Annotated in this window: 52 protein-coding genes (1 of these 52 cut by a window edge); 19 read left to right on the forward strand and 33 right to left on the reverse strand. The window is 67.4% G+C overall.

The genetic code is table 11. The features are described 5' to 3' along the window. Positions 1-243: 243 nt before the first annotated feature. The 3 genes from ACE3QP_RS11935 to xseA all read right to left on the reverse strand — a co-directional run bounded on the left by ACE3QP_RS11935 (position 244) and on the right by xseA (position 2,668). Positions 244-660, reverse strand: coding sequence for a hypothetical protein (locus ACE3QP_RS11935; protein ID WP_374436321.1), 417 nt, complete (start codon positions 658-660; stop codon positions 244-246). Positions 661-750: 90 nt separating this feature from the next. Beyond that, the gene (locus tag ACE3QP_RS11940; RefSeq protein ID WP_374436323.1) at positions 751-1,332 is read right to left on the reverse strand and encodes a superoxide dismutase; all 582 of its coding nucleotides are present in this window, start codon (positions 1,330-1,332) and stop codon (positions 751-753) included. 37 nt (positions 1,333-1,369) lie between these two features. After that, a complete protein-coding gene (gene xseA, locus ACE3QP_RS11945; protein ID WP_374436325.1) occupies positions 1,370-2,668 on the reverse strand; it encodes an exodeoxyribonuclease VII large subunit in 1,299 nt (432 codons plus the stop codon). 99 nt (positions 2,669-2,767) lie between these two features. Between xseA and ACE3QP_RS11950 the strand changes: the two genes are divergently transcribed. The 7 genes from ACE3QP_RS11950 (at position 2,768) to ACE3QP_RS11980 (ending at position 7,425) form a co-directional block, all read left to right on the forward strand. Next, entirely contained in the window at positions 2,768-3,463 is a 696-nt protein-coding gene (locus ACE3QP_RS11950) for a MotA/TolQ/ExbB proton channel family protein (protein ID WP_374436327.1), read from the forward strand. Next, positions 3,460-3,879 (forward strand): biopolymer transporter ExbD, encoded by a 420-nt coding sequence (locus tag ACE3QP_RS11955; protein ID WP_198111482.1) that lies wholly within the window; start codon positions 3,460-3,462, stop codon positions 3,877-3,879. The genes ACE3QP_RS11950 and ACE3QP_RS11955 overlap by 4 nt, the downstream gene beginning before the upstream one ends. A gap of 23 nt (positions 3,880-3,902) precedes the next feature. After that, positions 3,903-4,979 carry a tetraacyldisaccharide 4'-kinase gene (gene lpxK, locus ACE3QP_RS11960; RefSeq protein WP_374436329.1) on the forward strand — a complete coding sequence of 359 codons (1,077 nt, stop codon included), beginning with the start codon at positions 3,903-3,905 and terminating at the stop codon, positions 4,977-4,979. Further along, positions 4,912-5,106, forward strand: coding sequence for a Trm112 family protein (locus ACE3QP_RS11965; RefSeq protein ID WP_198111483.1), 195 nt, complete (start codon positions 4,912-4,914; stop codon positions 5,104-5,106). Before lpxK ends, ACE3QP_RS11965 begins: the two co-directional genes overlap by 68 nt. After that, the gene (kdsB, locus tag ACE3QP_RS11970; protein WP_374436331.1) at positions 5,103-5,855 is read left to right on the forward strand and encodes a 3-deoxy-manno-octulosonate cytidylyltransferase; all 753 of its coding nucleotides are present in this window, start codon (positions 5,103-5,105) and stop codon (positions 5,853-5,855) included. Before ACE3QP_RS11965 ends, kdsB begins: the two co-directional genes overlap by 4 nt. Before the next feature lie 76 nt (positions 5,856-5,931). Beyond that, a complete protein-coding gene (gene adk / locus ACE3QP_RS11975; RefSeq protein WP_374436333.1) occupies positions 5,932-6,588 on the forward strand; it encodes an adenylate kinase in 657 nt (218 codons plus the stop codon). A 78-nt stretch (positions 6,589-6,666) separates the two neighbouring features. Then, positions 6,667-7,425, forward strand: coding sequence for a 3-hydroxyacyl-CoA dehydrogenase (locus ACE3QP_RS11980; protein ID WP_374436335.1), 759 nt, complete (start codon positions 6,667-6,669; stop codon positions 7,423-7,425). A gap of 69 nt (positions 7,426-7,494) precedes the next feature. On the opposite strand, the gene ACE3QP_RS11985 is transcribed toward ACE3QP_RS11980, so the two are convergent. From ACE3QP_RS11985 to ACE3QP_RS12005, 5 genes are all read right to left on the reverse strand, one after another. Further along, positions 7,495-8,751: a hypothetical protein gene (locus tag ACE3QP_RS11985; protein WP_374436337.1), complete on the reverse strand. Its 1,257-nt coding sequence runs from the start codon at positions 8,749-8,751 to the stop codon at positions 7,495-7,497. 79 nt (positions 8,752-8,830) lie between these two features. Further along, the gene (locus tag ACE3QP_RS11990; protein ID WP_374436338.1) at positions 8,831-9,259 is read right to left on the reverse strand and encodes an ExbD/TolR family protein; all 429 of its coding nucleotides are present in this window, start codon (positions 9,257-9,259) and stop codon (positions 8,831-8,833) included. A gap of 16 nt (positions 9,260-9,275) precedes the next feature. After that, a complete protein-coding gene (locus ACE3QP_RS11995) occupies positions 9,276-9,704 on the reverse strand; it encodes an ExbD/TolR family protein (protein WP_374436340.1) in 429 nt (142 codons plus the stop codon). Between the two features lie 28 nt (positions 9,705-9,732). Beyond that, the gene (locus tag ACE3QP_RS12000; protein ID WP_374436342.1) at positions 9,733-10,380 is read right to left on the reverse strand and encodes a MotA/TolQ/ExbB proton channel family protein; all 648 of its coding nucleotides are present in this window, start codon (positions 10,378-10,380) and stop codon (positions 9,733-9,735) included. Between the two features lie 287 nt (positions 10,381-10,667). Next, positions 10,668-11,312: an energy transducer TonB gene (locus tag ACE3QP_RS12005; RefSeq protein ID WP_374436344.1), complete on the reverse strand. Its 645-nt coding sequence runs from the start codon at positions 11,310-11,312 to the stop codon at positions 10,668-10,670. Positions 11,313-11,895: 583 nt separating this feature from the next. Between ACE3QP_RS12005 and ACE3QP_RS12010 the strand changes: the two genes are divergently transcribed. From ACE3QP_RS12010 to ACE3QP_RS12020, 3 genes are all read left to right on the forward strand, one after another. Beyond that, a complete protein-coding gene (locus ACE3QP_RS12010) occupies positions 11,896-13,917 on the forward strand; it encodes an alpha/beta hydrolase family protein (protein ID WP_374436346.1) in 2,022 nt (673 codons plus the stop codon). Between the two features lie 95 nt (positions 13,918-14,012). Next, positions 14,013-14,684 carry a hypothetical protein gene (locus ACE3QP_RS12015; protein WP_374436347.1) on the forward strand — a complete coding sequence of 224 codons (672 nt, stop codon included), beginning with the start codon at positions 14,013-14,015 and terminating at the stop codon, positions 14,682-14,684. Next, positions 14,684-15,997, forward strand: a complete 1,314-nt coding sequence (locus tag ACE3QP_RS12020; RefSeq protein WP_374436349.1) for an aspartyl/asparaginyl beta-hydroxylase domain-containing protein — start codon at positions 14,684-14,686, stop codon at positions 15,995-15,997. Before ACE3QP_RS12015 ends, ACE3QP_RS12020 begins: the two co-directional genes overlap by 1 nt. A 276-nt stretch (positions 15,998-16,273) precedes the next feature. Here ACE3QP_RS12020 and ACE3QP_RS12025 read toward each other — a convergent pair whose 3' ends face one another. After that, entirely contained in the window at positions 16,274-18,820 is a 2,547-nt protein-coding gene (locus ACE3QP_RS12025) for a TonB-dependent receptor (RefSeq protein ID WP_374436350.1), read from the reverse strand. Between the two features lie 424 nt (positions 18,821-19,244). Between ACE3QP_RS12025 and ACE3QP_RS12030 the strand changes: the two genes are divergently transcribed. Next, a complete protein-coding gene (locus ACE3QP_RS12030) occupies positions 19,245-20,189 on the forward strand; it encodes a class I SAM-dependent methyltransferase (protein WP_374436351.1) in 945 nt (314 codons plus the stop codon). A 98-nt stretch (positions 20,190-20,287) separates the two neighbouring features. Here the strand turns inward: ACE3QP_RS12030 and ACE3QP_RS12035 are convergent, their stop codons facing one another. The 4 genes from ACE3QP_RS12035 to ACE3QP_RS12050 form a co-directional block, all read right to left on the reverse strand. Continuing rightward, positions 20,288-21,259: an LD-carboxypeptidase gene (locus ACE3QP_RS12035; RefSeq protein WP_374436352.1), complete on the reverse strand. Its 972-nt coding sequence runs from the start codon at positions 21,257-21,259 to the stop codon at positions 20,288-20,290. Continuing rightward, positions 21,256-21,777, reverse strand: coding sequence for a tRNA adenosine(34) deaminase TadA (gene tadA, locus ACE3QP_RS12040; RefSeq protein ID WP_374436353.1), 522 nt, complete (start codon positions 21,775-21,777; stop codon positions 21,256-21,258). The genes ACE3QP_RS12035 and tadA overlap by 4 nt, the downstream gene beginning before the upstream one ends. A gap of 35 nt (positions 21,778-21,812) precedes the next feature. Beyond that, positions 21,813-22,031, reverse strand: coding sequence for a hypothetical protein (locus ACE3QP_RS12045; RefSeq protein WP_374436354.1), 219 nt, complete (start codon positions 22,029-22,031; stop codon positions 21,813-21,815). Positions 22,032-22,123: 92 nt separating this feature from the next. Next, complete coding sequence (locus ACE3QP_RS12050) at positions 22,124-22,861, reverse strand: substrate-binding periplasmic protein (protein ID WP_374436356.1); 738 nt, start codon at positions 22,859-22,861, stop codon at positions 22,124-22,126. Between the two features lie 31 nt (positions 22,862-22,892). Here ACE3QP_RS12050 and nadA point away from each other — a divergent pair, with 31 nt between their 5' ends. Both nadA and ACE3QP_RS12060 read left to right on the forward strand, forming a co-directional pair. Then, entirely contained in the window at positions 22,893-23,990 is a 1,098-nt protein-coding gene (gene nadA / locus ACE3QP_RS12055) for a quinolinate synthase NadA (RefSeq protein ID WP_374436357.1), read from the forward strand. 50 nt (positions 23,991-24,040) lie between these two features. Continuing rightward, positions 24,041-24,337: a late competence development ComFB family protein gene (locus tag ACE3QP_RS12060; RefSeq protein WP_374436359.1), complete on the forward strand. Its 297-nt coding sequence runs from the start codon at positions 24,041-24,043 to the stop codon at positions 24,335-24,337. A 3-nt stretch (positions 24,338-24,340) separates the two neighbouring features. On the opposite strand, the gene ACE3QP_RS12065 is transcribed toward ACE3QP_RS12060, so the two are convergent. Next, a complete protein-coding gene (locus ACE3QP_RS12065) occupies positions 24,341-25,570 on the reverse strand; it encodes an MFS transporter (RefSeq protein ID WP_374436361.1) in 1,230 nt (409 codons plus the stop codon). 71 nt (positions 25,571-25,641) lie between these two features. On the opposite strand from ACE3QP_RS12065, the gene ACE3QP_RS12070 reads away from it, so the two are divergent. Beyond that, positions 25,642-26,469, forward strand: coding sequence for a helix-turn-helix transcriptional regulator (locus ACE3QP_RS12070; protein WP_374436362.1), 828 nt, complete (start codon positions 25,642-25,644; stop codon positions 26,467-26,469). Here ACE3QP_RS12070 and ACE3QP_RS12075 read toward each other — a convergent pair. Together ACE3QP_RS12075 and ACE3QP_RS12080 are read right to left on the reverse strand one after the other, a co-directional pair. Continuing rightward, a complete protein-coding gene (locus ACE3QP_RS12075) occupies positions 26,466-26,783 on the reverse strand; it encodes an RnfH family protein (protein WP_374436364.1) in 318 nt (105 codons plus the stop codon). The genes ACE3QP_RS12070 and ACE3QP_RS12075 overlap by 4 nt on opposite strands. Then, entirely contained in the window at positions 26,770-27,231 is a 462-nt protein-coding gene (locus ACE3QP_RS12080) for a type II toxin-antitoxin system RatA family toxin (protein WP_198111506.1), read from the reverse strand. Before ACE3QP_RS12080 ends, ACE3QP_RS12075 begins: the two co-directional genes overlap by 14 nt. A 62-nt stretch (positions 27,232-27,293) precedes the next feature. Between ACE3QP_RS12080 and smpB the strand changes: the two genes are divergently transcribed. Beyond that, positions 27,294-27,755 (forward strand): SsrA-binding protein SmpB, encoded by a 462-nt coding sequence (smpB, locus tag ACE3QP_RS12085; RefSeq protein ID WP_374436366.1) that lies wholly within the window; start codon positions 27,294-27,296, stop codon positions 27,753-27,755. 18 nt (positions 27,756-27,773) lie between these two features. On the opposite strand, the gene ACE3QP_RS12090 is transcribed toward smpB, so the two are convergent. From ACE3QP_RS12090 to tssH, 15 genes are all read right to left on the reverse strand, one after another. Further along, positions 27,774-28,307, reverse strand: coding sequence for a DUF4123 domain-containing protein (locus ACE3QP_RS12090; RefSeq protein ID WP_374436368.1), 534 nt, complete (start codon positions 28,305-28,307; stop codon positions 27,774-27,776). A 2-nt stretch (positions 28,308-28,309) separates the two neighbouring features. Beyond that, entirely contained in the window at positions 28,310-30,349 is a 2,040-nt protein-coding gene (locus ACE3QP_RS12095; protein ID WP_374436370.1) for a type VI secretion system Vgr family protein, read from the reverse strand. 37 nt (positions 30,350-30,386) lie between these two features. Beyond that, positions 30,387-31,739 carry a type VI secretion system baseplate subunit TssG gene (gene tssG / locus ACE3QP_RS12100; RefSeq protein ID WP_374436372.1) on the reverse strand — a complete coding sequence of 451 codons (1,353 nt, stop codon included), beginning with the start codon at positions 31,737-31,739 and terminating at the stop codon, positions 30,387-30,389. Continuing rightward, complete coding sequence (gene tssF / locus ACE3QP_RS12105; protein WP_374436374.1) at positions 31,703-33,610, reverse strand: type VI secretion system baseplate subunit TssF; 1,908 nt, start codon at positions 33,608-33,610, stop codon at positions 31,703-31,705. Before tssF ends, tssG begins: the two co-directional genes overlap by 37 nt. 28 nt (positions 33,611-33,638) lie before the next feature. Further along, positions 33,639-34,103, reverse strand: coding sequence for a type VI secretion system baseplate subunit TssE (locus ACE3QP_RS12110; protein WP_198111512.1), 465 nt, complete (start codon positions 34,101-34,103; stop codon positions 33,639-33,641). A 10-nt stretch (positions 34,104-34,113) separates the two neighbouring features. Beyond that, positions 34,114-34,878: a type VI secretion system accessory protein TagJ gene (locus tag ACE3QP_RS12115; RefSeq protein ID WP_374436376.1), complete on the reverse strand. Its 765-nt coding sequence runs from the start codon at positions 34,876-34,878 to the stop codon at positions 34,114-34,116. A gap of 63 nt (positions 34,879-34,941) precedes the next feature. After that, positions 34,942-35,427: a type VI secretion system tube protein Hcp gene (locus ACE3QP_RS12120; RefSeq protein ID WP_198111514.1), complete on the reverse strand. Its 486-nt coding sequence runs from the start codon at positions 35,425-35,427 to the stop codon at positions 34,942-34,944. Between the two features lie 28 nt (positions 35,428-35,455). Next, positions 35,456-36,949, reverse strand: a complete 1,494-nt coding sequence (gene tssC, locus ACE3QP_RS12125; protein WP_198111515.1) for a type VI secretion system contractile sheath large subunit — start codon at positions 36,947-36,949, stop codon at positions 35,456-35,458. Between the two features lie 33 nt (positions 36,950-36,982). Next, a complete protein-coding gene (tssB, locus tag ACE3QP_RS12130; RefSeq protein ID WP_198111516.1) occupies positions 36,983-37,492 on the reverse strand; it encodes a type VI secretion system contractile sheath small subunit in 510 nt (169 codons plus the stop codon). Positions 37,493-37,522: 30 nt separating this feature from the next. Beyond that, positions 37,523-38,743: an ImpA family type VI secretion system protein gene (locus ACE3QP_RS12135; RefSeq protein ID WP_374436379.1), complete on the reverse strand. Its 1,221-nt coding sequence runs from the start codon at positions 38,741-38,743 to the stop codon at positions 37,523-37,525. Further along, a complete protein-coding gene (gene tagF / locus ACE3QP_RS12140; protein ID WP_374436380.1) occupies positions 38,737-39,537 on the reverse strand; it encodes a type VI secretion system-associated protein TagF in 801 nt (266 codons plus the stop codon). The genes ACE3QP_RS12135 and tagF overlap by 7 nt, the downstream gene beginning before the upstream one ends. A 6-nt stretch (positions 39,538-39,543) precedes the next feature. Next, positions 39,544-43,068, reverse strand: a complete 3,525-nt coding sequence (gene tssM, locus ACE3QP_RS12145; RefSeq protein WP_374436383.1) for a type VI secretion system membrane subunit TssM — start codon at positions 43,066-43,068, stop codon at positions 39,544-39,546. After that, positions 43,065-44,327, reverse strand: coding sequence for a type VI secretion system protein TssL, long form (gene tssL / locus ACE3QP_RS12150; RefSeq protein WP_374436385.1), 1,263 nt, complete (start codon positions 44,325-44,327; stop codon positions 43,065-43,067). Before tssL ends, tssM begins: the two co-directional genes overlap by 4 nt. A 1-nt stretch (position 44,328) precedes the next feature. Continuing rightward, positions 44,329-45,663: a type VI secretion system baseplate subunit TssK gene (tssK, locus tag ACE3QP_RS12155; RefSeq protein WP_374436387.1), complete on the reverse strand. Its 1,335-nt coding sequence runs from the start codon at positions 45,661-45,663 to the stop codon at positions 44,329-44,331. An 11-nt stretch (positions 45,664-45,674) separates the two neighbouring features. Next, on the reverse strand, positions 45,675-48,317 hold the full coding sequence (gene tssH, locus ACE3QP_RS12160; RefSeq protein WP_374436389.1) for a type VI secretion system ATPase TssH: 2,643 nt from the start codon (positions 48,315-48,317) through the stop codon (positions 45,675-45,677). A 206-nt stretch (positions 48,318-48,523) separates the two neighbouring features. On the opposite strand from tssH, the gene tagH reads away from it, so the two are divergent. Both tagH and ACE3QP_RS12170 read left to right on the forward strand, forming a co-directional pair. Continuing rightward, positions 48,524-50,131 (forward strand): type VI secretion system-associated FHA domain protein TagH, encoded by a 1,608-nt coding sequence (tagH, locus tag ACE3QP_RS12165; protein WP_374436391.1) that lies wholly within the window; start codon positions 48,524-48,526, stop codon positions 50,129-50,131. Beyond that, complete coding sequence (locus tag ACE3QP_RS12170; protein ID WP_374436393.1) at positions 50,128-52,170, forward strand: protein kinase; 2,043 nt, start codon at positions 50,128-50,130, stop codon at positions 52,168-52,170. Before tagH ends, ACE3QP_RS12170 begins: the two co-directional genes overlap by 4 nt. A 19-nt stretch (positions 52,171-52,189) precedes the next feature. Here the strand turns inward: ACE3QP_RS12170 and ACE3QP_RS12175 are convergent, their stop codons facing one another. Next, the gene (locus ACE3QP_RS12175) at positions 52,190-52,579 is read right to left on the reverse strand and encodes a DUF4280 domain-containing protein (protein WP_374436395.1); all 390 of its coding nucleotides are present in this window, start codon (positions 52,577-52,579) and stop codon (positions 52,190-52,192) included. A gap of 115 nt (positions 52,580-52,694) precedes the next feature. Between ACE3QP_RS12175 and ACE3QP_RS12180 the strand changes: the two genes are divergently transcribed. Together ACE3QP_RS12180 and ACE3QP_RS12185 are read left to right on the forward strand one after the other, a co-directional pair. After that, on the forward strand, positions 52,695-53,270 hold the full coding sequence (locus tag ACE3QP_RS12180; RefSeq protein ID WP_374436397.1) for an OmpA family protein: 576 nt from the start codon (positions 52,695-52,697) through the stop codon (positions 53,268-53,270). Between the two features lie 12 nt (positions 53,271-53,282). Then, positions 53,283-54,413 (forward strand): hypothetical protein, encoded by a 1,131-nt coding sequence (locus ACE3QP_RS12185; protein ID WP_374436399.1) that lies wholly within the window; start codon positions 53,283-53,285, stop codon positions 54,411-54,413. Positions 54,414-54,484: 71 nt separating this feature from the next. Here the strand turns inward: ACE3QP_RS12185 and ACE3QP_RS12190 are convergent, their stop codons facing one another. Beyond that, positions 54,485-56,125 carry the 3' portion of a YDG domain-containing protein gene (locus tag ACE3QP_RS12190; RefSeq protein WP_374436400.1) on the reverse strand. It continues 4,671 nt past the right edge of the window, so only the last 1,641 of its 6,312 coding nucleotides appear in the window; the start codon falls outside the window, past its right edge — the gene reads right to left on this strand; it ends in the stop codon at positions 54,485-54,487.

A 56,125-nucleotide genomic window follows, 5' to 3' on the forward strand; every position in this document is an offset into this window, starting at 1 on the left:
GCACCTGCGGGTGCTTTTGCTGGGCTTGTTCGGCGTCGTGACACTGGCCGAGTGCCTGCTCAGCTCGCGATTAGCGCCCGACCCAATGGTGCCAGTCGGCGCGAACTGAGTTGTTCAGGGCCGACTAATTAAAACCCTAATGCAGCAAGGGCCCGCTATCGCTGGCCCTTGTCACATTTTCGGCAGTTGTGAAGCGCCCTGGCTTGATTTAGCGGGGGCGCTCCATCCTGCAGCGCGAGCCTGTCACAGCGACCGACCATGTACTGACCAGCGGGAGGCCTGCCCCCAGGCGGCGGCAAAGCCAGGCGTCACCTCCACCAAGGCCACCACCGCCACCGGGGCGGCCGAATCCACTGCGAGCCAGGCCTTGAGGGCACGCGGGTCGTGGTTGTCGAGGTTGACATTTGCCGTCACCACCGACCAGGCGGGCGCTTCTTCAAGAGCCGGCGTGCGCGGCGGCAGCGGCAACCAGGGCAGCCCCAGCACCACCAAGCCCAGCAGGGCGCGCCCACCGGCGTGCGCCAGCGCCCAAGGCGGACACAGCAAGCCGAGCAAGACCCAGCACCAAGCCCAGTGAGCCGCCAGGTCGGCCAGCCACGCCAGGGCGCCGGCGCCCAGCCATCGGCTCAGCCATGGGCTGGCCAGACCCACAAGACTCAAACCCAGCAAGACACGGCACCGGCTGCGCCAGCGCATGAAAAAAGGGCCCGCGACGCGGGCCCTCTCCAAGCGATGAAACAAAACGCGAAATCAGGCGAAGTTGCCCTGCGCGAATTCCCAGTTCACCAGCTTGTCCAGGAAGGTCTCGACGAACTTCTGGCGCAGGTTGCGGTAGTCGATGTAGTAGGCGTGTTCCCACACGTCGACGGTCAGCAGGGCCTTGTCGGCGGTGGTCAGCGGGGTGCCGGCGGCGCCGGTGTTGACGATGTCGACCGAACCGTCGGTCTTCTTCACCAGCCAGGTCCAGCCCGAGCCGAAGTTGCCCACGGCCGACTTCACGAAGGCTTCCTTGAAGGCGGCGTAGCTGCCCCACTTGGCGTTGATGGCCGCGGCCAGGGCGCCGGTGGGCTCACCACCGCCGGCCGGCTTCATGCAGTTCCAGAAGAAGGTGTGGTTCCAGATCTGCGCGGCGTTGTTGTAGATGCCGCCCGAGCTCTTCTTGACGATCTCTTCGAGCGTCATGTTTTCGAACTCGGTGCCCTTTTGCAGGTTGTTGAGGTTCACCACGTAGGCGTTGTGGTGCTTGCCGTGGTGGAACTCCAGCGTCTCGGCGCTGTAGTGGGGGGCCAGGGCGTCCTTGGCATAGGGCAGCGGGGGCAGTTGGTGTTCCATGTTCACTCCGGCTTGTAGGGGAAAGAGGGCGGCGATTCTAGAAACCCAGCTCGGCCTGCGGGGCCTGTGGGGTCACCTGCTCCACGCGCAGGGCGGCTTCGCCATCCGCGAGGCGGGCGCGCACGGCCTGGCCGCTGTGCAACTGGGTGGTCTGGGTGATGGGCTGGCCCTGGCCGTCATCCAGCCATGCAAAGCCGCGCTCCAGCACGCGCTGCGGGTTCAAGGCCTCCAGGCGGGCGGCGGCGCGCTCCAGCCGGTGGTGCAGAGCGTCCAGGCGCTGGTGGCCGGCCGAGCGCAGGCGCAGGGCGCGGGCGGGCAAGATTTGGTGCGCGCCATCCAGCCGGCGCTCCAGCGCCGCACGCAGGCGGCCTTCGGCCTGGTCCAAGCGGCGGCGTGGCGCCTCCAGGCGAGGCCGTGCCAGGCGCAGGGCCGCACGGTCCAGGCGCTGCCCCAGGCCGTCCAGGCGGCGCTGCACGCAATCGCCCAGGCGCTGCTGCCAGCGCGCCAGCTCGCGCAGCAGCGCCTCGCGTGCCGGCGCGGCCAGTTCGGCCGCAGCGGTAGGGGTTGGGGCGCGCAGGTCGGCCGCCAGGTCGCACAGGGTCACATCGGTCTCGTGGCCCACGCCGCAGACGATGGGCAGGTGGCTCGCCGCCACCGCACGCACCAGCTCGGGGTCGTTGAAGGCCCAGAGGTCCTCCATCGAACCGCCGCCGCGCACCAGCAGCAGCAGGTCCACTTCCTGGCGCTGCTGCGCCAACGCCAGCGCGCGCAGCAGCGCCGCCGGCGCCTCGGCGCCCTGCACCAGGCTGGGGTAGACGATCACCTCCACCTGCGGCGAGCGCCGCGCCAGCGTGGTGCAGACGTCGTGCAGCGCCGCCCCGCTGGCCGAGGTGATGACGCCGATGGCACGCGGGAAGGCCGGCAGTTCGCGCTTGCGGGAGGGGTCGAACAGGCCCTCGCGCTCCAGCTGGGCCTTGAGGCGCAGGAACTGCTCGTAGAGCGCGCCGGCGCCGGCGGGTTCCAGGCTGTCGGCAATGAATTGCAGCTCGCCACGTGGCTCGTACAGCGCCAAGCGGCCGCGCACGCGCACGCGCTGGCCGTCCTGCGGGGCAAAGCGCAGCTGGCTGGCCGCACGCCGAAACAGGGCCACGCGCAGCAAGGCGGCCTGGCCCTCAGCGTCCTTCAGGCTGAAATAGCAGTGGCCGGAGGCCGCACGGGTGAAGCTGGCGATCTCGCCTTCCACGGTGCAGGCACCGACGCGCTGGTTCAGGGTCTCGGCCAGAAAGGCCAGCAGCGCGGCCACGCTCCAGGCGCGGCTGTCGGGGTGGGAAAGCATGGGGTGCGGCAGCGCGGAGCCGGCGGCAAGCCCTTGGCAGTCATTGGCACAATCGGCGCCCACTGCGGGGCGAGGGCCTCGGGCTCTCGGAGGATGATTTTGCTGGCGATCTTACAAGCGGCGGGTTGGCCGATCTGGCCCCTGGTGGCCTGCTCCTTCGTGGCGGTGGCCCTGATCTTCGAGCGCTTCTACAGCCTGCGCGCCTCGCGCATCGTGCCCTCTGGGCTGCTGGCTGATCTGCGTCAGTTTGACCCGCAGCACATGCCCAGCGCGGATGTGGTGGGCAAGCTGGCCGGCAGCTCACTGCTCGGCCAGGTGCTGGCCAGCGGCCTGCGCGCCGTCATCGACGAGCCCCGCATCAGCGACCAGCACCTGCGCGAGCTGTTCGAGCGTGAAGGCCGCAATGCGGTGCGCCAGCTTGAGCGCTACCTCACCACCCTGGGCTCCATTGCCACCGCCGCGCCGCTGCTGGGCCTGCTCGGCACGGTGATCGGCATGATCGAGATCTTCGCCAGCCAGGCCCCCGGCACCGGCAATCCGGCCCAGCTGGCGCATGGCATCTCGATCGCGCTCTACAACACGGCGTTCGGCCTGATCGTCGCCATTCCGGCCCTGCTCTGCCACCGCCATTTCCGCGCCAAGGTCGAGGACTTCGAGCTGGAGCTGGAGAACGCCAGCGAACGCTTCTATCACCAGCTGACGCGCCACACCCATGCGGCCATCCGCGCCGCGCGCCAGCAGCACGGCAGCGCGGCTGAGCATCCCGAGTTCAAGAACACGGAAGTGGCGGCATGAAGTTCCGCATCCGCCACCGCGAGGAACCGGAGATCAACCTGATCCCCTTCATCGATGTGCTGCTGGTGGTGCTGATCTTCCTGATGCTGACCACCACCTTTTCGCCGCACACCGCGCTGCAGATCCGCCTGCCCCAGGCGGGCCAGGGGCCGGCCAAGGCGGCGCCGTTCGAGATCGTGGTCGCCGTCAGCCCGGACGGGCGCTACGCCGTCAACGGCGTCACCCTGGGTGCGGTGGGCGTGGAGCCCCTCGTCAGCCATATCCGCAGCGAGGCCCAGGGACACAAGGATGTGCAGGTGGTGGTGGCGGCCGACGCCCTGGCGCCGCACCAGTTGGTGATGAATGTGCTGGACGCCGCCAAGCGCGCCGGCGTGCCCAAGCTGGCCTTCGCGGCGCAGCAGGAGCAGGGCCGCTGAACACGCAGGCCTGGCTGCAGCGGGTGTGGGCCCGGCGCGGGCCGCTGGCCTGGGCGCTGCGCCCCTTGAGCGCGCTCTACCGCGCGCTGGCCGCGCGGCAGCGGCAGGCCTATGCGGCCGGCCGCAGGCCCATCGAACGCCCCGCGGTGCCCGTCGTCGTGGTGGGCAACTGGATCGTCGGCGGCGCCGGCAAGACCCCCACGCTGCTGACCCTGCTGCAACGCCTGCAGGCCTGGGGTTGGCGGGCCGGCGTGGTCTCGCGCGGCTACGGCCGCCGAAGCCAGGGCGTGCAGGTGGCCGGCCCCGGCAGCACGGCGGCCGAATTGGGCGACGAGCCGCTGCTCATCCACCGCCGCAGTGGTGTCCCCCTGGCGGTCGGCCAGGATCGCGGCGAAGCGGCCCGCGCCCTGCTAGCCGCCCACCCCGAGATCCAGATCCTGCTCAGCGACGACGGCCTGCAGCACCACCGCCTGGCGCGCGACCTCAGCATCCTGGTGTTCGACGCCCGCGGCCTGGGCAATGGCTGGCTGCTGCCGGCCGGTCCGCTGCGCCAGGATCACATGCCTCCTCCGCTACCGGGCAGCCGCCCAGCCCAGCTGGTGCTGTACAGCGAAGGCCAGGCCAGTACTGCCCTGCCCGGATTCGTGGCCCAGCGCCGTCTCGCGGGCGCCCTGCCCCTGGCCGACTGGTGGGGAGGCCCGCCGCAGCCCCTGGTGCCCCTGACCGAGCTGCGCGGCCGGCGCCTGCTGGCCGCAGCGGGCCTGGCACGCCCCGAGGCCTTCTTCCAGATGCTGCGCGCGGCCGGGCTGGACATTGAGCCCCTGCCCCTGCCCGACCATTTCGGCTTCGAGCAGTTGCCCTGGCAAGGGGACGCCGAGCTGCTGCTGACGGAAAAGGACGCCGCCAAGCTGCCGCCCGAACGCCTGGCGAAAGGCCAACGCGCCTGGGTGCTACCCCTAGACTTGCAGCCCGAACCCGCTTTTGACGCCGCGCTTCTGCAGCACCTGCAGCAACTGCTCGGCCCCGCCCCAAATGGATCCACGCCTGATCGAACTGCTGGTCTGCCCCCTGTGCAAGGGGCCGCTGCAACTCAGCCATGAAGGTGGGCAGACGGAACTCGTCTGCCTGGCCGACCAACTGGCCTACCCGGTGCGCGACGGCATTCCCGTCATGCTGGAAGGCGAGGCGCGCTCGCTGACCGAAGCGCCGCCGAGCGAGCGCCAGTGAGCTTCCATGTCATCGTGCCGGCGCGCCTGGCCAGCACACGCCTGCCGAACAAGCCGCTGGCCGACATCGCCGGCCTGCCCATGATCGTGCACGTGGCACGGCGTGCCGCGCAGAGCGGTGCGGCCCAGGTCGTCGTCGCCACCGATGCCCCCGAGGTGCTGCAGGCCTGTGCGGCACATGGCGTGCGCGCCCTGCTGACGCGGGCCGACCACCCGAGCGGTTCCGACCGTCTGGCCGAGGCCTGTGAGCTGCTTGGGCTCAACGGGGATGCCTGCGTGGTCAATGTGCAGGGCGACGAGCCGCTGATCGAGCCGGCCATGATCCGCGCCTGCGCCGACACCCTGAGGCAGCGCCCCGAGTGCGCGATGGCCACGGTCGCGCATGCGATCGAGGACGCCGAAGAGTTCCGCAACCCCAATGTCGTCAAGCTGGTCTGCGACGCCGCCGGGCGGGCGCTGTACTTCTCGCGCGCCCCGATCCCCTGGTGGCGCGACGGCCCAGCACCGGCCACTCCGCACGCCGACGCAGTGCTGCGCCATGTCGGCCTGTACGCCTACCGGGCCGACTTCCTGCGTCGCTTCCCAATGCTGGAGCCCAGCCCGCTGGAGCGCATCGAATCGCTGGAGCAATTGCGCGTGCTCTGGCATGGCGAACGCATCGCCGTGCACCTCAGCCCAGAGCGCCCCGGGCCGGGCGTGGACACCCCGGAAGACCTCGCCCGCGTGCGAAGCCTCATGGTCAGTCCGTAAGGGGTGCGCAAGAACCCCCATGAGATACTGCCGCGCCCTCTGAGCGAGGGCCCTTCCCCGTCAAGACAGGAACCCCATGCGACTGATTCTTCTGGGCGCCCCCGGCGCCGGCAAGGGCACGCAAGCCGCCTTCATCTGCAAGCAATTCGGCATCCCGCAGATCTCTACCGGCGACATGCTGCGCGCCGCCGTCAAGGCCGGCACGCCCCTGGGTCTGGCTGCCAAGCAGGTGATGGACAGCGGCGGCCTGGTGAGTGACGAAATCATCATCGGCCTCGTGAAGGAACGCATCACCCAGGCCGACTGCGCCAACGGCTTCCTGTTCGACGGTTTCCCCCGCACCATCCCCCAGGCCGACGCCATGAAGGCCGCTGGCGTGAAGCTCGACTACGTGCTGGAGATCGACGTGCCCTTTGAGGCCATCATCGAGCGCATGAGCGGCCGCCGCGTGCATGCCCCTTCCGGCCGCACCTACCACGTCAAGTTCAACCCGCCCAAGGTGGCCGGCCAGGACGACGAGACCGGTGAAGCCCTGATCCAGCGCGACGACGACAAGGAAGAAACCGTGCGCAAGCGTCTGGACGTCTACCAGGCCCAGACGCGCCCGCTGGTGGACTACTACTCCGGCTGGGCCGCGCAGGGCGACGCCAACGCCCCCAAGTACCGCCGCATCGAAGGCGTGGGTTCGGTGGACGAGATCACCGCCAAGGCCCTCGCTGCACTGCAGGGCTGACAAGCCCCGCCCGTTTTCCTAAGCTGGGTCGCCACAAGCGACCCAGTTTTCTTTTATCCCCACAAAGGAGCTCCGTTCATGGACATCAAAGGAAAAGTCTTCATCGTCACCGGCGCCGCCTCGGGCCTGGGCGAAGGCACGGCCCGCATGCTGGCGCGCGAAGGTGCCAAGGTCGTGCTGGCCGATCTGCAGGCTGAACGCGGCGAGGCCGTCGCCAAGGAAATCGGCGGCGTGTTCGTCAAGTGCGATGTGAGCTCGGCGGCGGATGCCGAAACCGTCGTCAACGCCGCCACCGCCCAAGGCAAGCTGATGGGCCTGGTGAACTGCGCCGGCATCGCACCCGCTGCGCGCACCGTGGGCAAGGAAGGCGGCCACTCGCTGGATCTGTTCTCCAAGGTCATCAATGTGAACTTGGTGGGCAGCTTCAACATGATCCGCGTCGCCGCCGCGGCCATGAGCAAGAACGAGCCCGAGAGCACGGGTGAGCGCGGCGTGCTGATCAGCACCGCCTCGGTGGCCGCCTACGACGGCCAGATCGGCCAGGCTGCCTACGCCGCTTCCAAGGGCGGCATCGTGGGCATGACCCTGCCGATCGCCCGTGACCTGGCACGCAACGGCATCCGCAACATGACCATCGCCCCCGGCATCTTCGGCACCCCGATGCTGTTCGGCATGCCCAAGGAAGTGCAGGATGCGCTGGCCGCCAACGTGCCCTTCCCTTCGCGCCTGGGCACGCCCGAGGACTACGCCAAGCTGGTGCACGCCATCGTCACGAACGAAATGCTGAACGGCGAAGTGATCCGCCTGGACGGCGCTATTCGCCTGGCACCGAAGTAAAGCCACGCCAGCAGCAGGCACAAAAAAGGGCGCCCCGCGGGGCGCCCTTTGCCTTTGGCGGTGAGCCGATTACTTCTTGACCGAGCGGCTGTGGATGAGCCACAGGCGGGCGATCTCACCCACGCCGTCCGAACCCTTGATGCCGCGCCAGGCAGCCTGGGCCTTGGCAGTTTCGCCACCCATGAAGTGAGCCAGACCCAGATAGAGCTTGGCATCGTCCTCGCGCTTCAGGTTGCCCTTGGCAATGCCTTCCTCGATCAGGGCGATGCCGCCCTTGACGTCGCCGCGCTGCGCCTGGGCCAAGCCCAGCGGGATCAGCGCATTGCCGTCACTCTTGACTTCCTTTGCAGCAGCCACGGCCGCGGCATGCGCATCCTTGACGGCGGCCACGCGCTTGGTCATGAAGTCCTTCAGACGCTTGTGGCGGTCGGCATCCTTGCCCTGGCCGAGCACACCGGCGGCGTAGCCGGCCTCCACGACCTTCATGCCTTCGTCGGCAAAGCCGGCCTGCGCCGCCGTTTGGGACATGTCCATGTAGTCAGGCTCGCCACGCATGTTGCCGGTGGCCAGACGCAGGCGGAAGACATCCAGCACCAGGCGGTCGCTGAAGCCCTTCTTCTGCTGAATGCCGGAAATGGCGGCTGCCCAAACTTCCTTGCTGGGGTAGTAGGTCAGCAACTTCTCGACGCCCAGACCATAGGCGTTCTGATCCTTGGCCTTCTCGGCCGCGCTCATCAGCAAGCCAAGCTTTTCCTTGCTGGGCGCCTGGCCGGCCTTCTCGGCGGCATTGATCTCGGCCAGCGTGTCCTTGATGACGGCACCCATGTCGCCCGAGAGGAATTGCGCGCGCGTCTGGATCGCCTTCATCGCCGCGCTGTTGCCGCCTTCCTTGAAGTAGCGGTTGGCCCAATTCAGGGCCTGCGCATTGGCGTTGATACGGCCGTAGGTGCCGGCAATTGCTTCGAGGTACTGCAGGTTCTCCGAACCACCGAGCTTGCCGGCAGCCTTCAGGGCCTCGTAGGCACGGACCATGGTGTCGGGCTCGGCAGCGCCCTGGGCGCCGGCAAAGCGCATACGTTCGATGAGCGCGTTCTCGTCGGCCGAGCGGTTGGCCACGCCTTCGGCATCGCGCAGCTTGGCCAGGGCTTCCTTGTACTTGCCGCCCTTGAGCAGGCCCTGCACGGCCGTCAGGTGCTTGCCCAGTTCGGCGCTGACCTTCGCCTGCGCCTGCGCCGCACCGATCAGGCTTAGACCGCCTTCCCCGCCCGCGCCCAGGCTCAGGCCCAACACCGCCACCATGCAGGCGGCCAAGGTCTTCAGCTTCATTGTTCTCACTCCAGAAATGAAAAACGCCGTCCGGCGCGGAGCACCGGACAGCGCGTGGTCAGGCGCCAACGGGCATTCCTTACAGGAACTGCTCGTTGCCCACCATGCCCAGTTTCTTCAGGCCGATGCGCTGGGCCGTGGCCATCACATGCGCCACATGGCCGTAGTCCACCAGCTTGTGCGGCTTGATGTGGATTTCCGGCTGATCCGCATCTTGCGAGGCGGTGGTCATGCGCGGCTCCAGCACGGCCTTCTCAATCTGTTCGCCGTTCCAGAACAGCGTGCCGTCGAAGTCGATGAAGATCTCGACGATCTTCGGCTCCGTCGGCGGCGTCGGGTTCTTGCTCGGCACCGGCATGTCGAGGTTCACGGCATGCAGCTGGATGGGGATGGTGATGATCAGCATCACCAGCAGCACCAACATCACGTCGATCAGCGGCGTGGTGTTGACGTCCATCATCACTTCTGGTTCGTCGCCACCCGAGCTGCTTCCAACATTCATTCCCATAACTTCACTCCTGGCCTCAACCGCCGCGGGCCGGCGGCTCGGTGACGAAGCTCAGCTTCAGGATGCCGATCTGCTGGCAGGCAAAGATCACCTTGCCAACCGCTTCGTAGCGCGTCTTCTCGTCGCCGCGGATATGCACTTCGGGCTGAGGTTCCATCTTCGCGATGCCGCGCAGACGGTCCTTCAAGTCGTCATTGCTCTTGATAAGAGCCGTGTTCCAGTACACATCACCGTCCTTGGTCACGGCCAGCTCGATGTTCTCGGGCTTGGTCTGACGAATGACGTTGGTTTCCTTTGGCAGGCTCAGGGTCACCGACTGCGTGACCACCGGAACGGTGATCAGGAAGATGATCAGCAGCACCAACATCACGTCCACGAGGGGCGTGGTGTTGATGGCCGAGACCACTTCGTCTTCGCCGCCGGAACTTCCGACGTTCATCGCCATGATGAGTCTCCGGTTTCCGAAGCGGCGATCAGCGCTTGGAGATCTGACGGCTGCCCATCAGCACGCCATGCAGGTCGGCGGCGAAGGCACGCACTTGACCCATCACGGCCTTGTTGCGGTTGACCAGCCAGTTGTAGCCCAGCACGGCCGGCACGGCCACGCCCAGACCAATGGCGGTCATGATCAGCGCGGCGCCCACGGGGCCGGCCACCTTGTCGATCGAGGCCTGGCCGGCCACGCCGATGGCGGTCAGGGCCTGCAGAATGCCCCACACGGTACCGAACAGGCCAATGAAGGGGCTGGTCGAACCGACGGTGGCCAGGAAGCCCAGGCCGCCCTGCAGCTTGGCATTCACTTCCGACACGGCGCGGTCCACATTCATCGTGACCCAGGTGTTGCGGTCGATGTTCTCGGTCAGCGCGCCTTCGTGATGCTCACTGGCTTCCACAGCGGTCTGGGCGATGAAGCGGAAGGCACTGCCTTCGTTCAGGGTCTTGACGCCGTCGGCCAGCGAGGACTTCTTGAAGAAGTTGGCGCGCACTTCGCGAGCCTCGGCACCAATCTTGTGGGTGTCCCACAGCTTGGTGAACATAATGAACCAGGAACCAGCCGACATGATCACCAGGAGGGCCAGCACGGCCTTGTCGACGATGTCGCCGTGGGTCACCAGGGCCATCAGGCCATAGGGATTCTCCCCGGCTTCCTTGGCAGCAGCAGGCGCGGCAGCAGGAGCAGGAGCTTCAGCCGGAGCGGCAGCTTCGGTCGTGGCTGCCGGCGCCGAGGCGGCGTCTTGGGCAAAGGCGGGGGCGGCAACCAGGCTCGCAGCAACAGCGAGAGCCGCGAACAGGGCAGAGAAACGAGAAAGCATGGAGTGAACTCCTACGTACGAAATCTAGATTGCGGCGTTGTGCCTAGAGAGCGGGCGCCCAGCTTGGACGCCCGAGACTGCAGCGGTCAGGCCGCTTATTCGATCTTGAACACGAATTCCTGTTCAAACACACCGTCCGTCGTGCACTTGTATTCGCGCACGGCGTTTTCGATGGCAGTGATCAACTGACGTTGGGCGCGTCGGTCAGGCACGCCGCGCTTGACAGCGACCTCAACGGCGACAACCCGACCGCCCTTGACGGTGCCGAGCACCTTGTACTCCGCCACACCTTCGTAGTTGATACCCGGCATTTCCGGCTTGACGAGCGTGGGGCACAGCATGCCGGCCGACACCTTGCCTTGCGGAGCAGGTGCCGCAGGGGGCGCCTGAACCGGCGCAGGCGGGGGCGCCGGGCGCACATCGACTGCGGGGGCCGGCGTCGTGTTCTGCACCACCGGCGCATTAGGCGGCGGCGGGGCCTGCACTTGAATCTCCGGCACCGGCACAAATGGCGGTGGGGGCGCCTTCAAATCCGGGGGCGGCGGAACAATTTTCTCGGGTTCAGGAGGGGGCGGCTTGACCTCCTCAATGACCTTGGTCTCGATCGGGCCCTTGACGGCCTCGACCACCTTGCGCGCCAAGCCCGATGCCAGCGCCCAGATCATCAGCACGTGCAGCAAGATCACGATGCCGAAGCTGGTCATGCGCGAACCGGCCTGGTTCTCCTGCGCAAAATTCATGCGCGCTCCTTCAAACCTGCAAACAGACGCCCGCAGACGCCAAAAGCCAGGCTCGGGTCCAGCAACCGCCAGCGCCCTCACCTACCGACTCAGCGCCTTTTCAAGCGCGAAGACTGCAACCGCCGCAGCAAAGCTGCTGAACAACGTTGCAAAGCCGGGCATCATAGGTGACATCCCAATACAGTCTTTAAGGGTTAGCCAGAACCCATACCAAATGCATGTGCGCCGCCCAGGGCCACGCCTGAAGCTTCGCAACCCACGGAGGACGCAGGCACTACAGCGGCAGGCCGTCGTCAGGAGCGAAGTTGCACTGCATTGGGCGTCATAAGACTGCAATACCAGCGCAAGACCAACCCGTATCGCTCTGCAGTGCCGGATGACCCATGAAGCGGACAGTCAGGGGTCACCAGCCGCACCCTCTCCTGCAATGCACCCCCTGCTGCGCAGGCTCGACTGTGACCAGCCTCCGTCACACCTCATGATCACTCAAAGGACCTCCACACCCGGCTGAACACCGGAGCAATGCCGGCGATACGGCTCCATATACTGGCTGGCTTTGCCAATACATGATTTGGAGACGCAAATGTCTGTTGTGTCGCGCGCGCTCTGCGGAGTCGCATTTGGCCTCGTAGCGCTGCTAGGTGGGCACCATGCAATGGCGGCTACCAAGCCGGCCGAGATTCCAGTCGAGGACTTCTTCAGGGTGCCCGCCATCCTGAGGCCCGCACTATCTCCGGACGGGAAGCGCATTGCCATGCTGGTACCGACCTCCGAGGGTCGCAAAGGCTTGGCCATCGCTCGCGTTGAGACGCCGAAAAAGTTCGTAGGGATTGCCCAATTCAGTGATGCGGATGTCGGGTCCGTCCAGTGGGTCAACAATGAGCGTTTGGTCTTCTCTGCCGCACAGATGGACGCCGCAGTCGCGGACCGGCTGGACGGCGGCCTATACGCGATCAATGCGGATGGCACGGAGTACAAGTGGCTGATTGAACGAGGCTACGCGACCCATACGGTGGGCGCGACGTCAGGCACCAAGCCACTGCCCAATCGGTTCCGGCTGCATTCACTGACCCGCGACGGCAGCGATGACGTTCTCGTCCAGCAGTTCTACGAGTTCTCGGGCGACCAGAATGTGGATCCGACCTCTCGCCTGGTGAGACTGAACACCAAGGACATGACCTACAAGGTCTTGCCGGCGGGCGACGTGCCGCCCTCGACGATCGAGTGGCTGGCAGACACCAAGGGAATGCCGGCCATTGCCATCAGCACCAGCCGCAAGTCCGAAATGGCAGTGAATTGGCGCAGCTGGAAGGGTGGATGGGAAGAACTGGCGCGCTTCGACATCTTTGATCGCAGCGAGAACCGCATTGACCCGGTGGCTGTCGACTATGACGGCACGCTGCTGGTATTGGCCTACTCGGGCAATGCTGAACAGACCAAGGCGCTGTATCGCTACAACCCGACCACGCGCCAGCGCGCTGCACAGCCACTGGTCACCATCGCGGGCTTCGACTTTGATGGCGCGCCCATCTTCGACCGCGCGAGCAAGAAGCTGCTCGGCTTCCAGTTCCTTGCCGAGACCACCGGCCAAGTCTGGCTTGACGCTGACATGAAGGCTCTGCAAGCCGCCGTCGACAAGTTGCTGCCAAACACCAACAACTTGATCCAATGCACGGCAGCCTGCACCAGCGCGGAACACCACATCGTGACTGCAGCCTCCGATCGCCAACCCCCGACCTATTTTTTGCATGAGCGCGCCAGCAACAAGTTGACCTTCCTGGGCGCCACATACCCCTGGTTGGACTCGCGTCTGTTGGCAACTCAGGAATACCTGCGCATCAAGGCTCGTGACGGCATGGAATTGCCGCTCTACTACACGAAGCCTCAAGGCAAAGGCCCATTCCCCACCGTGGCTCTGGTCCATGGCGGTCCGTACGTGCGCGGACACCAATGGGGTTTCTCGCCGGAGGCTCAATTCCTGGCCTCTCGCGGCTACCTTGTCCTGGAGGTCGACTTTCGCGGCAGCGAGGGCTACGGCGACCGGCACCAGCGTGCGGGCTGGAAGCAATGGGGCCTGGCGATGCAGGACGACGTGACTGACGCCGTACGCTGGGCGATTGGTCAAGGCCTGGCAGATGCCAAGCGCGTTGCGATCGCGGGCGCCAGCTACGGCGGCTACGCCACCATGATGGGACTGGTGAAGGAACCCGAACTCTTCAAGGCTGGCATCAACTGGGTTGGCGTGACCGACATTGAACTGATGTACGAGGTTGGCTGGAGCGACTTCATGGGCGGCAAGTGGATGCGCTACGGCATGCCGAAGATGGTGGGCGATCCGACGGCGGATGCAGCGCAGCTGGCCAGTACGTCGCCATTGAAGCGCGCAGCCGAAATCAAGCAGCCGGTCTTGATGGCATACGGGGAAATGGACTCCCGCGTTCCGCTACCTCACGGCAAGAAAATGCTGGATGCGCTGAAGAAGGCCGGCAACCAGGATGTCGAGCTGATCGTCTACGAGGGCGAGGGCCACGGCTTCGGCCTCGCCAAGAACCGCTTCGACTTCTACCGGCGCATGGAAACCTTCCTCGCCAAACATCTAAACTAAAACGCTGTTGACGACCACTGGTCGCAGATTCGGCGCCAACCCGCACCCGCGCGTTGGCGCTTTTTTCATTCTCCCTCACAGCCCCACGCAGCCCCATGAAGAACCCCATCGCATCGAGCCTTCTTTTCGCTTCGCTCCTGGTCACCTTGCCCAGCCATGCCGAAAACAAGAAGGCCACACCAGCGCCCGCACCCAAGGCCGAAAAGAAGATGACGCGTGAGGAACTGCGCGCCTGCATGACGCTGCAAGCCGATGCGAACGCGCTGCACACCGACCTTGAAGCGCGCAAGGCGACGCTCAAGACGGAAAAGGACCAAATTGCCCTTGAAGCAGAGGCCCTCAAACCAAGCAAAGCAGCCCTGGACGAGCATGTGACCCGCCTCAAGGATTGGCAGGCCAGGATGAAGGAAATGCAGGCCCAAATTGAGAGCTGGAACACCCGACGCGCCGAACTAGAAGAACAGAAGCCACGCAATCTTGATCGGCGTCGCCTCGAGATGAGCGACGAGCAAAAGGCTCTGAACAAAAAGCAAGCCGCGCTGGTGTCGGAGCGCGATGCATTGGTGAAGGCTTACGAAGATGCCGTGGCCGCTTACAACGAGCGTGCTCAGAAGCAGCAGGCAATGGCAGTCGATTGGAACAAGCGAAACGACGCGGCCGCCAATGACGCCGATCGGCTGTTCGAAATGCGCCAGGACTATGCAGCGGACTGTGCCAAGCGCAAGTACAACGAAGAAGACGAGATCGCAATCAAGCGGGGCAAGTGATGACGGCCCCCACTGCCACGCGCGACTGGGGCGACAAATTGATGGCCGCCCAAGTCGCACTTCGACGCGGGGAGCTCAGCCGGGCCCTACCTCTGCTTGAAAGCATTGCGGCGCTAGATCCGCTGGCCTTCGAACCCCGCTATCTGCTGGCTGTTGCGCTGCAACAGGCTGGCCAGGCTGAGCGTGCCTTGATCTGGCTGCGAGAAGCAATCGCCCTTGAGCCCAGGCACGCGGAACTCAATTTGCGCCTGGCCGAGTCGCTGGCCCAGGTCTCGAAGTTCGACGAAGCGGCGCTGGTGCTGCAAGCGTTCCTGAAGCGAGTACCTGACCACGCAGTGGCCTGGCTTACCCTCGCGCAGACCTTGGACGCAATCGGCCAGGACGATGCAGCAACGCGCGCTGGCTGGCAGGCCATCCGCAGCGCCCAAGCCAAGGGCCAGTGGATCAGCGCCGCAACCACGCCGCCGAGTTGGCACAACCTTGTGCGCAATTGGTTGGCACGGGTCGACGGCGTACGTCGGCAATGGCTCATGGATGTCTTGGACGCGCAGGTACAGACCCATGGCCGCGCCGAGATGCAGCGCTTCGCCGACTGCATCCACCACTACTTGGGCGAGGCTCCGCACTTGGGGCCCAGTGATCCGCACCAGCGTCCAAAGTTCTTGTACTTTCCACACTTGCCGGGTGGTCCGTATCACGATCCTGCATTGCAGCCCTGGAGCGGGCAGTTGGTCGAGGCTTGGAAGGACCTGCGCGCTGAAGCGCTACGCCTGCGTGAGGAAGATACGGCATCCTTTGAAGACTTCCTCGGTCTGTCCGCCGACTCGGACAAGTCCGCCTATATCGGCGGCACGGGGGCACAACCGGCCTGGGACGCCTTCTTTTTCTATCGCCACGGTGAGCGCTACGACGCCAACCACCAGCGCGCCCCTAGAACCAGTGCACTCCTCGATTCAATAGAGCTCTGCCGTGTACCCGGACAGGCACCAGAAATTTGCTTCTCGGTACTCACACCGGGCTCGCACATCCTGCCGCACTACGGAACCACGAACACGCGCTTGGTGTACCACCTGCCATTGATCGTTCCCGCAGATTGCGCGCTAAACATCGTTGGGCACGGTGAGCATGCTTGGCAGGAAGGTCAACCGATGATGTTCGACGACACATTCAGGCACGAAGCTTGGAACCGCTCGGGGCAGACGCGCATCGTGCTCCTAATGGACTGCTGGAACCCCCATCTGACAGCGCCCGAGCGCAGTGCGGTACTCGCATTGGTCGGACGCATCTCGGCGCTAGAGGAGCCGCCCCTCTAGAGCGAACGAAGCAGTTCGCAGCAAAGATGGTCGGAACAAGGGCGCAGCGAGAGGGTCGCGCGTTGCTCGTTGGCGGAGGACGAAAGCAGGGCCCAAGATTGCTCGTGAGCAACGGCGTGAGTGGATCGGCCTCGCAGCACGTGCGATCCAGGGCGCGCGATGTACCCAGATCGTTCGCTTGCCGATAACGCTAGCAACAGAAAAAGGGGGCCGAAGCCCCCTTTTTCAGATAGGCAGGGACTCAAGCCCCCGCCTGGTTTCGTCTCGGTTTCCCGATCAGAACTTCATTTCGATACGACCGTAGTACTGACGGCCATAGGCGTCGTACAGGTAGTAGTTGAACGGCTTCTGGTCATAAGGCGAACCCACCAGCGCCGGGAACTTCTCGGTCAGGTTGTTGACACCCAGGATCAGCTTGGCACCCTTGAGCGGGGTATCCCAGGCGAACTGCATGTCGTGGGTGGTGTACGTGGGAACGTAGTCGCCCTCACGATCACCGTTCTTGCCGATCACGTTGATGTTGTACTGAACGGCAAAGCCACCGAGCTTCCACGAGTTGGCCAGAACGGCGCGATGCTTGGGCGAACCAAACGTGCCGTTGTAGTCCACGCCATCTTGCTCAGCCTTGGTGACGCGCGAATAGGTCAGCTCGTGCGAGAAATTGCCGATGCCAGCCCACTTGTGCGAGAACAACACGCTGGCGTCGAAACCACCGTAGTTCAGGACACCTTCGTTGGAAGAGCCGCTGACGATCTGCAGAATCGCGCCGGTGCTCGGGTCGCGACGGATCGACAGGCCTTCCGGAATCGGCAGCTTGCTGTCGCCATTGTCACGATCGACGATCTGCTGGGCAGACACGAAGTTGATCACGTCATGGATCTTCGTGTGCCACACGTCCAGCTTGGTGCTCAGGTTGGGCATGACATCCCACACCGCCCCAATCGACCACTGCTTCGACTTCTCCGACTTCAGGGCCGGGTTCGAAATGCGCAGACCATTGATCTGGAACTCTTCGGTCTCGCACTCGGCTGCCGTGAAGCCACCATCGGCCAAGCAGTGACGCGGGTCGACCACGGTGTCAGCGCTGAAGGCAGGCTTCTGGTTCAGCTCAGGTAGCGTCGGGGCACGGAAGCCCTCGCCAGCCGAGGCGCGCAGGGTGAGGGAGCGCATCGGCTGGTAGCGCACCGAAACCTTCGGCGAGAAGTCGTTGCCGTAGTCGGAGTACTTCTCGTAACGGCCGGCCACCGAAGCTTCCAGACCCTTCATGATCGGGAACAGCACTTCGACGGTGCCGGCGCTGACGGTGCGATGACCTTCAGCCGAGCTACCCGAGCTGCCCAGGACTTCACCGGCTTCGCTCAGCGAGTCGTAGATGTCGGCGTACTGCTGCAAGCTGCGATCCAGGCCGACGTACATGCGTGCAGCACCGTTGCCCATCTGGAAGAGGTCAAACGAGGCGTTGGCGAAGTAGTCGGTCTGCGCCCACAGGCCATCACGGCCCGTGGTGGTCGTGATCGACTTCAGCACTTGATCCGAGTTCAGGAAGGGGTTGTCGACCTGGTACACGCCATTGTTGATGGCGGCCGTAGCCAGGCCCTTCACGATGAAGCCACGACCAATTTCCTGGTACTTGGAAACGGTGCGACGGACACCCATGTCAACGTCCATGCTGCCGACGGTGCCTTGGAAGCCGGCGGTGTAGTCCGTCAGGGTTGCATCCGTGCTGGTATCGCGGTTACCGGCAGCCGCAAAGCGGTGAGCCAGGAACACCGGCTGCGTGAAGTTGTAGCGGTTGGCCAGCACGCTGCCCGGGGTCACCAGGATCGAGTCCGGCACCGGTGCATAGCGGCCGAAGCTGGTGTTGTTGGTGCTGGAAACGTTCAGGTACGCATTCCAGTCCGAATTGATGCGGAACTCGCCGCGCGCAAAGATCGACTTGGCACCGGTGGCGGCTTCGTCAGCGGCCACCAGGTTGAAGTCGTAACGGCAACGGCCCGTTGCATCGACGTAGAAGCCCTTGTCCGGGAAGTCGCAGGTGCCGGCCTTGCCGCGCGAGCCACCACCCGAGATGTTGGGCAGGTATTCGCCACCGCCAATGTCGATGGCCTGGTAGAAGTGGTTCGAGTACGACGAAGCGCCCTTGGGAGCACCCCAGGGATAGTCACGCACCCAGATGATGTCGCGGCTGGTGCGCGAGGCACCCATGACGACACGGCCCTTCTCGCCGGTGATGCCCAGAATGGCCGAAGCTTCTTCGCGGTTGCCACCCTTGATCGAAGGGTTGGTCTTGCCGGCCATCAGATGAACGCCTTCGAAGTCCTTGCGCAGAACAACGTTCACCACGCCACCAATGGCGTCCGAGCCGTAAATGGCGGAAGCGCCGTCGGTCAGGATTTCGATGCGCTCAACGGCAGCCATCGGAATCGAGTTCATGTCCGCAGAGTCGCCGACGTTCGGAGCCTTGGCGACGCGACGGCCATCAACCAGCACCAGGGTCCGGTTGCTGCCCAGACCACGCAGGTTCACGCCGGAGAACGATTGAGCAGAACTACCCGACTGAGGGCGGAACTGACCCGTCGAAGCGAAGGTCGAATTGCGAATGAATTCAGCGACGGTGGTCGAACCGGAGGCTTCCAATTCGGCACGGGTGATCACGGTCACAGGCAGCGCGCCTTCGGCGTCAGCGCGCTTGATGCGCGAGCCGGTCACTTCAATGCGCTCGAGCTTTTGTGCTTCTTGGGCAAAGGCGGGCATCGAGGTGGCCAAAACGCCACCGCCGACGGCCAGCAGCACGCTGGCGCACACCTTGGTCTTCTTGAACATGGAATCTCCTAGGGGAAAGGAAGCAAAACCCTCAAGGCCCGATTCAAAAAAATCGTGCCGCCTCTGCTGAGGGCATCGAGCGATTCTCAGGCTAGAGGTCACGGTGTTCGCCCGGGGCTTCCCCAAGCCACGCCACTTCGCCGGGCCACCTGCAATCGCAACGGCTCTCACAATGGCAGCAGAAGCCGACAAAAACATGAACTTACAAACACAAGACCCCCGTCAATCAAACTTTTCCCTGCAGCCAATGCCGCCTCGCCGATGGCGCCCCCGCCCCGCTGAGCGCCCGCAAATGTTGCCAACTCACAACAGCCTCAGAATTGCAAGCCAACCCACCTAGTGAATGCCCTTGGACCTACAGGGGATACGAAGGCAGCCTGCGCGGCGGAGAATCGCGCGATGCGTTCATGTTCGAGAAGTTTGAATGAGTAGTGACCGCCCCCAAGTTTGGTCCCGCTATTGGGCGACCGGCGCGCTGCACTCTTGCCACGGCAGCTTCGACCAGCAGTACGGCGGGGCGTTTGAGTCCTTTTGGGGCCGCGTCGCCGCCGCACTGCCACTCGGAGCGCGAGTTCTGGACCTGTGCACCGGCAGTGGAGCCCTGCCACGCCTGTTCGCGTCGTTGCGCCGCGAAGACGCCGCATGGCGCTGCGACGGAGTCGACTTGGCCGACCTTCCCCCTCCGGGCCGCCTTGGACTCGCCGACAGTCGCATCCATTTGCATTCACGCACGTCCGCCGAGGCCCTGCCTTTCGACTCGGCCTGCTTCGATCTCGTCGTCAGCCAGTACGGACTAGAGTATTGCGACCTCGCCCTCGCCCTGTCCGAGTCGCTGCGCGTGCTCCATCGGCACGGGCGATTGGCCTTGGTACTGCACCACGCCGAATCTCTGCCAGTGCGGCTGGCGCGGACCGAGTGCAGTCACATTGAAGGCCTGCTCGCCACGGACGGGCTGTTGGATTTGGCAGCCGGCATGCAAACCTTGCTGATGCGTGCGCGTACGCCAGAAGGCCGCATCGCACTCGACAACGACTCCGCAGCATTGGCGCTACGTGATCGATTCAATGCCGCCCAGGAGCAGATCGAACGTGAGATCGCCACCAGCTCCTGCCCGGATGTGCTGCATGAGGCGAGGCAGGCCATCATGCAGGCATTTCAGGCGGGTCCGGCCGGAAGCGCACAGCTCCAGGCCTATCGCCAGCAGTTGCAGGACGCTCAGCTTCGCCTTTCCGAACTCGTGATGCATGCGCTCGACGAGGCCAAGCTGTCGGAACTCGAGGCACAGCTGCAGGCAAGTGGGCGCAACACCCAGCGCGCCCTCCTTCAAGAGCGCGGCCAATTGATGGCATGGTCGCTGCAGGCAGGCTGACACTTCAGGCGCCAACCTGCAGTCAGATGGCCATGTGCTGGCCGCCGTAAGGGCAGTTCGAGCTTGAACGGTTCACACGCACACTCCTGCCGCGTGGTTCACACATGCCCCCAGGCCACCAGCACATCGCGCCCCTGCACCACCAGTTGGGCTTTGGCACCGACCGGCAGGCAGACCTTGGTGCGGACGTGGCCGAAGGGCAGCCCTTGCAGAATGGGCACCGACGTGCGTGCCTGCACCGCGGCCAGCGCATCCTTGAGCTTGTAGCCGCCGTCGAGCGGGCTGGGTTTCCAGCCGCCGCAGTCGCCGATCAGCACCGCCTTCTGCGCCGCCAACACCCCAGCTTGCTGCAGCTGCAGCAGCATGCGTTCGACGCGGTAGGGGTGCTCGGCGACCTCTTCCAGAAAGAGGATGCCGCCCTTGATGCGCGGCCAGTGGGGCGTGCCCAGCAGCGAGCACAGCATCGTCAGATTGCCCCCCCAGAGCAAGCCCTCGGCCTCGAAGCCGTTGTGTGGCTGGGTGCCGCGCGCAGCGCCCGTCTCACGAAAGCCGATGGCCTCCAGCTCGCCCTGCATCGCCTCGACGAAGCAGGCCTCGGTGATGTCGTCCACCCCGCCCTGCGCGGCCGTGCGGCCGAAGTCATCGCCCGCCAGCGGGCCCTGCCAGCTGACACCGCAGCCCCGCGCGTGGGCCAGCAGGCCGAGCTGCAGAGCACTCAGATCGCTCATGCCGACCCAGCGCGTACCGCGCTCGACCGAGCGGGCCAGCAAGTCCCAGTCCACGCGGTCGAGCAGGCGCGTGAGGCCATAGCCGCCACGTGAGGCCAGGGCAACGGACACGCCGCTGTCGGCCACGCGGTGGATGGCTTCGAGACGCTGCTCATCCGTGCCAGCGAAACGCTGCTGGCGCAGCAGCGCCGATTCATCGAGCGTGGCGCTGAAGCCCAGGCTCCCGAGGTGCTTGGCCGCCCGGCGCAGCTGCGCTGCCTCGCGGTAGACGCCGGCAGGGCTGTAGATGCTCAGGGACAGGGGCGCTTGCGCGCTGCCGTGCGGGTGGGCTGGGTGGCTCATGGCTCAAAGGAGGACGGGAGTTCGGTGGCTTCGCCGACGGGAATGGCTTCTGGCGTGCCGCGGCGCGCGGCGCGGCGTTCACGCGCCTGGGCGCGGCGCTCGGCAAAGAAGTCGCGCAGCAGCTGCGCGGCGGGTTCGGCCAGTACACCACCTTGAATGCGCGTGTGGTGGTTGAGCAGGGGCTGGGCGAACAGGTCGACCACCGAGCCGGCCGCGCCGGTCTTGGGGTCGGCGGTGGCGTAGACGATGCGGCTGAAGCGAGCGTGCATCAGTGCCATCGCGCACATGGCGCAGGGCTCCAGCGTGACGAAGAGTTCGCACTCCGGCAGCCGGTAATTGCCCAGCAGGGTGGCGGCATGGCGCAGGGCCACGATCTCCGCATGCGCCGTCGGGTCGTGGGTGGTGATGGGACGGTTGTAGCCGGTGGCGATCAGCTGGCCTTGGCGCAGGATCACCGCCCCGACAGGAACCTCGCCCGCCAGCCAGGCATTGTGCGCCTGGTCCAGGGCCAGGCGCATGGCGTATTCGTCCTGCGGCTGGGGTGGGGTGGTGTTCAGGGCGTGGCCTCGCTGGCGCGCTCGGCGCCTTGTTGCAGCAGGCCCTCGACCTGCTTGCCCACCGCCTGCGGCAGGGCCTGGGCCGGAGGCGCGGCCGAAGCCGCCGTGGCGCCCGGCGCAGGCGCCGGAACCAGCACCTTCGTCTGCTGCTTGACCAGCACCAGCACCACGGCCAGCACCACCAGCATCATCACCACCCCAAACACAGCGCGCATCGCAGTTCCCTCAAGCAGCAGCGGCCCGCCGGGGCCGCTGGTCGCCCGACGACCGGGCCTGCGGCGATTGTGCCGCTCTCCCCAGGCACCGGTTAAGGCTCCGCCCCGATCAGAGGCGCCAGGCGATCGGCCTGGGTGGCACGCCGAATGGCGGCCCGCAGAGCTTCGATGCCGCCGCGCGGGTTGGGGGCCAGCAGGCAGTAGGTCTTGACCTCATCGATGACCGCCACCACCCGCAAGCGCTGCGCCGCTGGTAGCGCGCGGTTGTAAGCGCGCAGCACCAGCTCATTGACCACCGCCACGGGCGAGCGCCCCCGCTCAAGCTTGCGCAGCAGGGCAGACTGGTTGGGGGCGTCGTCCCGACGCAGGCGGCCAGAGTCGAAGTCGGCTTGCAGGGTCGAGTAAAGGTAGCCGTGCACGGTACCGACCACCAGGCGGCGGGCGCGCAGGAACCCAGGCCAATCCAGGCTGGTGGTGGGAGCAGCCACCAGCACATCACGCAGAGTGAGCAGGGGGACACTCCAGCGGCGCGGATCGGCCACCGGCTGGCCCCACCACGCCGGGTTCATCGGGCATTGCAAGTCAATGGCACCGCTCTCCAGGGCCTGCGCCACGCGCAGTGCCGGCAGGCTGTGAAGTTCGGCCGGGCGGCCGGCCTCGCGCGCAATGGCCTCAACGAGTTCGACGAGCACCCCGCCCAGGCGGCCGTCGGCCCCCTGGGTGACGAAGGGCGGCCCCCAGGTCTGACCGATCGCGAATCTCAAGGCTGGCGCGTCTGCCCAGGCGGATGGTGCCGCGCCCAGCAGGGCCAGCGCCTCCCTGCGCTGCATAGGCGGAGTCTAGGCGGATAGCATCCTGGCCATGGAATCCCTTGCCTTCGACTACACCCGCCAGGACGCCGCCGGCACGAGTTGCACGGCGCAGGCCTGGGCCCAGGTCCCCGACCCCGTCAGCCCCGACCAGGCGCAAGCCCTGAAAGCGCAGGCCGCCGAGCTGCTGCGCGCGCGTGGCGCCGTGCTGGTGGCGCACTACTACGTCGACGGTCATCTGCAGGATCTGGCCCTGGAAACCGGCGGCTGCGTGGCCGATTCGCTGGAGATGGCGCGCTTCGGCCGCGACCACGCCGCCCAGACCCTGGTGGTGGCCGGCGTGCGCTTCATGGGCGAGACCGCCAAGATCCTGTCGCCCGAGAAGACCGTGCTGATGCCCACGCTGGAAGCCACCTGCTCGCTCGACCTGGGTTGCCCGGCGGACGATTTCGCCGCCTTCTGCGACGCCCACCCGGACCGCCAGGTGGTCGTCTACGCCAACACCAGCGCCGCCGTGAAGGCGCGCGCTGACTGGATGGTGACCAGCAGCTGCGCGCTGGAAATCGTCGGCCATCTGAAGGCGCTCGGGCACAAGATTCTCTGGGCGCCCGATCGGCATCTGGGCCGCTACATCCAGGAGCAGACCGGTGCCGACATGCTGATGTGGCAGGGCGATTGCATCGTCCACAACGAGTTCAAGGGCATCGAGCTGCAGCTCCTGAAGGAGCAGTACCCGCAGGCCCTGGTGCTGGTGCACCCGGAAAGCCCGCGCGCCGTGGTGGAACTGGCCGATGTGGTGGGTTCGACCTCGGCGCTCATCAAGGCTGTGGTGGAAGGCCAGGCGCAGGACTACATCGTCGCCACCGACAACGGCATCCTGCACCGCATGCGCCAGCTCGCGCCGGGCAAGAACCTGATCGAGGCGCCAACCGCAGGCAACGGCGCCACCTGCAAGAGCTGCGCGCACTGCCCCTGGATGGCCATGAACGGCCTGCGCAATCTCATCAGCTGCCTGGAGTCCGGCAGCCCCAGCATCGGCGTGGACGAAGCGGTGCGCCAGCGCGCCCAGGCCTGCATCACCCGCATGCTGGACTTCACCGCCCAGCTCAGGACGCGCGCCCCGCTGCAATCGGGGATGGGCGCGGCCTGATCCCCAGCCGGCAGGCGAGCGGCTATAACCCCAACAAACTCGGAGGATCCATGGCCAACCCGGACTTCACCCAGCTCTACAACCACCACGAGCGCGAGGTCTTCGCGGCCGTGATGGACGCCGCGCCGGACTATCCGGACATCGCCATCTCCAACGACCTGCTGTGCGACGTGGCCTGCGTGGCCCTGAACCGCATGCCGCCGCGCTATATCCGGCATGCGGTGGACTTCAGCTTCTACCTGACCGAGCACGAGCGCCTGGAGATGGACCAGGGCATCGTCGATGCCGTGGCCTACGCCTTCAATTTCGTCGGCGCCCGCATGGCCATGCGGGCCAAGCAGGGCTGAAGTTCAAACGCGCCGGCTGGCCCAGGTGACCGCCTGGGCCGCCAGCAGGGCCAGGCCCAGCGCCAGCGCCGCCACCCAGAACACCGCACGCGGGCTGCCGGCATCGAGCAATGCGCCAGCCACCGGCGCCGCCACCGCAAAGCCGATGTCCAGGCCCGAATACACCGTGCCGTAGACGCGGCCCGTGGCGCCGGCCGGTGCCGCCTGCTTGACCAGCAGGTCGCGCGAAGGTCCGGCCAGGCCGGTGCCAATGCCGGCCAGCGCCACCAGGGCCACCGCAGCCCAGGCGGACAGACCGGGCAGCGTGGCGAGCAGCAGGAGGGCCATGGCCACCAGCAGCGCCAGCGCGATGTTGCGCTCCAGCCGGCGTGCCCGAACCACCCAGAAGCCGCCCAGCAGCATGCCCAGGGCCCCGCACAGCATGTAGGCCGTCACCACCAGGTTCAGCGATTCGGCACTGCGGCCATGCAGCAAGGCCAGTGCGGCCGGCGCAAAGCTCTGCAGCGAGGCCAGCGCTGCCGTGGTGAAGAGAAAGAAGGAAAAGCACAGCCAGATCGAGGGCAGGCGCAGGAAGGCCAGTGGGTGGGCCTCGTGCGCACCCGCAGCCCCACCGGCCTTGCGCGCATGGCCCTGGGTCTGCAGATGCTCGCGCTGCAGCACCAGCAGGCTCAGCACCAGCAGGGCCACCAGGGCGCTGGCCAGGTAGACGTAGCGCCAGCTCGCCCCGGTCCCCAGCACGGCCAGGGCCAGCACGGGCATCAGCGCCCAGCCCAGATTGCCGCTGATGCCATGCACCGAGTAGGCGTGGCCGATGCGCTCATGGCTGACACGCTGGTTGAGGATGCTGAAGTCGGCCGGGTGCATCGGCGCGTTGCCCAGGCCGGCCAGCGCCGCGGCCAGCATCAGGCCGACATAGCCCTGCGCCAAGCCTGCCGCCAGCGACGCCAGCGCGAACAGACTCATCGCCACCATCAGCGCCGGGCGCGCACCATGGCGGTCCACCACGAAGCCCGACAGCGCCTGCCCCACCCCCGAGACCGCATAGAACACCGAGACCAGCAAGCCCAGCTCGGCCCAGCTCAGGCCGAACTCGCGCGCGAACACCGGAAACAGCGGCGGCAGCAGCAGGTGGAAGAAGTGGCTGGTGCCATGGGCCAAACCGACGACACCGATGGTCGTCCAGTCGGCTCGGCTGCGGTTCGGCGCGTCGGCCGGCAGGGCTAGGGTTTGCATGGGGTTGATGCTGACAGCCCGGGCTGCGTCTTTTGGATGGCAGATTGCCGAAAACTTTCGAGAATCAGCCAATGAGCCAGAAGAAACCCCGCCGGCGCGTGCTGCCACCCCATGATCCGCAGCGCTACGCCCCCTCCCCTGCCCACCCGGTGCGCGCCAAGGCCCGGCTGATGGCGCATGACATGGACATCCAGCCCCACCAGCACGACTGGGGCCAGCTGGTGATCTCGATGGCGGGTGCGGTGCGGGTCGAAGCCGAGCAGGCGGGCCAGACCCATGCCTTCATCGTGCCGCCGGCGCGCGCGGTCTGGATTCCGGCCGGCGTGGTGCATGCGGTGCGCGCCATCGAGCAGGCCGAGCTGCGCACGGCTTACCTGCATGCCGGCTGCAGCCTGGCGGCCACGCGCGGCTTCGAACGTTGCCGCGTGCTCGAGGTCAGCCCGCTGCTGCGCGAGTTGCTGCGTGAGCTCACCCCTTTAAGCGAACCCGATGCGCCCAGCGACCCGCGCGAGCCCCTGCTCGTGGCACTGCTGGTGGCGGAGCTGCAGCGCGCCGCCCCCGTGGCCCTGGGCCTGGCCCTGCCGCAGGACAAGCGCCTGCGCCGCGTCTGCGAGGCGCTGCTGGAGCAACCCCAGCAAGACCAGGAGCTGCGCCACTGGGCCGGCGAGGTGGGAGCCAGTGAACGCACCTTGGCGCGCCTGTTCCGCCAGGAGCTGGGCACCAGCTACCGACATTGGCGCCAGCAGCTGCTGCTTGCCCAGGCGCTGAGCCTGGCGGCGCGCAAGCGGCCGCTGGCCTCGATCGCCGCCGAGCTGGGCTATGCCAACCCGAGCGCCTTCAGTGCCATGGTCAAGCGCACCGTGGGCATGAGTCCGCGCGAATTCTTCGCTCTGGCTTAGCGGGACGCCGGACGATGACGCGAAACGATGCGCCGCCCGCCGCCCTGCACCTGGTGGCGGCGCCGCCGCGCTTCCATCGGGTCCACCGTCAGCGGGCGGTAGACCTCCACCCGGTCGCCATCGCTGAGGCGCTCGCTGCGCTCGGCCTTGTGGCCCCAGATGCCGATGGCTTGCTGGGGCACGCCGGCGGGCAGCCGCGCCAGGGCGTCGGCCACGGTGGCGCCGGCCGGCAGGCTCAGGCGCAGGACTTCCACCTGCCCCGGCGCCGGGCTCCAGGCCAGATCGACCTGCAGCGTCTGCTCAACGCCGGCCATAGACGGCCTCGGCGCGCTCGACGAAGCGATCCACGAACGTCGCGGCCACCTTGTCGAACACCGGGCTGAGCACGGCCTCGAGCGCACCGCTCGAAAAGGCATAGCGCAGCTCGAAGTCGATCTTGCAGGCATTCACCTCGCCCGGCGCGGCACCCGGGCGCGCCAAGGGCTTGAACAGCCAGTCGCCGTCCAGGTGCGTGAAGGGGCCATCGACCAGTTCGACGCGCACGCGCCGGTCGCCTTCATGGGTATTGCGGGTGGTGAAACTGCTGCGCACGCCGGCAAAGGCCAGGTCCAGTCGCGCGGTCAGGCCGTCTTCATGGCGGGCCAGCACCTGGGCCTTGTCGCACCAGGGCAGGAATTCGGGGTAGCGCTCCACGCCGGTGACGAGATCCACCATCTCACGCGGGCTGTACCAAAGCAGAACGGACTTCTTGACGGGCTTCATAGAATGCCGGTCATTCTAGGAACGCCCTGTCGGACTGCAGGGCGTTCGTTTTTGAGAACGCCATGAGCATCGTCGACAACCGCCGCGCCCGATTTGAATACCACCTTGAGGAAGAGTACGAGGCGGGCATGGTGCTGGAGGGCTGGGAGGTCAAGGCCATCCGCTCCGGCCAGGTGCAGCTGACGGGCGCCTTTGTGGTGGTGAAGGACGGCGAGCTGTTCCTGATCGGCTGCCAGATCAACCCCCTGCGCACCGCCAGCACCCATGTGCGCCCCGAGGCGCAGCGCACCAAGAAACTGCTGCTGGCCAAGCAGGAGATCCGGCGCCTGATCGGCAAGACCGAGCAGAAGGGCTACACCCTCGTGCCCTTGGACCTGCACTACAAGGGCGGGCGGGTGAAATGCCAGTTCGCGCTGGGCAAGGGCAAGGCCCTGCACGACAAGCGCGAGACCGAGAAGAAGCGCGAGTGGGAAAAGGAAAAGGGCCGGCTGATGCGACACAAGATCTCATCGGCCAAGGAGTAAGCCCCCAGGCCCGCCCCTTCAGCCCTCCAGGCCCGCGCCGCCGCAGCGCAGCTGCGTCACCAGGCCGTCCGCGCCCTGCAGGCTGATGCTGCGCACCGGGCCGAAAAAGGCCTGCAGTTGGTCGGGTTGCAGCACGCGCAGGGTGTCAGGCAAGGTGCGCGGGTCGTAGTAGCGCCAGTAGAGCGGCTTGCCGCCGGGGCCGTAGATCACGTTGAACTTGCGCAGGTGGCGGCGCAGCTCGGCAAAGCCGAGCGGAGCCTGGCCCGGCGGGGTGGGCGCCAGCTCCAGCACCATCGCCAGGCCGCTGGCGAACCACTGCTGCAGCAGCTTTTCGCTCGCCGCATCCACCGACTTGAGCTGCCCGAGGTAGCCGGAGACGTCGGCCAGTTCCTCCGCCAGTTCGCCGGTGAACAGGCTCTCCAGTTGGCTGAAGAGCGCGCGCGGCAGCTCGCTGGCGCCGCCGGGCAGGCCGGCGCAATCGATCAGCACGAAGGGCGGGGGCGCTTGCGTGGTCTGCAGGGCAGACCACCACTGGCTGAAGGGGATGCTCATGATCAGGCGTTGCAGATTTCGCAGAAGGGCGTGGACGAAGCGCGCGCGGCGGCCAACGCGGCGGCGGACTGGCTGATCGGTTTGTCGGTGCCGCCTTTGGAGTCCTTGGCCTCCTCGGCGTTCTTGGGCGTGTCCGGGCTGGCCCCGCTGCCGGAGCCGGCCGAGCCGCCCGAGTTGACGAACACCATTGGCCCGCTGATGTGCACGCCGGCCGGGCTGACGTTGACGAAGCTGCCGCCGCACTTGAGCGAGATCTGCGCACTCGCTTCCAGCACGATGGTGGTGCCGGCCTTGAGGTGGATTTCGGTGCCAGCCTTGGCGGCCATCTTGGTGCCGCAATCGGCCTGCCAGTCGGTGCCCACCTTGAGGTGCACGCCCGCCGCCACCTTGGTGATCTGGTCGCCGCCGATGTCGGTGTGCACGTCCTTGACGAGCTTCTCGAAGACATCCTTCTCGACCTTCAGATGGCTTTCATCGCCGATCCATTCGGTGCGCTTCTTGTTCGTGAAGAAGTTCAGGTCCTTCTCGGCGTGCAGATAGATCTCTTCGCTCCCCTTCTTGTCCTCAAAGCGCAGCTCGTTGAAGTTCGAGGCGCCGCCGCCGCTGCTGGAGCGGCTCTTCAGGCCCCAACGCGTCTTTTCATCGGGCAGCTTGTAGGGCGGCACGTTCTCGCCGTTGTAGACGCTGCCGATCACCAGCGGGCGGTCGGGGTCGCCTTCCAGGAACTGCACCACCACTTCCTGCCCCAGGCGCGGGATGGCCATGGCCCCGTAGCCGTTGCCGGCCCAGGGCTGCATCACCCGGATCCAGCAGCTGGCGTCCTGATCGGCCTTGCCATAGCGGTCCCAGCGGAACTGGACCTTGATGCGGCCATGCTTGTCGACGTGGATTTCCTCGCCGCTGGGGCCCACCACGGTTGCCGTCTGCGGGCCGGAGATCAGCGGCTTGGGCGTGAGCTGGGCGGGGCGGAAGAGTGTCTTGAGGGCAATGCCTTCGAGCTCGCAGCGGAACTCGAAACCCTGGTCACCCGCGGAGCTGTCGGCACTGCTGTGCGCCAAATAGCGGGTGGCCACGATCAGGTGCTTGTCGTTGTAGACGGCGACCGGATGCTTGGCGAGCTTGAAGCTGCGCCCCGGGCTGAAGCCGCGCACCGGGCCGAAGCCCCGGAAGACCTGGTAGCGCGCGTGCAAGGCCTCCAGGCGCAGCTTGGCCACGGCCTTGGCTTCGGTCGCCGTGGTGGCGCCGGCCGGGTCGTCGAACATGGCGAAGCTGCTCAAGGGGTGCGAGAGCGCCTTGTCGGCTTGCCCTTCCACCAGGGTGCGGGGCTTGATGTAGTCGTAATCGCGCACCACGAAGCGGCCGCTCTGCACCTCGTGCACGCCTTCCCAGCGCAGCATCAATTCCTTGTCGTCGCGGCTGTCGGAATCGAAGTGGACTTCCTCGTAGCCGGTCGCCGGGGTATGGGCACTGGGGTTGTCGGCCAGCACCAGCTCATGCTTGCCGTTGCTGTGCTCGAAGAAGTAGTAGATGCCCTCTTCCTCCATCAGCCGGCTGACGAAGTTGAAGTCGGTCTCGCGGTACTGCACGCAGTACTCGCGCTGGCGGTAGCTGCCATTGCAGTCTTTGCGGAAGCTGCACAGCGCGCCGTGGGCACGGAAGACGGCTTCGATGATGTCCAGCGCGCTCTTGTTCTGAAAGATGCGGCTGTTGGACTGGCGCTGCAGGAACCACAGCCAGGGGCTGAGCGTAGCCTCGTAGACATAGCTCTTGGTGCTGGTGGCGCCGTCCACGGTGTCGCGGTATTCGCTCGCGCCCGTCCAGCGCGTGAAGTAGCCATTGAAGTAGCGCGACTGCTCACCCTTGCCGATCAGGCGCATGGTGGCGTTCTGGCCCAGCATGTCAGTGGGCGCGATGTCGGGGCGCTTGCTCTTGAGGCGCAGACGGAACTCACTCAGGCGCGACAGTCCTTCGGTTCCATCCAGTTCAAGCAGCAGCAGGGCATGTGGGCCCAGCGTGGTGTCGATGGCGAGTGGCAGCGGCATGGCGTTCTCCGGAAGGCGGTTCGATTCTCAGGGCCCATCAAGGACCGTGGGGGGCGTGGAGCCCCTGCGGCCGGGCATCAAAGCTGGGGCGCATGGGTTGGCAGTAGTCGTCGGCGTCGCGCCCGGGCGCGCGCTGGCCCAGCCATTGCGTCCAACCCAGGCCCTGGCCGCCCTGCGCACCGGGCGGCGCCAGGCGTGCGGCCGGTGCATCGCTGGCGCGCAGCACCAGTTGCAGCTCCCAGTCCCACTCGGGGCCGACGTACAGCGCCACCAGGTCGCGCAGCTCCTGGTGAGCCGGGGCACTGGGCAGAAAGCGTTCGTAGTCGGCCAGACTGAGCGGGCCCAGCACCAGGCGGAAGCGCGAGCTGCAATCCCAGACCTGCGCCCCCGCCACCGCGTCTTGCCCCAGCCTGGCAAAGCGCTGGCCCAGGCGGCTGCGCTCCTCCGTCGGGATGGGCAGCCAACGGGCACGGAACTCCTGCACCCGCACGCGCAGGCCGAAGTAGTGCCCGAGCATGCCGGCCAGGCTGGCTGGGCTGCGCACCCGGCGCGACAGCGTGGCGGCGAACGCCTGTTTGAAGGCCGGGGGAATCAGGTCGCGCGCCGCCAGCGGGCCATGGGCAAGCCCGGCCAGCGCCGCCAGCCGATCGGCCAGCGGGTGGCCGGCATGCGGACGCTGCGACGCCCCCGGCTCGGGTGCGGCCAGTTCGGCATCCACCCCCAGCACGGCCTGGGCATCGGCCCAGGCGCGGTAGAGCAGGCCGAGCTGGCGCCGCTGCAGCACATTGAGGAAGGCGACGAAGCTCTGGCGGTCTTCCTGGCGCTGGCTGCCCGACTGCAGGTCGCGCGCGTGCTGCGTCCAGGCGTAGGGCATGGCGCCGTTCGGGCCCAGCAGGCCCAGCGCATGCTGGGCCACGCGGGCACGGGCGCGCTTGGCATCCGGCCCCTGCAGGCTCACCACTTCCTTGGGCGCGAAGCCCAGCAGCAGGGCCTGGTCGATACGCACGGCCTCGCGGTCCGGGTTGCTGGAGTAGCCCAGGCGCTCGTGGCCCGGCTGGGCGGCCTGCAGCAGGCGCAGGGCGGCGAACAGGCTGGGCTGGACGTCCTCGGCCCCGAGCGCAGCCAGGGCCTGGTCCGTCGTCCAGGCCTGCGCGGGCAGATCCTGCAGGCTGCGGCGCAGGCGCTGATCGAGCTGCAGCGCCGCGAGCACCGCGGCCGCATCGGCGCGCGCCAGCACGGTGCGCAGCACGCGCCAGCGCGAACGCCAGTCGGAAGGCAGCCCTTCGAGCGTGCGCCCCTGCCCCGCCAGGACCGAACGCAGCAGGCCTCGCAGCCGCTGCGACTCGGCCCCGCTCAGGCGTCGGGCCGGCGTCCGAGTCGCGCGCGCCATCGCAGGGCCTCGCTCCATTCCTTCATTTCGAGACGCGTCTCGACGAAGGAGTTGATGGCCACATGGCTGGCCAGAAAGTGCTCGATGACGGCCGCGAGCAGGAAGGGCGAACCGCCGTCAAAGCCGCGCTCGCTCATCTCCAGCGTGAGCTGCAGGCCGCGCGCAAAGCCGAGCGGCCCGCCACCGGGCACGCGCCGCGTGACGGCCTGCGTGCGCACCGCCAGCAGGCCTTCGGCCTGGCGGTGCAGGAAATGGGCACGCTGGGGCGCGTAGAGCGTCAGCACGGCGCGCAGCGCATCCGCTCCGCGCACGCTGCCGCCGTCGATCAGCGACAGGTAGTTGACGAACAGATGGCTGAGCGCGGTCCAGGGCTCAAAGCCGTCGACGGCGTAATCGAGCGCCTCGGAGGGCGGCACCACCGCCACGATGCGCTGCACCGGCAGGCTGTCCACCGCCTCGTAGTGCGCCGCCGCCGGCTGGTTGCGCAGGTAGCGGGGCGTTTCGCGGTCCATCACCAGGGCGCGGAACGAGAGGTACTGCAGCCCGCGCCCCTGAGGCCCGGCGCCGCGCTCGGCCAGCGCGATGTAGAGCTCGGTGCCGACAGCCGGCGCGCGCGCGCCTTCCATTTCGCCCTGCAGGCTGTCGCCCTGGAGCCAGGCACGTTGCGCCTCGATCTCGCGCTGCGTGAGCTTGCGGCGTTCGCGCCGCTGCGTGTAGAAGCTGGAGGTGGCCAGACGACCGCTGCTGGCCACCTCGAAGATGGGCGCGAAGCGACGCTCGAAGCCCTCACCCCCGCCCACCACGTCGAGCAGCTGCACCACCTCGAGGCGCCGTGCCTGATGGGCGTCGGCGACGACGCGGTACTCCGTCTTGCCCGGGCTGATGTCGCAGCGGTCCAGACCCCGCTCGCGCAGGTTCACCGCCGGGGTGCAGAACAGCGCCAGGGAGTTGGCACGCACCGCGCCCTCCAGCTTGGCGTAGTTGGCGCCCACATGCAGATGGATGAAGAGCTTGCGGCCGCTCATCTTGGCCAGCAGCGGGCGCAGGCCCTGCAGCTCGAAGAAGCGGAACTTCTCGGGCAGGGCCGCGAACTCGCGCAGCACCCGGAAGCCCGCGTGGCCGCGCACCGGCATGCGCAGCAGGGCCTCATCCTCGTCGAAACCGATGTGGCGCACCGTGCTGCCGGGCAGCCAATGGGCATCGCGCCGGCCCGCGGCATCGCTGGACAGCCCCACCGCGATGCAGCGACCGGCAATCAGCTCCATCAGCTGGCTGGCATGGGGTTCGCCGATGGCGACGAAGACGGGCAGACGGTCCAGATCGAGCTGGGCCAGATCGCCCTCCCCGGCCAGCTCCAGCTCCAGCCGCAGGCTGGCCTCGGCACGGCCCCAGCCCGGATCGCCCTGGCGCTCGGGCCGGGCGCCCAGGTATTGCACGTCGACCAGCTGCAGCGGGAACAGCTGCACCGTGCGGCAGGTCTCGAACTCACAGCGCAGATCGGGCAGGCCGCGCACGCCGCCCACGACGACGGCACCGCGCGGCACGGCCTGGCCACCCATGAGCTTGTCGTCGGCCAGCTGCGGCTGCAACTGCAGCACACAGGCCGGTGGCGTGGGGGCCAGCCAGCCGGGGAACAGCACGTCCAGCAATTGCTGGGTGAAGACCGGGTATTGGCTATCCAGCTTGAGCCGCGTGCGCGCGGCCAGGAAGGCCACGCCTTCGAGCAGGCGTTCGACATAGGGGTCTTCGACCCGCCCCTTGTCGAGCGCCAGCATGGCGGCGGCGCTCGGGTATTCGGCCGCGAACTCGCGGGCCTCGCCGCGCAGGTGCTCGAGTTCCTCGTTGTAGAGCTCGATCAGGCGTGGATTCATGGCAGCGGAGCGATGCGGAGCCGGCGCGTCATGCGATCACCTTGGCCTGACCGGTTTCCAGGTCGAGCTCGGTGCGCACTTCGAACTCCTGCAAGGGATTGGCGCGCAGATAGCCCTGCACCGAGAACTTCAGGGTGTTGAAGTGCGGCACCCCCGGTTCGACCAGCGGCAGCACCTCCAGATGATCCGGGTGGATGCGCGGCTCAAAAAACATGATGCGACGGCGGATCTCTTCGGCCACGCGGCGCGGCGCCATCGTGGACTGGGTCCGGCCCGAGTACACCGGCACGCCGAAGCCGATCACGGACTGCTGCACCGCCTCGGGCAGCTCGATGCCATCGAGCTGCTGCGGCGCCTCGGTATTGAGCAGCCATTCCAAGTTGCGAATCACATCGCGCCGCACGTCTTCCCAGCTGCTCTTGACCGCGCGCTGCCCCCGGCCGTCCAGGGCATTGCCCCAGCGTTCCAGCAGGCAGGGGAGAAAGAAACTCATGGGCGTGGGCTCACGAGGTGAACAGCAGTTCGCGGACGTCCAACAGGCCGCATTCGCTGCTGTCGGTCATCAAGGTCTTCTGGCCGCGGCCGAGGTAGCTGTCGCCATCCAGGGCCTGCCAGTCGGTGCGCTCGCCCAGCATCTGGGCGTCATCCTGCGGGAAGGGGTAGCGCGCCGGCAGGAAGACCTCGACGCTGCCTTCGTCGCCCAGCTCCAGCAAGGCATGCAGCCAGAGGCGGTCGCGGATCTCGGTGGGTGGGCGCGATTCGATGCGCCGCACCAGGCTCCAGGGCAGCCACAGGTACTTGCCCTGCACCATCACCTCCAGGCAAGGTCCGAGCCGGGCGTCGCCATCGCACAGCCATTCGAAGGGCTGGCCATTGAGCTGGCCTTGCCGTGCCGGGCTGTCTTGCTGGGCACGAGCGAGCAAGGCCGCCGCGGCCGGCCATTGCGCGGCCTGCGAGCCTTCGCCCAGCGTCTGCAGGCCGGCGGCCAGGCTGGCGAACCAGGCGGGCGGCTCACCCAGGCAGGTCGGCATCTGGCGCCCGGAAAACACCTCCTGGCGCTGCGCTTCGGCCTGCAGCAGCAGGTGGCAGGCCGCTACTTCCATCGTCCAGCTGCTGTCGATCGCCAGCAAGGCATCGAGCTGGGTGCGCGCGCGGTCGAACTCGCCGCGGGCGGCAAAGATCTGCCACAAGGCGCTGCGCGCCTTGATGTCTCCCGGGCTGGCTTGCACCCGGCGTTTGGCGTCTTCGAACAATGCATCAAGTGCCATGGAGACCCCCAGAACAAACCGGGGTCTGCATGGCAGACCCCGGTGAACCGAACAAGATGGGCTTTAAGCCTTCTTGTTCTTCTGCACGTCGAAGCCGGCGATGACCGGGCCACCCTTCTTGGCGCCCTTGTTGTCCTGCTCCTGGTACTCGACCTTGTACTCGCGGAAGGCGATGCACACGGTCTCGATCGGGGTGTCGTTGGCAGCACCGCCGACCTGCACGCTGGAGATCAGCAGATCGTTCATGGTGATCTTCAGGAAAGGCACGACGGCATCACCACCGGCCTTGCAGAAGGTCATGACCGCATCCTTGATGTGCTTGCCGGTGCAGCAGGCTTCCATCAGCTTGGGCGAGGCCTTGTCCATCATGTGCATGAAGGTCATGTCATTGAGGTTGACCTTGCCGGCCGAACCGCCGGTGCTGGAGCCGAAGTTCGTGGGCATGGACATGCCCCAGCTCCAGGACTCGACCTGGATCTGCTTTTCGAAACCGGTGACCTCGGACATGCCTTCGATGCCGTCGATCTTGATGTGGATATTGACTGCCATGGTTTGCTCCTTGTGGGATGGTTAGCGCTCAGGCTTGGCGCTGGGACGGGAGTTCCGACACCAGACGCAGGCCCACATTGAGGCCTTCGAGCTGGTAGTGCGGACGCAGGAAGAACTGCGCGTTGTAGTAGCCGGGGTTGGACTTGTTTTCCGTCACCGTGACCTCGGCGCCCGAGAGGGGGCGCGAAGCCAGCAGTTCCTGCGAGGCGTCCGGGTCCTCGTAGACGTAGTTCAGGATCCAGTCCTGAAGGTAGCGCTGCATCGCCGACGCGCTGGTGAAGCCGCCGACCTTGTCGCGCACCATGCACTTCAGGTAATGCGCAAAGCGGCAGGTGGCGAAGATGTAGGGCAGGCGCGCGCCCAGGCGGGCATTGGCGGTGACGGCCGGGTCGTCGAACACTGGCGGCTTGTGCAGCGAGTCGCCGGCCATGAACACGGCCTTGTCCGAGTTCTTGCGGTGCACCAGGGCCATCAGGCCGTTCTTGGCCAGCTCGCCCTCGCGGCGGTCGGTGATGGCGATCTCGGTCGGGCACTTGGTGTCGACGCCGCCGTCATCGGTCGCAAAGGTGTGGGTGGGCAGATTGGCCACCTCGCCACCGCTCTCGACGCCACGGATGGCCGTGGTCCAGCCGTACAGCTTGTGGGCGCGCGTGATGTTGGTGGCCATCGCGTAGCAGCTGTTGGCCCAGGTGTAGTTCTCGTGCGCCCCACCCTCGGCATGCTCCTCGTAGGCCATGCCCTCGGCCGGGTTGGTGCGCTCGCCGTAGGGCAGGCGCGCCAGAAAGCGCGGCATGCACAGGCCGACATAGCGGCTGTCGTCGCTCTGGCGGAACGAGCGCCAGGCGGCGTACTCGGGCATCTCGAAGATCTTGGTCAGATCACGCGGGTTGCTCAGTTCCTGCCAGCTTTGCATCTGGAACAGGGCCGGGCTGGGCGAACTGATGAAGGGCGCGTGCGCGGCCGCGGCGATCTTGGCCATGCCCTGCAGGATCTCGACGTCGGGCGGGCTCTGGTCGAACTGGTAGTCGCCCACCAGGCAGCCATAAGGCGTACCACCCAGGGTGCCGTACTCGCTCTCGTAGATCTGCTTGAACAGCGGCGACTGATCCCAAGCCACGCCCTTGAACTTGCGGAACATCCCGCCAAGATCCTTCTTGGAGATGTTCATCACGCGGATCTTGAGCTTCTCGTCGGTCTCGGTGTTGTTGACCATGTAGCTCAGACCGCGCCAAGCCCCTTCCATCTGCTGGAACTCGGGGTGGTGCATGATCTTGTCGAGCTGCTTGCCGACCTTCGAATCGATGGCCGCGATGATGGCGTCGATCGACTGGATCACGTCGCCCTGCAGCAGCTTGGTGTCCGACAAGGCCTGCTGGGCCAGGGTCTGCACCGCCGCTTCGATCTGCGACTGGGCTTCGTTGGTGGGCGGCCGGAATTCCTTCTTCAGCAGGGATTGCAGGTCGTTGCCTTCCTGCACTTGCACCTGGGCCAAACCACTGCTTGCTGCGTGTTCAGTTGCCATGGGGTTCCTCTTCGTGAATGCGGTGGAGCGAGATCACTCGGCCTTGTCTTCGGGCTTGGGCGCGTCGGCAATCGCCTTGAGCAGGTTCGGGTCCTCAATGATCTTGTTCAACAGTTCCTCGGCCTGGCTCTTGCCATCCATATAGGTCTTGAGCGCGGCGAGTTGGTTGCGCGCTTCCACCAGCTTCTTCAGCGAGTCGACCTTCGAGGCCACCTTGATGGGCGAGAAGTCGTCCATGCTTTCGAACTCGATCGAGACCGGGATCTGGCCTTCACCGGTCAGCGCGTTGTCGACCTGGAAGCTCACCTTGGGCTTGATGGCCGCCATGCGCTTGTCGAAGTTGTCGATGTCGATTTCCATGAACTTGCGATCGGCGACGGCCTTCTTGGCCTCCTCGCTGTCGCTCTTGCCGGCCAGGTCCGACATGACGCCGACGATGAAGGGCAGCTCCACCATCTTCTTGGCGCCGTACTGCTCAAGCTCGTACTGGATCTGCACCCGCGGTGCGCGGTTGCGTCCGATGAATTTCTGACCTTCGCTCATGCTGGGCTCCTTGGGGTAAAGGGGTGGGGCTTATTCGTAAGCTTCCGGCAGCTTGTGACCGGTGATGCGTTCGATCTCGCTGATCGAGTCCGGCGCCATGTCCTTGACGATATCGAAAAAGCTGGCGGCGCCAAGTAGTCGTTCTGCTCTCCGCAGGAATAGGGGGGCTGGGTGTCCCGGTTCGCTGCGTTCGAGGTAGTCGGCAATTTCCAAGATCAGCCGGCGAGCATCTTCGCGCGTGGCCAGCCGGCCGCCAACGGTATGCGCCGGGGCGCCGCTGCTGGCCGCCGTGCCGGTGGACAGGCCGGCGGCGGCGTTCACCGCCGACATCGCGGCACCCGCACCCAGCTGCTGCTCTTCCATAGAGAGACGGCGCAGGGCGCGACGCAACAAGGCCAGCACGCGCTCGCCAGCGGGCATCTGGCTGCCGAAGCGTTCACTCAACTGCACCAGGGCCTGCACCGCGGCCTCGATGGGCTCGCGCACGCCGCGAAACAGCGCGGCCAGGGCCGCGTCGTCGATCTGGTTGGGGTCGATCTGCTGCGTCTGCGCGCCGTGGATGCGCACGATGGCCTGCAGGTGCGCCGGACCACTGAGCCCCCCACCTGAGGGGTCGGGCTCGATGGCATCGTCGAGCACTTCGGCATCACGAAAGCTCATCGTGCCGGCACCGGAGCTGACGACCGGGCACTCGCGCAGCATGTGCAACAAGCTGTCACCATTGCAGAGCTCGCCGATCAGCATGGCACGGGCGCTGTAGTCCTCCGGGTCGTAGTCGTCGGCGCGGGGAAAGAGCTCGGTCGGCCATTGGTCGAGCAGGCGCTCGCACAGCTCCAGGCTCTGCACCAGACCGGGCACGCCGCGCAGCTGCAGCGCAGCCAGCGCGAGCTGCTGCACGACGGCCAGATCCTTGCCGGTGTTCTTCAGCAGGTCCAGGCAGCGGGACTCGACCTCCTCCGCCACACCTGCGGCGGTCGCGTTCTTGCCGGTGACCTCGCGCACGCGCGCCACCAGCTGCTTGTTGCGTTCCTCGCCGGCGGAGAGCGTGTCGCGCGCGAAGCGCTGGTCGCTTTCGGCGTTCTCGCCAGAGTAGGGCATGCGCTCGCGTCGCTTCAGCTCTTCCAGCTCAGCCCGCTGGCCCAAGTATTCGCACAGGCTGGTGACCTCCTGGAACTTGAGCGTGTAGGCGCACTCCTCGCCGGCCGGCTCCGCGTCGGAGATCGGAGTCAGCAGTTCATCGATATTCAGCACGTTGGGGAATCCTCGGCAGGGGCCTGTGCCGGGGCGGCAGGAGGCCGGGTCTCATCGTCATCGGGTGGGCCGAACCAGACCCAGCCACCGGCCGTCCAGCGGCCATCGAACAGGGCTGCGAAGTCCGCACCCCGCAGCGGGCTGGCACGGCTCGCAAAGAACACGTCGAAGCCGTCAGCCTGGGTGATCAGCGCACCCGCGGCCAGGAAGCTTGGCGGCAGGTGCGAACAGGTGGCGCGCTGCGCCCCCTGCATGCGCGCCTCCGGCCCTTGGAAGGCCAGGCGCTGCATGGATTCCGGCAGGCCGGGCAAGGTGATGTCCTCGGCCGTACGGAAGGGTTGCGCGGCCTGCAGCCAGTCGTTCCATTCGGCGGCGGGCGGCAGCTCGGTCAGGCGCGCCTGCAGGGCGTCCGGGCCCAGCAACTCCTGCTGCGCTTCGATGCCGATGCGGCACAGCGCCACCGCCATCGCCAGGCTGGGCCAGAGCAGGCCAGCAAAGGGATCGCCCGCCTCCTGCTCCAGCCCAATGCACAGGGGGAAGAAGCGCCCGACCCGGTCGCTGCTCGGCACCAGGGCGCCCAGAAATCCGCTCGGGCACAGGGCGCCGGGTTTGAGGTGCAGCAGCACCGGCACGGCGTGGCGCTCCAGGCTTTCGCGCGTGGCACCGCCCTGCTGCGCGGCCTGCAGTGCCGCCTGCAGCCAATCGTCCAGCGCCTGGCAGAGCGGCCGCGAAAAACCGCGGCTGACGAAATCCCCCACCGCCGGGACCTTGCCGTGGAAGCCGAGCTGGGCCATGGAGGCTTACTCCTGTGGGCAGCCGAAGCCGTCCAGCTCGCGCAGGCGGAAGGGGTTGAAGGCCGCGCTGCCCACGCGCAGCTCGATGGTGGCCTTCTGCCCGTTGCCGGCGGTGTAACCCAGGCGCAGGCGGTCGCCAGCGCTGGCGGCATCGAGCTGGCCCTTGTCGACCAAGCGGAACAGGGCCCAGGCGCCTTCCACCTGCACCACCGGCGCGCCACCAATCGTCAGCTTGGCGCCCGGACGCGCGGGCCAGGTCAGGCGTGCGCTGCCACCGGCCTTGAGCTTGTGGGTGGCACCGTCGTAGTCCAGCTGCAGTTCACCATCGCTGCTGGCCACGCTGAGGTCCACCACCACCTGCGCATTGGCGCCGCCACCCAAGAAGGCGGTGCGGATGGCATCGGCGTTCTGGAACTGGCGCAAGGTGGCGGCGGAGACGGGCGGTGAGCCCTCGCCGGTGGCCTTGAGGCGCCAGACCGCGCCGGACTTGTCGACAAAGCTCGCGAGCGTGCTGGTGAAGAAGGCGTCCAACTCGCCACCGGCCTTGAAGACGTTGACGAAGTCCTGCACGCCCACATCATTGGGGCTGTTGCGGTTGAAGGGGTACTTGCCGGGGATGGCGCGCTTGCACATGGCCGCCGCACCGCCCACACCCGCCTTGATCTCCTGCTTGATGCCGCCGCCGGCTTCGCCTTCGGCCACCGCCACCAGGCCCTTGATGACGCCCGACACCGGCATCGCGAAGCGATCGGCCTGCGCCTTGGCATTCAGCAGGCGTGCGGGCATTTCCTTCACGCCCTGGCCGCTGCTGAGCTTTTGCTGCAGCGCCACCAGCTCGGCCGCCACGTCGTTGATCAGTGCGATCGCCGCGTCGATCTCGCCGGTCTTGCCGTCGCCCAACAGGCGACGCAGGTCGGCGAAGCGGTCTTCGAGCTGCTGTTCCAGCTGACGCGCCACATCCTTGGGCAGGACCGTGCCCACCACCTGCCCGGCCTGCGCGCCGAACAGGCCCGAGGTGGCGGAGGTGGCCTTCTCGGCCAGCTTGCGCTTGGCCTCGTCTTCGGCCGCCTTGCCGGCCACATCGCCGGTGCCGGTCGGGTTGGCCAGGCGGGTCTGCTCCACCGCAGCCTGGATCAGGCGCTTGAGCGCGGAGTCGGAAGTCGAAAGCACCTGCGAGGCATTGAGTGCGCCACGCAGCCCGTCGAGCCGGCGCAGGCGGATGTCGGCCAGCACGCCGCGCCAGGTCTGCTCGTAGTCGGCGAAGTAGCGCCGCTGCACCTCGGCGGCCACCTGCGCGGGGTCGCGCGAGCCTACGCCGGAGGCCTGCGAGCCCATCACCCAGGCTTCCTCCTCCCCCATCAGCTTGGCCACCTCGGCGATGCGCGGCTTGACGGCACGGCGATAGCCTTCGGCGGTGAAGACGGCCGGGATCGGCTCGGTCAGCGCCGCGCCGGAAGCGCGCTCCAGCACGCCCACGCCGCTGGCGCCCAGCACCTCGGACAGGCGCAGACCTTCACCCGCACCAGACAGGCGCAGCATGGCGTAGGCACGGTCCACCAGCGAGGAACCCGCCACCCGCGTGCGGGCATTGGTAACCAGCTGGGCATTGCGCGTGTGCACGGCATCGGCTTGCAGCTCGCCCGCGGCGGCCAGCGCCTGCAAATGCGGCAGCGCGCGCGCCACCAGTGCGGGGTCGAAGGCACCGCGCCAGAGATCGCCCACCGCCCCGACGAACCATTCCTTGTTCATGCGCTTGGCGTCGAACAGCATCAGGTAGGTCTTGAGCGCGGCATAGACGGCGTCGGGTGTGGCCTGTGGCGCCGCCATCACGGTTTCCAGCTGCAGCGCGATGCGCGGGATCAGGCCGCGTTGCAGGGCCGCGCGATAGCGTTCCTGCACCTGCTCGTCCACGGCGCGACCCTGGTAGAGGCCCCAGCGCATGCCGCCGCGCGGCTGGTCGACGGGATCGTGCACGGCGGGCGGTACGGAGCGCAGGTCGTCGAGCGCCTGCACCAGGCTGGCCAGGTCGCCTGCCGCGGGCGCGCCCACGGCCGTGAGGCTCTGGCGCGCGGTGTTTGCGGCGGCCGCTGCCTGCTGCAGGCCGGCGCGGTTGTTGAAGAAGCTCACCGTCCACGCGGTGATCAGGCCCAGGCCCAGCAGCAGGCTCAGGCCGATGAGCGCCCAGCTCAGGCGCTTGAGCTGCTGCTCACGGCGCTCGCTGTGCCCAGCCAGGCCGGCCTCGCCGAACACCACTTCGGTGAGCAGGCGCTGCAGAAAGTAGCTCTTGGCCGCACCGCCGGTGCCGGCGGCGCGCAGCAGGGTGCCGCCTTGCAGATCGAGCGCCTGCGCCAGGCCCTGAATGACCCGATCCACCGGCGTGCCGAACTGAGTGCCGCTGCTGAAGTAGACGCCGCGCAGCAGCGCCGGCTGCGCCAGCTTGGATTCGCCAAAGGCGGTTTCGAGGAAGCTGCTGACCAGCGGGCCCACGGCCGCGAACTGCTGCGGAAAGGCGTAGAGCGCGGCGCGGCGGTCGGCGTCACGCTCTTCCTGCAGGCGCGGCAGCAGCTGCTGGTTGATGCGCTCCACCAGGCCGGGGAAGGCGGCGTCGAAACCCGCCTTGGCCGGCGTGGTGGCGCGCGTCTTCAAGTCCAGCTCGAAGGTATGGCCCCAGACCTGGCTGCGGCCCTCGGCGTCGAGGTTGGCGAAGAACTCACTGAAGCCCGAGATCAGGTCGGACTTGGTCACCATCAGGTAGACCGGGAACTGCAGACCCAACTCGCGCTGCAGTTCCTCGATGCGCACCCGCACTGTTTGCGCATAGGTGTTGCGCTCCGCAGCGGTGCCCTGCAACAGATCAGACATCGAGAGCGTCACGATGACGCCGTTGATGGGCTGGCGCGGCCGGTACTTCTTCAGCAGGGTGAGGAAGGACTTCCAGGCCGATTCATCCACCTGGGCCTGGCTGTCCTGCGTGGTGTAGCGGCCCGCGGTGTCAATCAGCACCGCCTCATCGGTGAACCACCAGTCGCAATTGCGCGTGCCGCCGATGCCACCCAGCGCCGCCGCCGCCGCACCGGGCGCGGCGAGCGGGAAGCGCAGGCCGGAATTCACCAGAGCCGTGGTCTTGCCCGAGCCCGGCGCGCCGATGAACATGTACCAGGGCAGCTGGTAGAGCAGCTTGCCGCCGCTCTTGCCGCCAAGCTTGGTGCCCTTCAGGGTCTTGAGCGCCTCGGCAAAGCGCTGCTGCAGCGCGGCCTGCTCTTCGCGCGAGGCGGAGTTGTCCCCCGCGCCGGCGGCCATCTCGTCCATCAGCTTGCGATTGCGGCGCGCGGCCAGCCAGCGCAACAGGAACTCCAGACCGAGCCAGAGCGCCACGACGAGGATGATCAGCAGCAGGCGCACCGACCAGGGTGCCAGCGGGCGCGATTCGTCCGAGCCCAGCAAGGGCGCCAGGAACCAGATCAACAGGGAGAGAACAAAGACGACAAAGCCGCCAATGAACCAGCGCTTGTGGGCACGGATGAAGTTCATACCGCCCCCCCGGCGTTGGCCACACGCAAGGTGATCTCGACCCGGCGGTTCTGCGCCCTGCCCTCGGCCGTGTTGTTCGGCGCCACGGGCTCGCTTTCACCGCGGCCCTCGTAGCTGAGCCGGCCGCCGTCCTTCAGACGTGTCTTCATGGCCTCTGCCACGGCACGGGCACGCGCCTTGGAGAGCTCGAAGTTCGAGGGGAACTGCAGGGTTCGGGTGGGCACGTTGTCGGTATGTCCGGTGACGACGATGCGGCCCTCGACCTGGTCCATGGCCCAGGCCACGCGGTCCATCAGGGCCATGGCGGTGCCGGTGGGCACGGCGCTGCCGGAGTCAAAGGCCAGTTCGCTGACCAGGATGACGCGCGACTCCAGCGCGTTCTCCTCGACCTTCAGCTGGCGTGCCTGGATCTCGGCGGCCAGCAACTGCACCAAGCGCGGCCGCGGCGGCGGCGCCAGCGCCAGCTGGCTGGGTGGGCTGGGCTTGAGGCTGAGCTGGCTCAAGGCCAGTTCCTCGCGGTAGCCGGCCAGCTTGAAGGCATAGGCGGTGTAGAACAGCAGGCACAGCAGGGCCATCACCGCCACCGTCAGCCACATCAGGGTGAAGCCCTTGAACTGGCGCGCCGCCACGGCCACACCTTGCCAGCGCGGCGAGAGCGCACGCTCGACCTCGGGCTGACCATTGCGGATCAGGTTGTAGAGGCGCTCACGGATGTCCGCCACTGCCTGCCGGCCATTGCCTTCCTGCAGCAGGTATCGGCCCATGAAGCCAAGCGACAGGCAGACATAGAAGAGCTGCAGCAGCCAGGCGAACTTGGTGGGGTTCTCGACCAGCTTGTCGAGGATCTGGAAGAACTTCTCGCCGCCCCAGTTCTCGCGGAAGTTGTGGATCAGCAGCGATTGGCGCGCCCAGTTGGCATTGCCGCTCCACGAGGTGCGCTGCACCGATTCGTCCACCATCGTGCACAGCGCGTAGCGGGCCAGGTGGCGTTGGTCTTCCGGCACCTGGGCGCGCTCGGCGTTGGCGTCGAACTCGCGCACCATGTCCAGCAGCCGGGTGCGCAGGGCATCCACATTGGCCGGCGCGCCACCGCCGCGCAGCGAGGCGATCACCAGCAGCAGCGGGTTGGCCGCTGCCACCAGGGGGTTGATGGCCGCCAGGGCGCCGATCTGGCGGGCGTCCAGCGTGGAGCTGGCGCGGCTCGCCGCGGAGGCCATCGCCGGGCGGTGGATCAGGGTGCGTTCGTTGTCGCTGCTCATCTCAAGCCTTGATGAACCAGAGTTCGAGCTCCAAGCCCGGCGGGTCGCCGGCGACGAATAGCGCCAGCTGGCGCGCCACCTCCACGTCCTTCCAGAGCTCACTGGCGCTGTCGAGGCGGAAGTAGCTGAAGTTGGCGTGGTAGCGGATTTCCTGCGGCGCGCCGGGCAGGTTGGCGATGCGAATGCCAAGGCTCTGCGCCTGCGTCAGGGCCACCAGACGCTCGGGTGCGCAGATGCGGATCTGGCCGGGCATCAGCTCGCGGATGCGGCGCTCGTCCAGATTGGCCGCCACCGCCAGCACGAAATGGCCGCCGCGGACCATGCGCGCGTCCGGGATCTCGGCGCTGAACAGACCCTGGCCGCGGTCGGTCAGCGGAATCTGGATCGCCGTCTGCTCGGGCACCGTGATCATCGCCAGGCGGATTTCCTCGATCACCGGCCACAGCACCTTGTTGAGGTTGTCGTGCCGGTAGGCCGGGAAGCTGGGGGGTCGGCGCGACTTGGCGTCGAAGGTGCGGCATTCGCCAGCGAACTTGAGCAGTTCCTGGTGCAGCCAGTAGGGGTGCAGCGGGCTGCCCGAGCACCATTGCGCCAGCAGGGGCTGGTAGCGGTTGCACAGCTGCAGCAGCAACAGATCGGCCACGCCCTTGCTGCCGGCCTGGCCCAGGCGGGCTTCGAGCATGTCGCCACGCTGTTTGACGACGCCCTGCAGCTCCACCATCCAGTCGCGGATGCGCTCAAAGCTGAGCGCATCGAGCAGTGGCGGGATGAAAGCCGGATCCAGTTCCAACTCGCCATTGGCCTTGCGCTCCACCAGGCGCGCCACCGGCAGCGAGCTCATGGCGCCATCCAGATCGGCCTCGAAGCACAGGCCCAGCACCAGTTGGCCCAGCTGCGCCTCGGCCTCGCCTTCGGAGCCGACGACGTTGTCGGTCAGTATGGCGTCGATGGCCTGGTAGCGGGTGCGGCGTGCCCGCGCAGTGTCGGCGTCCAATGCCACGGCCTTGGCGTCGGGGCGCTGCAGCATGGCGTAGAGGTGGATGACGCTGTCACGCGCGTTCACCGGCACATCCAGCGGCGCCAGGGGCGCCGCCGTGGAGGGCAGCTCGAAAGGCGTGCCGTCGGGCAGCAGGCCCAGCGCGCTCTTGAGCCCGAACTTGCCGCTGCGCAGCAGCGCGGTGTCCAGGCTCAGCTGGCTGAAGCCCCAGCCATAGGGCTGCAACTGCCCCACGCGGGTGCCGAGCACCCACTCCAGGTAGCGCTCCTGGTGCTGGAAATGCTGTGGGCGGAGGAACAGCCCTTCGGACCAGACGATCCGTGCGCCATCAAAGCTCATGAGCGGGGAGATCAGGAGATCGCGTAAGTGAAGTCGGTGCCATCCACGCCCACCTCAATGCGCTGGATGCCCTGGCCTTCCAGCATGCGGTTGAGGATGGCCTCGCTGACGCGCGGCAGGATGGTGTTGGTGAGGATGGCGTCGATCATGCGGCCGCCGCTCTCCACCTCGGTACAGCGCGAGGCCACGAGCTTGACCACATCGTCCGAGTAGACGAACTCGGCATCGTGGTTGGCACGCACGCGCTTGACGATGCGGCCAAGCTGCAGCTTGATGATGGCGCCCAGCATCTCGTCCGACAGCGGGAAGTAGGGAATGGTGACGATGCGGCCCAGCAGCGCCGCCGGAAAGACCTTGAGCAGCGGCTCGCGCAGGCTCTTGGCCATGGCCTCGGGGTCGGGCATCAGCTCGGGGTCGGCGCACATCTGCGCAATCTGCTCGCTACCCACATTCGAGGTCAGGAGGATCAGGGTGTTCTTGAAGTCGATGTAGCGGCCCTCGCCGTCCTCCATCCAGCCCTTGTCGAAGACCTGGAAGAAAGTCTCGTGCACATCGGGGTGGGCCTTCTCGACTTCATCGAGCAGCACCACCGAGTAAGGCTTGCGCCGCACCGCCTCGGTCAGCACGCCGCCTTCGCCATAGCCGACGTAGCCCGGAGGCGCGCCCTTGAGCGACGAGACCGTGTGGGCCTCCTGGTACTCGCTCATGTTGATGGTGATGACGTTGTGCTCACCGCCATACAGCGTGTCGGCCAGGGCCAGCGCGGTCTCGGTCTTGCCGACGCCGCTGGGGCCGCAGAGCATGAAGACGCCGATCGGCTTGTTCGGGTTGTCCAGCTTGGCGCGCGAGGTCTGGATGCGCTTGGCGATCATCTCCAAGCCATGCTTCTGGCCGATGACGCGCTCGTTCAGCGTGTCGGCCAGGCGCAGCACGTTCTTGACCTCGTCGCCCACCATCTTGCCCAGCGGGATGCCGGTCCAGTCCTGCACCACCGAGGCCACGGCCAGGTCGTCCACGACCGGCAGCACCAGGGCGGAGTCGGTCTGCAGGCCGCGCAGCTCGCCCTGCACCTGCATCAATTCGGCGCGCAGCGCGTCGGCTTCGGCTTCGGCCGCGTCCGAGCCCTTGGCGGCTTGGGCGCGCAGCTCGACGATGCGCTGCACCAAGGCCTTCTCCTGCTCCCAACGGGCCTGCAGGCCCTTGAGCTCGTCCTCATTCGCCTGCAGCTGGGCACGCACTTCGGCCAGGCGCTTGCTGTGGTCTTCACCGTACTGGGTCTCGCGCTGCAGGATCTCCAGCTCGGTGTTCAGCACCTCGATGCGACGCTGGCAGTCCTCCACCGGTGCCGGCGTGGCGTGCTGGCTCACGGCCACGCGGGCGCAGGCGGTGTCGAGCAGGCTGACGGCCTTGTCCGGCAACTGGCGCGCCGGGATGTAGCGGTGGCTGAGCCGGACGGCGGCATCGACGGCGGCGGCTTGGATGTCCACCTTGTGGTGCTTTTCCAGCACCGGCACCACGCCGCGCAGCATCTGGATGCCGCGCGCCTCGTCGGGCTCGTCGACCTGCACGACCTGGAAGCGTCGGGTCAGCGCCGGGTCCTTCTCGAAGTACTTCTTGTATTCCGCCCAGGTGGTGGCGGCGATGGTGCGCAGCTTGCCGCGCGCCAGCGCGGGCTTGAGCAGGTTGGCCGCGTCACCCGTGCCGGCCGCGCCGCCGGCGCCGATCAGGGTGTGGGCCTCGTCGATGAAGAGCAGGGTCGGCTGGGCCGAGCTCTGCACCTCTTCGATGACGGTGCGCAGGCGGTTCTCGAACTCGCCCTTCATGCTGGCACCGGCCTGCAACGCGCCCAGGTCCAGCGAACAGATGCGCACCGTGCGCAGCGAGGGCGGTACATCGCCCTTGACGACGCGCAGCGCAAAGCCTTCGACGACCGAGGTCTTGCCCACGCCTGCCTCGCCGGTCAGGATGGGATTGTTCTGGCGCCGCCGCATCAGGATGTCGACGATCTGGCGGATTTCCTCGTCGCGACCCAGCACCGGGTCGATCTCGCCGGCGCGCGCCTTGGCGGTCAGGTCCTGCGCGTACTTGGCCAGCGCACTGCCCTTGGCGCCCTCGCCCGCCACGGCACCGGATTCCTCGCCCGGCGCCACGTCCAGGGCGGTGGCCGACTCCATCTGCTCGGCCGAGCCTTCGGTCAGCTGATCGAAGTCTTCGGTCAGCTTCTCGAACTTGATGCGCTCGAACTGGCGCGAGATCGCCAGCAAGGCGTTCTTCGAGGTGGCGCCGCGCAGCATGCCGATCAGCAGATGGCCGCTGCGGATCACGTCGGTGCCGTACATCACCGAGCAATAGGTCCAGGCCTGCTCGACCGCGCCGTCGATGTGGGTGGACAGATCAGACAAGGAGCTGTGCCCGCGTGGCAGCTTGTCCAGGGCCTTGATGAAGTCGGCCTGGAGCAGGGCTTCATCGAGGCCGAAGCCCTTGATGATCAGGTTGAGGTCGCTCTTCTCGACCTGACGCAGTTGGTGCAGCCAGTGCACCAGTTCCACATGGGGGTTCCCGCGCAGCTTGCAGAAGGTGGCGGCGGCATCGAGTGCCTTGTAGGTCGTGGGGCCCAGTTTGGCAAAGAGTCGGATGCGGCTGATGTCGGTCACTCGGTCCTCCAGTTCCATCGGCTTTGTTGGCGGCGCGACCTTCTACCACCCTGGGGGCATGGCGGACCAGCGCCGCACCGCAGGAATACCCGGCCTAGGGGGGCCCAGGGGGCGCCATCGAAGCGGCCGGATCGATCCGCTACAGTGACCCGGCTCCAAGCCGGTCCTCGCCGGCCTTCAGCAGCACCACCTCCATCAGGTTCGGGATGACTCTTCAGCTTCGCATCGAAGGACCTTCGGGCAGCCGCGTGCTGCCCCTGAACCAGGGCAAGACCCTGATCGCCGGCCGCGACGCCGGCGTGGACATCGTGCTGGCAGACCCGGACCGGCTGCTGTCGCGCCAGCATCTCAGCCTGCATTGCGGCGATGACAGCGTCGAGATCACCGTGGTGTCGGCCAGTGGCACCGTTCAAACCCCGGTGGGCACGCTGGGCCCGGGCCAGAAAGCCTTGCTGCGCGCGGGCGATCAGCTCGGCGTGGGCGACTGGCGCCTGCTGCTGGAGGCGGCCGAAGAGGCCGCAGCCGCGCCTGCCGCGACAGCCGCTGCGGACCCCCTGCTGGCCCTGCTGGGCGGCGGCGGCGCAGGCAATGCGCGCCTGGATCCCCTTTGGCAACCCGCAGCGCCCGCCCCCGTCCAGCCGGCCAGCCAGGGCTTCTGGGTAGGCGGCGGCGCCCCGGCGGCGCCGGCAGGTTTTTCGGCCGGCCCGGCCGCGCCACTGGATCATGGTGGCGTGGCCGATCTCGGCATCCGCCCCGCGGGCGCCCAGGGCGACGGCGCTTCGGCCATCAGCGATTTCCTCGGTCCCGCGCCGGCGGCGCGTGCGCCGGCGGACCTCGGCGCCCTGCTGGTGTCGGCGCCCTCGCCCGAACCTTGGGCCGGCCTGCCACCCGTGCTGGCGCCGACCCCTGCGCCCGCCCCCGCGCCGCGGGGTGAAGATCTGTGGGACAGCCTGCGCAAGGCCTTGGTGCCGATGCCGGCCACCACCCCCGAGCCGGCGCCCGCACCGCTGGCCGAACCAGGCACCTCGCCAGGCTTCTACGCGGTGCCCCCACCCGACGAACCGCTGGGAGCCACCCCGGCCGTGGACATCGGCGCCTTGCTGGGCGGCCTGGGCCCTGCCCCGGCGCCCGCCGCCGGCCTGGACTTCGACTTCGGCGGCCCGGCTGTGCCGCCGCCGGTGTCGAGCGTACCGGCGGCTGACGCGCCCCCCGTGGCCCCGGCCGGCACGGCCACCGAAGCACTCGCCAAGGGCCTGGGCATCGCCCTGCCCGCCGACATGGCCGCCGCCGACTGGGAGCGCCTGGGTTCCGCACTGCGTCAGCTGGTACAGGGGTTTGCGCAACTGATGTCGGCCCGCGCCGCGCTCAAGCGCGAGCTGCGTGCGCACAACAAGACCGAAATGCCGATGCGCGACGTCAACCCGTTCAAGTCCGAGCTCGGACTGAACGACGTGCTGCAGCAGTTGCTCTTCAATGCCAGCCGCGGAGGCAAGTTCATGCCGGTGGAGCGCGCCGTGCGCGAGGCCGCCGAGGACCTGCTGACGCATGACCTGTCCATCATTGCCGCCAGCCGCGCCTGCGTGCAGGGCACGGTGCAAGAGTTCGACCCCCAGCTCTTCGTACAGCGCTTCGGCAAGAAGGGTCTGCTGGACCTGATGGCCGATGCGCAGCTGTGGCGCCAGTACCAGGCCTATTACGCGCAGCAGAGCGCGCAGATGGCGGACTGGCTCGAACGCCTGTTCGAAGAGCATTTCGTGACCGCCTATTGCAATGAGGCCGAGCGCCTCAGCCAACAACATGTGCCCTTGCCGTGAGTGACGACGACCGCACCGTGTACCAGCCCCACCAGACCCCGGACGGCGATACCGCGCCGGCGGTGGCACGCGTGGCGGCACCGCCCCCGCCGGAGCCCGAGACCAGCCAGGCCCTGCCGGTCGGCTTCCGCCTGCACGAGTTCGAGATCCAGTCCAAGCTGGGTGAAGGCGGCTTCGGCATCGTCTACAAGGCCTGGGATCATTCCCTCGGCGCCCAGCGCGCCATCAAGGAGTACATGCCCGGCGCCGTGGCCCAGCGCGAGGGCATCACCGTCTCGCCGCGCTCGCAGCGCATGCGCGAAATCTTCGACAGCGGTCTCAAGCGCTTCATGGAAGAGGCGCAAACCCTGGCCAAGTTCGACCACCCGGCACTGGTGCGCGTGCTGCGGCGCTGGGAGGACAACGGCACCGCCTACATGGCCATGCCCTTCTATGAGGGCACGACCCTGCGCGAGCGGGTGCGCCAGATGCCGGAAAAGCCCACCGAGCAATGGCTGATGGGCCTGCTGGCGCCGTTGACTGAGGCCATGCAGGTGGTGCACCAGAACCGCTGGCTGCACCGCGACATCGCGCCCGACAACATCATGCTGCTGAAGGACAGCGGCCGCCCCCTGCTGCTGGATTTCGGCGCGGCGCGCCAGGTCATCGGCGACGTGACGCAGGAGTTGACCGCCATCCTCAAGCCCGGCTTTGCGCCGGTCGAGCAGTACGGCGAAACGCCAGGGCTGGAGCAAGGCCCGTGGACCGATGTGTACGCGCTGGCGGCCTCCATGCACTGGGCCATCATGGGGCGCACGCCGCCCCCGTCGGTGAGCCGCGTGCTGGTGGACAACTACGTGCCGCTGGTCAAGGCCGCTGAGGGCCGCTATTCCCCGCGCTTCCTGGCCGCGCTGGACAAGGCTCTGCGCGTGGACTCGCGCAAGCGCACGCAGAGCATGTCGGAATTCCGCGCCGACCTGGGGCTGGAGGCACCGGCCTACGCCCCGACGCTGGAAATGCCGATCGCCAACCCCGAGCGCATTCCCAGCGGCAGCGGCACGGCCTTCGAACCGACGGCGATCGTCGGGGCACCCGCCCCGGCGCCCAGCGCCTACGCCGCCGCGGACGTCACCCAGGTGATGAGCCGGCCCGGCGCCCAGCCCATCATGCAGACCGTGGATGGCGGCTTCGCCCCGGCGGCCGATGGCCTGGCCGCGACGGTGCAACTCGGCAGCGAGGTGCTGCCAGGCCACACGCCCGCGCCAGCAGGCTTCAGCGCCGCCAGCACGCCGGTGCGCCCGCCATCAAGTGCACCCGCCCCCAGCCTCTCGGCCAGCACAGCTCCGCGCTCGCGCATGCCCTTGCTGGTTGGCGGCGGCTTGGCCACCGTGGCGGTGTTGGGTGGCCTGGGGTACTGGCTGACGAAGCCGGCGCCCGTGCCGGCACCATCGCCCGCCACCGTCACTCAGGCGCCCGCCGCGCAAGCCCCGGCTGCGGCCCCCGCGCCGACGCCGGCGCCCCCCCCCGCCGCGCAGCCGACCCGGTTTGAATGGGAGGCTCAACTGGCGGAGCTGCTGAACAAGCAGGACTCAGGCTATGAGCTCACGGTGAGCGGGCTCAAGACCGAGTACAGCATCAAGCGCGAGGAACGCATCAGCTTCCGCATGCAGTCCAACCGCGATGGTTACTTGAATGTCCTGCTGCGCGACGCCAATGGCGAACTGGTGCAAGCATTCACCAACCTGCCTCCCCTGCGCGTGCGCGCTGGCCAGCCGATGCAGATTCCACCGCCGCGCACGGACGCAATCGCAGTGGCCGAGCCCCTGGGTCAGGACGAGATCCTTTTGGTGATCTCGGCCACACCACGGGGCTACCAGGATCTGGCCGGACCGCGCAGCGGCAGCTTCCTGAGCCTTCAGACCGGGGAGCCCGCCCACCAGGCCCTGCGCAACTGGAAACTGCCGGTGCCCATCCTGGCCGGGCGCCCCCTGGGCCCCTGCGACGGCAGGGAGTGCACCCAGTACGGCGCCAAGATGCTGACCGTCCAGGTCATGCCCTGAGCGGCCGGCGAGCGCGGGTTCAGGGAATCAGTTCGGTCACCTGGCCCGGCACCACGACACTGATCTGGCCACCCCAGGTGCACATCAGCTTGCAGTCGTTGTTCAGCGCCGGCATGTTGGCCAGCAGCACCGTGGCCGAACCCGGCGTCCACGGGGCCGGGGTGACCGGAACGCAGGGCATGGGCGTCAGCACCCCCTGAGCAGCGGCCGTGGCCGAGGCCACAGTCGGGTTGGCCAGGCTGCGGCAGGCCCCGAAGGGCAGGATGTTGACCATGGGCTTGTTGTCCATGATGTTGGCGGCGGGCTGATTGCTTGACAGCACCCGATTGACCGGCAGGACCACCAGCGCGCTGGGCGCCATCCCCTGGCTGCACATCAGCTGCGCGCCGTTCACCACTTGCATCGCCATAAGCACTCCCGAAACCGCCCCCGCGGACACGGGGCGAGTATGTCCGACTCTGGTTCGGGCCCAGCGCCTGCGGTATGGTCCACCACCGATTCAAACGCCCTTCGGGAGCCATGCCATGAGGATCTGCAAAACCGCCGCCGCCTGTGCCCTGCTGCTTGCGCTGGGGGGGCAAAGCGCCTTCGCGCAAGACACCGCCAAGGAGAAGGTGCTCAAGCCCAAGGAAGTGACGACCGAGGGGCTGATCGACGCCCTGGCCTTGCCCGAGGCCAATGCCAGCGGCGCCACGCGGGGTTTCCGCCCCGTGGCGCCGGGTGAAAAGCCCAAGCCCTATGGCCCCGGCAAGGCCAATCTGCTCGTCACCTTCGTGACCGGTTCGACGCAGCTGAGTGCCGAGGCCGAAGCCCTGCTCGACAAGATGGCCGCAGCCATGCAGAGCGACACCCTGGCCGGCGTGGCCTTCCGGGTGCAGGGCCATGCGGACGCACGCGGCGACGAGGCGCGCAACAAGGAGCTGTCGCAAGGCCGCGCCGAAGCCGTCGTGAAGTACCTGGTGACCAAGCACGGCATCCTGGATGCCCGCCTGGCTGCCGAAGGCAAGGGCTCCGCCGAGCCGATGAACAAGCAGCGTGTGGATGCGCCGGAGAACCGTCGCGTCACCTTCGTCAGCACGCGCGACCTGCCCAAGCCCTGAGCGCCTGCGCACATGCGGCGCACTTTGGGCGTGACGGTGGGCGTGGCCGCCGGGGTCGGCGCATTGGCACTGGGCGGCTACTGGCTGCTCAGCCTGCCGCTGAGCGCCCAGGCCACGGATCCGGTCGCCACCGCCTCACCGCAAGCCTCGCCTGAGTCGGCATCAGCGCCGGCGCCAGCGTCCTTGACCGCGCCGGCAACGGCGGTGGCCGAGGCGCCTCAGCCGACGGTGCAAGCGGTGCAGGCGGCCGCACCGGCGCTCACTGCTCCAGCGCTACCGGCTTCCAGCCCACTCGTTGCACCGGTTCAAACCCCGCCGCCGGCCGCCACTCTGTTGGCGCCGTCGGCCCCCTCCTCCGCACCGGCCCCCAGCCCGATCGGCTGGCCGCTGCGCAGCACTGCCGCCCTGCTGGCGGAACGCAGCCAGGGCGACTGGCGCGTGGTGCGCTGGCAGGAGAACCCCGCGGTCGCGGTGCTGCAATTTCCCGACCTCGCCCAGCAGGGTGCAGCCTTGAATCGTCTGGCCGCCCTGGTGGAAAAGGGCGGCGCCCCGCGCGATCGTCTGCTCGGCGCCGCCGAACTGCTGCAACTCATCCAGGCCGGCGGGGACAACCCCCAGACCTTCTTCGGCGGCCACAACTACCGCCTCAGCCAGTTGCTGCGCTTTCATGGGCTCGCCAGTCGCCAGGGCATCGGCCTGAGCCCGGAGGAGCAGCGCCTGCGCCAACTCTTCGAAGCCCAGGGCTGGTGGGGGGAACAGGCCGCCGACAAGGTGCTGATCACTTTCACCGATCTGCAGGCCGATGACCCCAGCACACCGCAAGATGAAGGTGTGGACGCGGTACGGCGCGAATCCGTGTTGCGCCACGAGCTCAGCCATGCGCGTTACTTCACCGACCCGCGCTACCGCGCCCGCTGCGGCGAGATGTGGCGGCAATGGCTCAATGCGGCCGAGCGCCAGCGCATCCGCAAGGTCCTGGCCGAGCAGGGCTACGACGCCCAGAACGAAGACCTGTTGATCAACGAGGCCCAGGCCCTGCTCTTCCACACCGCCGACACGCGCGCCTTCGGTGCCGCGTCCTTCGGGCTGACCGAGGCCCGATTGGCCGCACTCCGCAAGCGCTTCCACGCGAGCGCCAAGTAGGGCCCCGCAGGGCGGCCATGCGGCGGTAGCCGTCTGGCCACTGCCGCACAGGCCGCGCTGCGGCTTGATGCTCAGCGCTGGTCGAGCTTGCGCTGCTCGAACAGGTAATCCACCGGCTTGGGCACGTTCACCGGGCCGCTTAAACCGTACTGCGGCGACTGCGGGAACTTGCGCGCCACCATGAAGCGCACCGTTTCGAACACATTGGCCCCCGGCTTCCAGCTCGGCACCTCACCCAGGGTCTGGAACAGGTGGAAGGCGAAGGGCGAATGACCGCTCTCGCCCGAATCGGCCACCGGCGCATTGCCGCCGGAGGACATCACGACCACCGTGCGCTCGCCCAACACCTCGTTGGGGTTCAGCGCCCCGGGGGCGGGCACGGCACGCAGGCGCTGGCCGGTCACCAAGCTACCGGAGTAGCAGCTGTCGGACAGCAAGGCCACCTGGCGCGCCGACATGGCCCGCATCAGGCGCCCGATGTCGTTGTTCGACAGCCAGGTCTCCGGGCGCTTGGCGTCGCTGTCAGCCAACTGCCAGTAACCCTGCTTGCCCCCCTCGGGCACGTTGATTTCGTCGCCATGGCCGGCGTAGTACACGAGCACCGAATCCTGCGGGCGCAGTTCTAGCGCCAGACGGTTCAGCGCGGCCACCACCTGGGTCTTGGTGGCGTTGCGCAGCAGCACGGTCTCGTAGCCCAGACGGCTCTCGACCAGCGCAGCCATGGCCTCGGCATCGCCCACCGCGCCTTCCAGCTGCGGGATGTTGCGGTCCTGATAGTCATTGACGCCGATGACCAGCGCGATCTTGCGTTCGATCTGCGGCAAGGCGGCCGTCTTCACGGCGCGGCGCTGGCTGAAGGCGGGCGGCAGCGGCGCTGCCGCGGCCTGGGCCACCGCCGGCGCAGCGGTGGAAGGTGCAGGCGCAGGTGCCGCGCCCGGCGCAGGGCTGGCCGGCGGCTTGATCGCTGACGGCGCCCCGGAAGCCTCGGCCTGGAGCTCCAGGCGCAGGGCCTCGGTGACGAGACAGTTGCCCGCCTCGGCCTCTTTGCGATTGGTGCAGGTCTGCAGATCGGCCAAGCCCGGATTGCTCTCCAGGCGGGTCAGCGCTTCCTCAAACAACTTGCGCTTGATGCGATTGCGCTCGTCCAGCAGCTGCTGGATGGCGTCCATCGACATGCCGCCGAGGTCCACTGCCCCGAAACGCGCGCCAGCGGCGGCGATGCCGGCGCCTGAGGCCAGGCCACCGCCCGTGCCCGCGCCACCACCGCTCCCAGCACTGCCGCCGGAGCCACCGCTGCTGCCGCCCGAGGTGCCACCCGAAGTGCCACCCGCGCTACCGCCCGAGGTGCCACCCGAAGTGCCACCCGAAGTGCCACCCGCGCTACCGCCCGAGCCAGCTCCCGCGGCGCCGCCGGCCGGTGCACCTGTTCCGCCACCGCCCGCCACCGGCGGCAGAGGCGAACTCAGATCCAGCACACCCAGCGGCGGAAGAGGGCCGCCCGACGGGCCGGTGCCGCCAAGCGGCGGCACACCCGGCGGCGTGCCCGAATCGGATCCGCCCGCGCCACCGCTGCCGCCACCGCCCACCGGCGTGACCGCCGGCGTCTGGGCCAGGATTTCCGGCGTCAGCGCATACACCACCAGGGCTGAGGCGTTGCCTGCGGCCTGCGCAAAGCTGTAGTTGGCGGCACTCAGACCGCTGCCGACGATGGC

Origin of the sequence: Inhella sp. (assembly GCF_041912635.1) — a bacterium.
Lineage (GTDB): Bacteria > Pseudomonadota > Gammaproteobacteria > Burkholderiales > Burkholderiaceae_C > Inhella.

Coding starts and splice junctions, on each gene's coding strand:
- ACE3QP_RS11965 (WP_198111483.1), top strand. CDS start 4,912: ATGGATCCACGCCTGATCGAACTGCTGGTCTGCCCCCTGTGCAAGGGG.
- nadA (WP_374436357.1), top strand. CDS start 22,893: ATGGAATCCCTTGCCTTCGACTACACCCGCCAGGACGCCGCCGGCACG.
- tagF (WP_374436380.1), bottom strand. CDS start 39,537: ATGGCCCAGCTCGGCTTCCACGGCAAGGTCCCGGCGGTGGGGGATTTC.
- ACE3QP_RS12175 (WP_374436395.1), bottom strand. CDS start 52,579: ATGGCGATGCAAGTGGTGAACGGCGCGCAGCTGATGTGCAGCCAGGGG.
- tssG (WP_374436372.1), bottom strand. CDS start 31,739: ATGGCGCGCGCGACTCGGACGCCGGCCCGACGCCTGAGCGGGGCCGAG.
- ACE3QP_RS11980 (WP_374436335.1), top strand. CDS start 6,667: ATGGACATCAAAGGAAAAGTCTTCATCGTCACCGGCGCCGCCTCGGGC.
- ACE3QP_RS11940 (WP_374436323.1), bottom strand. CDS start 1,332: ATGGAACACCAACTGCCCCCGCTGCCCTATGCCAAGGACGCCCTGGCC.
- ACE3QP_RS11955 (WP_198111482.1), top strand. CDS start 3,460: ATGAAGTTCCGCATCCGCCACCGCGAGGAACCGGAGATCAACCTGATC.
- ACE3QP_RS12050 (WP_374436356.1), bottom strand. CDS start 22,861: ATGCAGCGCAGGGAGGCGCTGGCCCTGCTGGGCGCGGCACCATCCGCC.
- ACE3QP_RS12035 (WP_374436352.1), bottom strand. CDS start 21,259: ATGAGCCACCCAGCCCACCCGCACGGCAGCGCGCAAGCGCCCCTGTCC.
- ACE3QP_RS12080 (WP_198111506.1), bottom strand. CDS start 27,231: ATGAAGCCCGTCAAGAAGTCCGTTCTGCTTTGGTACAGCCCGCGTGAG.
- tssB (WP_198111516.1), bottom strand. CDS start 37,492: ATGAGCGAAGGTCAGAAATTCATCGGACGCAACCGCGCACCGCGGGTG.
- ACE3QP_RS12185 (WP_374436399.1), top strand. CDS start 53,283: ATGCGGCGCACTTTGGGCGTGACGGTGGGCGTGGCCGCCGGGGTCGGC.
- xseA (WP_374436325.1), bottom strand. CDS start 2,668: ATGCTTTCCCACCCCGACAGCCGCGCCTGGAGCGTGGCCGCGCTGCTG.
- ACE3QP_RS12090 (WP_374436368.1), bottom strand. CDS start 28,307: ATGAGCATCCCCTTCAGCCAGTGGTGGTCTGCCCTGCAGACCACGCAA.
- ACE3QP_RS12005 (WP_374436344.1), bottom strand. CDS start 11,312: ATGAATTTTGCGCAGGAGAACCAGGCCGGTTCGCGCATGACCAGCTTC.
- ACE3QP_RS12075 (WP_374436364.1), bottom strand. CDS start 26,783: ATGGCCGGCGTTGAGCAGACGCTGCAGGTCGATCTGGCCTGGAGCCCG.
- ACE3QP_RS12020 (WP_374436349.1), top strand. CDS start 14,684: ATGACGGCCCCCACTGCCACGCGCGACTGGGGCGACAAATTGATGGCC.
- tadA (WP_374436353.1), bottom strand. CDS start 21,777: ATGCGCCTGGCCCTGGACCAGGCGCACAATGCCTGGCTGGCGGGCGAG.
- ACE3QP_RS12180 (WP_374436397.1), top strand. CDS start 52,695: ATGAGGATCTGCAAAACCGCCGCCGCCTGTGCCCTGCTGCTTGCGCTG.
- ACE3QP_RS11995 (WP_374436340.1), bottom strand. CDS start 9,704: ATGGCGATGAACGTCGGAAGTTCCGGCGGCGAAGACGAAGTGGTCTCG.
- ACE3QP_RS12060 (WP_374436359.1), top strand. CDS start 24,041: ATGGCCAACCCGGACTTCACCCAGCTCTACAACCACCACGAGCGCGAG.
- ACE3QP_RS12070 (WP_374436362.1), top strand. CDS start 25,642: ATGAGCCAGAAGAAACCCCGCCGGCGCGTGCTGCCACCCCATGATCCG.
- ACE3QP_RS12110 (WP_198111512.1), bottom strand. CDS start 34,103: ATGAGTTTCTTTCTCCCCTGCCTGCTGGAACGCTGGGGCAATGCCCTG.
- ACE3QP_RS12045 (WP_374436354.1), bottom strand. CDS start 22,031: ATGCGCGCTGTGTTTGGGGTGGTGATGATGCTGGTGGTGCTGGCCGTG.
- ACE3QP_RS12000 (WP_374436342.1), bottom strand. CDS start 10,380: ATGGCCCTGGTGACCCACGGCGACATCGTCGACAAGGCCGTGCTGGCC.
- ACE3QP_RS12015 (WP_374436347.1), top strand. CDS start 14,013: ATGAAGAACCCCATCGCATCGAGCCTTCTTTTCGCTTCGCTCCTGGTC.
- tssF (WP_374436374.1), bottom strand. CDS start 33,610: ATGAATCCACGCCTGATCGAGCTCTACAACGAGGAACTCGAGCACCTG.
- tssK (WP_374436387.1), bottom strand. CDS start 45,663: ATGAGCTTTGATGGCGCACGGATCGTCTGGTCCGAAGGGCTGTTCCTC.
- ACE3QP_RS12010 (WP_374436346.1), top strand. CDS start 11,896: ATGTCTGTTGTGTCGCGCGCGCTCTGCGGAGTCGCATTTGGCCTCGTA.
- ACE3QP_RS12120 (WP_198111514.1), bottom strand. CDS start 35,427: ATGGCAGTCAATATCCACATCAAGATCGACGGCATCGAAGGCATGTCC.
- tssC (WP_198111515.1), bottom strand. CDS start 36,949: ATGGCAACTGAACACGCAGCAAGCAGTGGTTTGGCCCAGGTGCAAGTG.
- adk (WP_374436333.1), top strand. CDS start 5,932: ATGCGACTGATTCTTCTGGGCGCCCCCGGCGCCGGCAAGGGCACGCAA.
- ACE3QP_RS12095 (WP_374436370.1), bottom strand. CDS start 30,349: ATGCCGCTGCCACTCGCCATCGACACCACGCTGGGCCCACATGCCCTG.
- ACE3QP_RS12030 (WP_374436351.1), top strand. CDS start 19,245: ATGAGTAGTGACCGCCCCCAAGTTTGGTCCCGCTATTGGGCGACCGGC.
- ACE3QP_RS11990 (WP_374436338.1), bottom strand. CDS start 9,259: ATGGGAATGAATGTTGGAAGCAGCTCGGGTGGCGACGAACCAGAAGTG.
- ACE3QP_RS12115 (WP_374436376.1), bottom strand. CDS start 34,878: ATGGCACTTGATGCATTGTTCGAAGACGCCAAACGCCGGGTGCAAGCC.
- tagH (WP_374436391.1), top strand. CDS start 48,524: ATGACTCTTCAGCTTCGCATCGAAGGACCTTCGGGCAGCCGCGTGCTG.
- ACE3QP_RS12025 (WP_374436350.1), bottom strand. CDS start 18,820: ATGTTCAAGAAGACCAAGGTGTGCGCCAGCGTGCTGCTGGCCGTCGGC.
- ACE3QP_RS12065 (WP_374436361.1), bottom strand. CDS start 25,570: ATGCAAACCCTAGCCCTGCCGGCCGACGCGCCGAACCGCAGCCGAGCC.
- ACE3QP_RS11985 (WP_374436337.1), bottom strand. CDS start 8,751: ATGAAGCTGAAGACCTTGGCCGCCTGCATGGTGGCGGTGTTGGGCCTG.
- tssL (WP_374436385.1), bottom strand. CDS start 44,327: ATGAGCAGCGACAACGAACGCACCCTGATCCACCGCCCGGCGATGGCC.
- tssM (WP_374436383.1), bottom strand. CDS start 43,068: ATGAACTTCATCCGTGCCCACAAGCGCTGGTTCATTGGCGGCTTTGTC.
- smpB (WP_374436366.1), top strand. CDS start 27,294: ATGAGCATCGTCGACAACCGCCGCGCCCGATTTGAATACCACCTTGAG.